General features: G+C 73.6%; 48 protein-coding genes and 1 tRNA gene (2 of these 49 running past the window's edge). 19 read left to right on the top strand and 30 right to left on the bottom strand.

What is annotated here, in order from left to right; all coding sequences use genetic code 11:
* The 4 genes from FB558_RS29700 to FB558_RS29680 form a co-directional block, all read right to left on the bottom strand.
* Positions 1-444, bottom strand: partial view of a 4Fe-4S dicluster domain-containing protein gene (locus tag FB558_RS29700; RefSeq protein ID WP_211366962.1) — the 5' portion only. It extends 414 nt beyond the left edge of the window; 444 of the gene's 858 nt are visible here — the first part of the coding sequence; the start codon lies at positions 442-444; the stop codon falls past the left edge of the window.
* 107 nt (positions 445-551) lie between these two features.
* Positions 552-3,815: a formate dehydrogenase gene (gene fdh, locus FB558_RS29695; protein WP_246106829.1), complete on the bottom strand. Its 3,264-nt coding sequence runs from the start codon at positions 3,813-3,815 to the stop codon at positions 552-554.
* A 117-nt stretch (positions 3,816-3,932) separates the two neighbouring features.
* Positions 3,933-4,025, bottom strand: a tRNA-Sec gene (locus FB558_RS43495).
* A gap of 10 nt (positions 4,026-4,035) precedes the next feature.
* Positions 4,036-4,434, bottom strand: coding sequence for an STAS domain-containing protein (locus tag FB558_RS29680; RefSeq protein ID WP_142058912.1), 399 nt, complete (start codon positions 4,432-4,434; stop codon positions 4,036-4,038).
* Positions 4,435-4,621: 187 nt separating this feature from the next.
* Here FB558_RS29680 and FB558_RS29675 point away from each other — a divergent pair, with 187 nt between their 5' ends.
* Entirely contained in the window at positions 4,622-4,918 is a 297-nt protein-coding gene (locus FB558_RS29675; RefSeq protein WP_142058910.1) for a DUF2795 domain-containing protein, read from the top strand.
* 69 nt (positions 4,919-4,987) lie between these two features.
* Here FB558_RS29675 and FB558_RS29670 read toward each other — a convergent pair whose 3' ends face one another.
* From FB558_RS29670 to FB558_RS29620, 11 genes are all read right to left on the bottom strand, one after another.
* Positions 4,988-6,394: a right-handed parallel beta-helix repeat-containing protein gene (locus tag FB558_RS29670; RefSeq protein WP_142058908.1), complete on the bottom strand. Its 1,407-nt coding sequence runs from the start codon at positions 6,392-6,394 to the stop codon at positions 4,988-4,990.
* A 43-nt stretch (positions 6,395-6,437) separates the two neighbouring features.
* A complete protein-coding gene (locus tag FB558_RS29665; RefSeq protein ID WP_142058906.1) occupies positions 6,438-8,447 on the bottom strand; it encodes a right-handed parallel beta-helix repeat-containing protein in 2,010 nt (669 codons plus the stop codon).
* The gene (locus FB558_RS29660) at positions 8,444-9,667 is read right to left on the bottom strand and encodes a glycosyltransferase (protein ID WP_142058904.1); all 1,224 of its coding nucleotides are present in this window, start codon (positions 9,665-9,667) and stop codon (positions 8,444-8,446) included. Before FB558_RS29660 ends, FB558_RS29665 begins: the two co-directional genes overlap by 4 nt.
* The gene (locus tag FB558_RS29655) at positions 9,664-10,635 is read right to left on the bottom strand and encodes a 2-dehydropantoate 2-reductase N-terminal domain-containing protein (protein ID WP_142058902.1); all 972 of its coding nucleotides are present in this window, start codon (positions 10,633-10,635) and stop codon (positions 9,664-9,666) included. The genes FB558_RS29660 and FB558_RS29655 overlap by 4 nt, the downstream gene beginning before the upstream one ends.
* Before the next feature lie 453 nt (positions 10,636-11,088).
* Positions 11,089-11,886 (bottom strand): polysaccharide lyase family 7 protein, encoded by a 798-nt coding sequence (locus FB558_RS29650; RefSeq protein ID WP_170231582.1) that lies wholly within the window; start codon positions 11,884-11,886, stop codon positions 11,089-11,091.
* A 161-nt stretch (positions 11,887-12,047) separates the two neighbouring features.
* Positions 12,048-13,400 (bottom strand): right-handed parallel beta-helix repeat-containing protein, encoded by a 1,353-nt coding sequence (locus FB558_RS29645; RefSeq protein WP_142058898.1) that lies wholly within the window; start codon positions 13,398-13,400, stop codon positions 12,048-12,050.
* A gap of 43 nt (positions 13,401-13,443) precedes the next feature.
* On the bottom strand, positions 13,444-14,361 hold the full coding sequence (locus FB558_RS29640; protein ID WP_211366907.1) for a polysaccharide lyase: 918 nt from the start codon (positions 14,359-14,361) through the stop codon (positions 13,444-13,446).
* Positions 14,362-14,374: 13 nt separating this feature from the next.
* Positions 14,375-16,576 carry a right-handed parallel beta-helix repeat-containing protein gene (locus FB558_RS29635; protein WP_142058896.1) on the bottom strand — a complete coding sequence of 734 codons (2,202 nt, stop codon included), beginning with the start codon at positions 16,574-16,576 and terminating at the stop codon, positions 14,375-14,377.
* Complete coding sequence (locus tag FB558_RS29630) at positions 16,573-17,829, bottom strand: glycosyltransferase (RefSeq protein WP_142058894.1); 1,257 nt, start codon at positions 17,827-17,829, stop codon at positions 16,573-16,575. Before FB558_RS29630 ends, FB558_RS29635 begins: the two co-directional genes overlap by 4 nt.
* A complete protein-coding gene (locus FB558_RS29625) occupies positions 17,826-18,836 on the bottom strand; it encodes a 2-dehydropantoate 2-reductase N-terminal domain-containing protein (protein ID WP_142058892.1) in 1,011 nt (336 codons plus the stop codon). Before FB558_RS29625 ends, FB558_RS29630 begins: the two co-directional genes overlap by 4 nt.
* Before the next feature lie 573 nt (positions 18,837-19,409).
* A complete protein-coding gene (locus FB558_RS29620) occupies positions 19,410-20,675 on the bottom strand; it encodes a glycosyltransferase family 2 protein (protein WP_170231581.1) in 1,266 nt (421 codons plus the stop codon).
* A 204-nt stretch (positions 20,676-20,879) separates the two neighbouring features.
* On the opposite strand from FB558_RS29620, the gene FB558_RS29615 reads away from it, so the two are divergent.
* The 3 genes from FB558_RS29615 to FB558_RS29605 all read left to right on the top strand — a co-directional run bounded on the left by FB558_RS29615 (position 20,880) and on the right by FB558_RS29605 (position 24,173).
* A complete protein-coding gene (locus tag FB558_RS29615; protein WP_246106828.1) occupies positions 20,880-21,839 on the top strand; it encodes a patatin-like phospholipase family protein in 960 nt (319 codons plus the stop codon).
* 136 nt (positions 21,840-21,975) lie between these two features.
* Positions 21,976-23,259: a competence/damage-inducible protein A gene (locus FB558_RS29610; RefSeq protein WP_142058886.1), complete on the top strand. Its 1,284-nt coding sequence runs from the start codon at positions 21,976-21,978 to the stop codon at positions 23,257-23,259.
* 47 nt (positions 23,260-23,306) lie between these two features.
* Complete coding sequence (locus FB558_RS29605; protein WP_142058884.1) at positions 23,307-24,173, top strand: alpha/beta fold hydrolase; 867 nt, start codon at positions 23,307-23,309, stop codon at positions 24,171-24,173.
* A gap of 32 nt (positions 24,174-24,205) precedes the next feature.
* On the opposite strand, the gene FB558_RS29600 is transcribed toward FB558_RS29605, so the two are convergent.
* The 6 genes from FB558_RS29600 to FB558_RS29575 all read right to left on the bottom strand — a co-directional run bounded on the left by FB558_RS29600 (position 24,206) and on the right by FB558_RS29575 (position 30,889).
* Positions 24,206-25,516 (bottom strand): MFS transporter, encoded by a 1,311-nt coding sequence (locus FB558_RS29600; RefSeq protein ID WP_246106827.1) that lies wholly within the window; start codon positions 25,514-25,516, stop codon positions 24,206-24,208.
* Positions 25,517-25,542: 26 nt separating this feature from the next.
* A complete protein-coding gene (gene mdlC, locus FB558_RS29595) occupies positions 25,543-27,138 on the bottom strand; it encodes a benzoylformate decarboxylase (protein WP_246106826.1) in 1,596 nt (531 codons plus the stop codon).
* 88 nt (positions 27,139-27,226) lie between these two features.
* Positions 27,227-27,943: an IclR family transcriptional regulator gene (locus FB558_RS29590; RefSeq protein ID WP_246106855.1), complete on the bottom strand. Its 717-nt coding sequence runs from the start codon at positions 27,941-27,943 to the stop codon at positions 27,227-27,229.
* A 125-nt stretch (positions 27,944-28,068) separates the two neighbouring features.
* Positions 28,069-28,755: a response regulator gene (locus tag FB558_RS29585; protein WP_246106825.1), complete on the bottom strand. Its 687-nt coding sequence runs from the start codon at positions 28,753-28,755 to the stop codon at positions 28,069-28,071.
* Entirely contained in the window at positions 28,752-30,035 is a 1,284-nt protein-coding gene (locus FB558_RS29580) for a GAF domain-containing sensor histidine kinase (RefSeq protein WP_246106824.1), read from the bottom strand. Before FB558_RS29580 ends, FB558_RS29585 begins: the two co-directional genes overlap by 4 nt.
* Before the next feature lie 251 nt (positions 30,036-30,286).
* Positions 30,287-30,889, bottom strand: coding sequence for a superoxide dismutase (locus FB558_RS29575; RefSeq protein WP_142058877.1), 603 nt, complete (start codon positions 30,887-30,889; stop codon positions 30,287-30,289).
* 88 nt (positions 30,890-30,977) lie between these two features.
* Here FB558_RS29575 and FB558_RS29570 point away from each other — a divergent pair, with 88 nt between their 5' ends.
* From FB558_RS29570 to FB558_RS29550, 5 genes are all read left to right on the top strand, one after another.
* A complete protein-coding gene (locus FB558_RS29570; protein ID WP_246106823.1) occupies positions 30,978-32,570 on the top strand; it encodes an ABC transporter substrate-binding protein in 1,593 nt (530 codons plus the stop codon).
* Entirely contained in the window at positions 32,537-33,541 is a 1,005-nt protein-coding gene (locus tag FB558_RS29565) for an ABC transporter permease (RefSeq protein ID WP_246106822.1), read from the top strand. The genes FB558_RS29570 and FB558_RS29565 overlap by 34 nt, the downstream gene beginning before the upstream one ends.
* Before the next feature lie 128 nt (positions 33,542-33,669).
* Positions 33,670-34,611 carry an ABC transporter permease gene (locus FB558_RS44845; RefSeq protein ID WP_246106821.1) on the top strand — a complete coding sequence of 314 codons (942 nt, stop codon included), beginning with the start codon at positions 33,670-33,672 and terminating at the stop codon, positions 34,609-34,611.
* Positions 34,608-35,552, top strand: coding sequence for an ABC transporter ATP-binding protein (locus FB558_RS44840; protein ID WP_246106820.1), 945 nt, complete (start codon positions 34,608-34,610; stop codon positions 35,550-35,552). Before FB558_RS44845 ends, FB558_RS44840 begins: the two co-directional genes overlap by 4 nt.
* The gene (locus tag FB558_RS29550) at positions 35,549-36,205 is read left to right on the top strand and encodes an ABC transporter ATP-binding protein (RefSeq protein ID WP_142058871.1); all 657 of its coding nucleotides are present in this window, start codon (positions 35,549-35,551) and stop codon (positions 36,203-36,205) included. The genes FB558_RS44840 and FB558_RS29550 overlap by 4 nt, the downstream gene beginning before the upstream one ends.
* A gap of 115 nt (positions 36,206-36,320) precedes the next feature.
* Here FB558_RS29550 and FB558_RS29545 read toward each other — a convergent pair whose 3' ends face one another.
* The 7 genes from FB558_RS29545 to FB558_RS29515 all read right to left on the bottom strand — a co-directional run bounded on the left by FB558_RS29545 (position 36,321) and on the right by FB558_RS29515 (position 42,379).
* On the bottom strand, positions 36,321-36,602 hold the full coding sequence (locus tag FB558_RS29545; protein ID WP_142058869.1) for a YggT family protein: 282 nt from the start codon (positions 36,600-36,602) through the stop codon (positions 36,321-36,323).
* Between the two features lie 259 nt (positions 36,603-36,861).
* A complete protein-coding gene (locus FB558_RS29540; RefSeq protein ID WP_211366906.1) occupies positions 36,862-38,097 on the bottom strand; it encodes an RNA polymerase sigma factor in 1,236 nt (411 codons plus the stop codon).
* Complete coding sequence (locus FB558_RS29535; RefSeq protein WP_142058867.1) at positions 38,082-38,468, bottom strand: YciI family protein; 387 nt, start codon at positions 38,466-38,468, stop codon at positions 38,082-38,084. Before FB558_RS29535 ends, FB558_RS29540 begins: the two co-directional genes overlap by 16 nt.
* 87 nt (positions 38,469-38,555) lie before the next feature.
* Entirely contained in the window at positions 38,556-39,689 is a 1,134-nt protein-coding gene (locus FB558_RS29530; RefSeq protein WP_142058865.1) for an epoxide hydrolase family protein, read from the bottom strand.
* Positions 39,689-40,447 (bottom strand): SDR family NAD(P)-dependent oxidoreductase, encoded by a 759-nt coding sequence (locus FB558_RS29525; RefSeq protein ID WP_142058863.1) that lies wholly within the window; start codon positions 40,445-40,447, stop codon positions 39,689-39,691. Before FB558_RS29525 ends, FB558_RS29530 begins: the two co-directional genes overlap by 1 nt.
* 10 nt (positions 40,448-40,457) lie before the next feature.
* Entirely contained in the window at positions 40,458-41,459 is a 1,002-nt protein-coding gene (locus FB558_RS29520) for an acetamidase/formamidase family protein (RefSeq protein WP_142058861.1), read from the bottom strand.
* A gap of 149 nt (positions 41,460-41,608) precedes the next feature.
* Positions 41,609-42,379, bottom strand: coding sequence for an IclR family transcriptional regulator (locus FB558_RS29515; protein WP_142058859.1), 771 nt, complete (start codon positions 42,377-42,379; stop codon positions 41,609-41,611).
* 80 nt (positions 42,380-42,459) lie between these two features.
* Here FB558_RS29515 and FB558_RS29510 point away from each other — a divergent pair, with 80 nt between their 5' ends.
* The 7 genes from FB558_RS29510 to FB558_RS29480 all read left to right on the top strand — a co-directional run bounded on the left by FB558_RS29510 (position 42,460) and on the right by FB558_RS29480 (position 48,028).
* Positions 42,460-43,629, top strand: a complete 1,170-nt coding sequence (locus FB558_RS29510) for a 4-hydroxybenzoate 3-monooxygenase (RefSeq protein ID WP_142058857.1) — start codon at positions 42,460-42,462, stop codon at positions 43,627-43,629.
* The gene (gene pcaH / locus FB558_RS29505) at positions 43,626-44,342 is read left to right on the top strand and encodes a protocatechuate 3,4-dioxygenase subunit beta (RefSeq protein WP_142058855.1); all 717 of its coding nucleotides are present in this window, start codon (positions 43,626-43,628) and stop codon (positions 44,340-44,342) included. Before FB558_RS29510 ends, pcaH begins: the two co-directional genes overlap by 4 nt.
* Positions 44,335-44,883, top strand: coding sequence for a protocatechuate 3,4-dioxygenase subunit alpha (pcaG, locus tag FB558_RS29500; protein WP_142058853.1), 549 nt, complete (start codon positions 44,335-44,337; stop codon positions 44,881-44,883). The genes pcaH and pcaG overlap by 8 nt, the downstream gene beginning before the upstream one ends.
* A gap of 150 nt (positions 44,884-45,033) precedes the next feature.
* Positions 45,034-45,519, top strand: coding sequence for a GtrA family protein (locus FB558_RS29495; RefSeq protein ID WP_170231580.1), 486 nt, complete (start codon positions 45,034-45,036; stop codon positions 45,517-45,519).
* The gene (locus FB558_RS29490) at positions 45,501-45,680 is read left to right on the top strand and encodes a hypothetical protein (RefSeq protein ID WP_142058849.1); all 180 of its coding nucleotides are present in this window, start codon (positions 45,501-45,503) and stop codon (positions 45,678-45,680) included. The genes FB558_RS29495 and FB558_RS29490 overlap by 19 nt, the downstream gene beginning before the upstream one ends.
* A gap of 59 nt (positions 45,681-45,739) precedes the next feature.
* Positions 45,740-46,738, top strand: a complete 999-nt coding sequence (locus FB558_RS29485) for a glutathione S-transferase family protein (RefSeq protein WP_142058847.1) — start codon at positions 45,740-45,742, stop codon at positions 46,736-46,738.
* Positions 46,739-46,891: 153 nt separating this feature from the next.
* Positions 46,892-48,028 (top strand): glycoside hydrolase family 3 N-terminal domain-containing protein, encoded by a 1,137-nt coding sequence (locus tag FB558_RS29480; RefSeq protein WP_142058845.1) that lies wholly within the window; start codon positions 46,892-46,894, stop codon positions 48,026-48,028.
* 94 nt (positions 48,029-48,122) lie between these two features.
* On the opposite strand, the gene FB558_RS29475 is transcribed toward FB558_RS29480, so the two are convergent.
* Entirely contained in the window at positions 48,123-53,753 is a 5,631-nt protein-coding gene (locus tag FB558_RS29475; RefSeq protein WP_281288692.1) for an ATP-binding protein, read from the bottom strand.
* A 116-nt stretch (positions 53,754-53,869) separates the two neighbouring features.
* Here FB558_RS29475 and FB558_RS29470 point away from each other — a divergent pair, with 116 nt between their 5' ends.
* Complete coding sequence (locus FB558_RS29470; RefSeq protein WP_246106819.1) at positions 53,870-54,739, top strand: alpha/beta fold hydrolase; 870 nt, start codon at positions 53,870-53,872, stop codon at positions 54,737-54,739.
* On the top strand, positions 54,739-55,104 hold the full coding sequence (locus FB558_RS29465) for a VOC family protein (RefSeq protein WP_142058841.1): 366 nt from the start codon (positions 54,739-54,741) through the stop codon (positions 55,102-55,104). The genes FB558_RS29470 and FB558_RS29465 overlap by 1 nt, the downstream gene beginning before the upstream one ends.
* Before the next feature lie 70 nt (positions 55,105-55,174).
* Here FB558_RS29465 and FB558_RS29460 read toward each other — a convergent pair whose 3' ends face one another.
* The gene (locus FB558_RS29460) at positions 55,175-56,602 is read right to left on the bottom strand and encodes an MFS transporter (protein WP_246106818.1); all 1,428 of its coding nucleotides are present in this window, start codon (positions 56,600-56,602) and stop codon (positions 55,175-55,177) included.
* Positions 56,603-56,856: 254 nt separating this feature from the next.
* Here FB558_RS29460 and FB558_RS29455 point away from each other — a divergent pair, with 254 nt between their 5' ends.
* Positions 56,857-57,671: the 5' portion of an ATP-dependent 6-phosphofructokinase gene (locus FB558_RS29455; protein WP_425468099.1), read on the top strand. Its footprint extends 520 nt past the window's final position; the window shows 815 of its 1,335 coding nt (coding positions 1-815); the start codon lies at positions 56,857-56,859; its stop codon lies off the right edge, out of view.

Here is a 57,671-nt window from a genome sequence, read left to right as displayed (position 1 = left end):
CACGCAGTAGCCGCAGCCGTTGCAGATGTCGGGCTGCACGTAGACGGTGTCGAACTCGGTGCGCAGCAGCGCCCCGGTGGGGCAGACGTCGAGGCAGGCGGCGTGCGTGCAGTGCTTGCAGACGTCCGAGGACATGAGCCAGCGCACGTCGCCCTTCCGCGGCCCGGTGCGGTGGTGCGACTCGACGAACGCGACGTGGCGCCAGGTGTTGGCGCCCAGGTCGCCGGTGTTGTCGTAGGACATGCCGAGCAGGTCCAGATCGGCCATCCGCGTCGAGCCGCTGCCGCTCGGGCCCGCGTCGGCAGGCACCTGGTTCCACTCCTTGCAGGCCACCTCGCAGGCCTTGCAGCCGATGCACACCGAGGTGTCGGTGAAGAAGCCCAGCCGGGGCGGGCGCTCGCCGGGCATCCCGATCCAGTCGGCGCGCTCGGTCTGCCCCGTCATCGGTGTCGTGACCGGGGTACCGACGTTGCCGGCGAAGCCCGCGGTCGGGTCGGTGGCGGTGCCCGCCGGTGACCCGGCGCGCTCGACGGGGTGGCCGGGGTGGTCGCTCATGCCAGCCCCGCCCGCTTCCGGTAGGCCTCGACGAGCGCCCGCAGATCGGGGCCGTGCGGGCGCCGTCCGGGCCTGATGTCGCAGGTCAGCACCTTGGACTCCTGGATGTGGACGTTGGGGTCGAGCGTGATCGACAGCAGGTCGTTCGCGCTGTCGCCGGTGGCGAGCCCGTTGTGGCCGTAGTGCCACGGCACGCCGATCTGGTGGGTCTCCTGGCCCTCCACCCGCAGCGGCTTCATCCGCTCGGACACGAGCACCTTGAGCTCGATCGCGCTGCGGGCGGTGACGACCGTGGCCCAGCCGAGGTGGGTGAGACCGCGCTCGCGCGCGAGCTCGGGGGACACCTCGCAGAACGCCTCCGGCTGCAGCTCCGCGAGGTAGGGCACGAACCGCGTCATGCCGCCACCGGTGTGGTGCTCGGTGAGCCGGTAGGTGGTGAGGACGAACGGGAAGACGTCCGACCCCACCGGGTGGTGGCGGTTGTCCGGGTCGTCGTACAGCTTCACCGCCGGGTTGCTGGTGTGCCGGGGGTGCAGCGGGTTGCGGTACGGCGTCTCCACCGGCTCGTAGTGCGTGGGCAGCGGTCCGTCGACCAGCCCGGCCGGTGCGAACAGCCACGCCTTCCCGTCGGTCTGCATGATGAACGGGTCGGTGCCCGACAGCGCCTTGCCCGCGCGTGCCCCCGGCGGTGGCTCGTAGTCGGGGGCCGTGTCCACGGGGAAGTCCGGGACGTCGAGCCCGGTCCAGCGCTCGCCGTCCCACCACACGAGCTTCTTGCGCTCGCTCCACGGCTTCCCGTCCGGGTCCGCCGAGGCGCGGTTGTAGATCTGGCGCCGGTTGGCCGGCCACGCCCAGCCCCACTCCGCGGCCACCCAGTCCTGCTCGCGCGCCGGCCTGCGCCGCGCCGCCTGGTTGACCCCGTCGGCGTAGACGCCGCAGTAGATCCAGCAGCCGCAGCTCGTCGCGCCGTCGTCGGTGAGCTGGGTGTAGGAGGTGAGCAGCTCCCCGTCCGGGCCGTAGCCGTTGATCTCCCGCAGCACGTGGTCGGCCGACGGCTCCGCCTTCGGACCGTGGGTCTCGTAGTCCCACGTCAGCGCCTTGAGCGGGGCGTCGCGCGGGTCGTCGGAGTCGCGCAGGCGGTCCTTGAGGATCCGGCCGAGGTGGTAGAAGAACCACAGGTCGCTGCGGGCGTCGCCGGGTGGCTCCACGGCCTTGTGCCGGTACTGCAGCAGCCGCTGGGTGTTGGTGAACGTGCCGTCCTTCTCCACGTGCGACGCCGCGGGCAGGAGGAACACCTCGGTGCCGATGTCCTCGGTGCGCAGCTCGCCGCTCTCGACCTCCGGCGAGTTCTTCCAGAAGGTGGCCGTCTCCACGCACGACATGTCCCGCACGACCACCCACTCGGCCGCGGCGAGCGCCAGCCGCTGCAGCCGCGCGTTCGCCCCGCCCACGGCCGGGTTCTCGCCCGCGATGATGTAGCCGGGCACCTTCCCGTCGCGCATGTCGATCACGGTCTGGTAGTTGTTGTGGTCGCCGGACAGGCGCGGCAGCCAGTCGAACCCGAAGTCGTTCTCCGGGGTGGCGGCGTCGCCGAACCACGCCTTGAGCAGGCTCACCACGTAGTTCGGCATGTCGCCCCAGAAGCCGGCCTTGCCCGCGTCCGGCTCCACGTAGCTCGACAGCGACTGCCCCCGTTCGTCGGCGGGCATCGGGAGGTAGCCGGGCAGGATGTTGAACAGCGTGGGGATGTCGGTGGAGCCCTGGATGCTGGCGTGCCCGCGCAGCGCCATGATCCCGCCGCCCGGCCGGCCGATGTTGCCCAGCAGCGCCTGCAGGATCGACGCCGCCCGGATGTACTGCACGCCCACGCTGTGCTGCGTCCAGCCCACGGCGTAGGACCAGTTGGTGGTGCGCTCCCGCCCGCTGTTCTCGGTGATCGCGCGGGCCATCTCGAGGAAGGTGTCCTGACCGATGCCGCAGACCTCCTCCACGAACTCCGGGGTGTAGCGCGCGTAGTGCCGCTTGAGGATCTGGAACACGCACCGCGGGTGCTGCAGCGTCTCGTCGCGCCGCGGCTTGGCTCCGATCGACGCCCCGCCGCTGCCGTACTGGTCCCCACCCGCGGTCTCGCGCTGCTCGTCGCCGCCGTGCTGCTCCTCGCGCCGCTCCTCCTGGCCCGCGCTCTCCTGCCGGCCACCGCCGTCGGGCAGCGGGCCGCGGTCACCCGCGGCGGCCGCCGCAGGGGCGTCCTCGTACTCCCAGGTGGAGACGTCGTAGGCCTTGTTCTCCTCGTCCCAACCGCTGAACAGCCCGTCGAGGTCCTCGGTGTCGCGGTAGTCCTCGCTGATGATCGCCGCGGCGTTCGTGTAGGCGAGGACGTACTCCCGGAAGTAGCTCTCCTCGGTGAGCACGTGGTGGATCAGGCCGCCGAGCAGCGCGATGTCGGTGCCCGCCCGGATCGGGACGTGCAGATCGGCGAGCGCGCTGGTGCGGGTGTAGCGGGGGTCGACGTGGATGACCTTCGCCCCGCGCAGCTTCGCGTCCATCACGAACTGGAAGCCGACCGGGTGGCACTCGGCGAAGTTCGAGCCCTGGATCACGATGCAGTCGCTCTTGGCGAGGTCCTGCTGGAACGTCGTGGCGCCGCCGCGACCGAAGGAGGCCCCCAGACCGGGAACCGTGGAGCTGTGTCAAAGGCGGGCCTGGTTCTCGACCTGGATCGCGCCGAGCGCCGTGTAGAGCTTCTTGATGAGGTAGTTCTCCTCGTTGTCCAGCGTGGCGCCGCCGAGGTGGGCGATGCCCATCGTGCGGCGCAGCGGCCGGCCCTCCTCGTCGCAGTCCTGCCAGGTGCGGCGGCGGGTCTCGAGCACCCGGTCGGCGATCATCCGCATCGCCGCGTCGAGGTCGAGGTCCTCCCACTCGGTGCCGCCCGGGCGCCGGTAGCGGACCTTCGTGAGCCGGTCCGGCCGGGTCACCAGTTGGTGCGAGGCCGCCCCCTTGGGGCAGAGCTTCCCGAGCGAGATGGGGGAGTCGGGGTCGCCCTCGATCTGGGTGACCTGCCCGTCCTGCACGAACACCCGCTGGCCGCACCCGACGGCGCAGTACGGGCAGATGGACTGCACGACCCGGTCGGCGTCGGCCAGCCGCGGGCGCAACGCGTCGCTGCGGGGCGAGCGCGCGGCGTCACCCCGTGCCGTGCGGTCCGGCCCGGTCGCCTGCCGGACGACGGGCCAGCTGCCGATCCACTGCCGCATCCCCACGGGCCCAACGTGCCCCCGGTGCGGGTGGATCAAACGTCCACCGACGAACGGCACGCTCGTCGGCTAGGAACCGACGAGAGTGCCGTTCGTCGTCAGGTCGCGTCGCGCGAGGTGTGACGGAGGCGGACGGGAATCGAACCCGCCTGGCCGAGGTGCTCGGCCACGTCGGTGTTGAAGACCGCGGGGGCCACCAGGCGCCCAGACGCCTCCACGGCGGAGGCTACCCGGCCGCTCCGAGCGCCTGCGGCACACCGTCGGCGATCTCGAACAGGCCGAGCAGGCCCGTGGCCTCCAGCGCGCGCGTGACGATCCGCGAGCCCGGCACGAGCCGCAGCGTGTGCCGGCGTCGGTCGGCGTCGTCCTTGGCGGCGACCAGCACCGCGAGGCCTGCCGAGCCGAGGAACGTGACGTCGGACAGGTCCAGTACCAGCAGCCGCACGGTGGACACCTGCTCGTCGAGCCGGCTCCGCAGCACCGGCGCGGTGAGGGTGTCGATCTCTCCGACGACGTGCATCACGCGGGCGTCGTCACCGTGGCTCACCACGTCGAAACGGATGACTTCGCCGATCTCGTCGGCGTCGTCGGTGCCCCCGTGGTCGGCGGGGAGGTCGCCGCTCATGCGCACCGGCTCCTCGAGGTGTGTCGTGGACTCGTGGTGCGGACTGTGATCTCAACCGCCGTTCAACCCTACGGGCGGCCCGGGGGGCGCACAACGGCACCCCCCGTCACCCGGTTTGGTCGTGGTGATCGGGGGTACTCCCGCCCGGCGGCAGTGCGTCGGCGCTGCGTCAGAGGAGGCGTCCACCGTGCATCGCAGCGACTCCCGCTCGGACGTCGAGCGCCTGTCCCAGGTCCTCACCGGCACCCGTTACCCGGCCGCCAAGTGGCAGCTGATCATGCAGGCCGAGGAGTACGGCGCCGACGTCGCCACGCGGGCGCAGCTGTGGGCACTCCCGTCGGGCACCTACCGGGACCTGCGGGCGGTGCTGGTGGCCATGGCGGCGTTCGGGGAGGCGCAGCCGGACTACGCGAGCCAGACCACCCACTCCCGGGCGCCCCGTCCGCTGCTGCCGGTTCCCGGACGGGTCCGCCCCTTGCGGTGACCGCTCCCACCCGGACGAACGGCACTCTCGTCGGTACCTAGCCGACGAAAGTGCCGTTCGTCATGCGAATCAGTCGTCGACGATCGCGTCCTCGGCGTTGTTGAAGATCCTGTTGTCGCCGTCCGGCACGGCGACCGAGCCCTTGAGCATGATCCCGGAACGGTTGGCGAAGATCGTGTTCCCTGCGATGTCGACGTCGCCGTCGACATCGACGTAGACCCCGTAGCGGCCGTTCTCGCCGAGCGTGTTGGCGCGCAGCGTGGTCCGGGACGCCTCGCTCACGACGCGGATCCCGTCCTTCTGGTTCCCGCGGGCCTGGTTGTTCTCGACGAGGTTGTTCTGGCTGGTCTGGGTGATGCCGATGCCGGACTCGACGTTGTCGTAGACGCGGTTGCCGCGGATGGTGTTGTCGTTGGACTCGTTGATGTTGATGCCCTGCGCGGCGTTGGCGAAGGTGTCGTTGCCTTCGATGGTGTTCCGGTCCGAGTTCAGGTAGAGCACGATCCCGTGGTGGTTGTTGCGGTAGACGACGTTGTCGCGGATAACGCTGTCGACGCAGTCCTCGGCGAGGATGATCCCGTGCTTGCCGTTGTCGTGCACGACGTTGCGTTCGATGGTCATGTCGTGCGATCCGGTGTGCGGGTCGACCCCGTAGAGGATGTTGTCGTGGAACTCGTTGTCGGCCACGACGAGGCCGCCGACCTCGTAGCTGTAGAGACCGTAGTAGTTGTGCGAGACGACGCTGTTGGTGATCTTCCCGGTGGTGCCCTCGGTGCGCCAGGACAGGCCGTAGGACTCGACGTCGCCGTTCCCGAGGTAGCGCAGCTCGGAACGGTCGATGGTCATCGTGGCGCCGTCGCGGGCGAGGAGGTAGCCGCGGCCGTCGTCCACGTTGGTGTCGACCGTGCCGGTGGCGGGGTCCCACGACGTGACGCAGGTGCCGGCGATCTCGATGCCGCCGCCGAACGCCTTCACCGACGCGAACCGCCCTGCGGTGCTCGTCAGCTTCAACCAGCGCGCGGTCGCGCTCGTGATCTGCAGCGAGGATCCCGGCAGCACCGCGAGGTCGGCGCCGAGGAGCCATTCGCCGGGGGCGACCTCGCGCAGCAGGTCGGGGTTGCCCACGGCCTGCGCCAGCGCCGGCAGCGTCACCCCGGTGCCCGCGCTGAGCACGATGCTGTTCGCGGCCGGGTCGAAGCGGGCCTCGGGCGGCGCGGCCGGCGCGGCCTGCGGAGCCGCCGGTTCCGCCGGGGCGGCCGCGGCCTGCGCGGAGCAGGGGTTCGCCGGGTCCGTGACGATCGGTGCGGCGACCTGCTGGCGGGTCAGCGGCTGCGGCGGCGGAGCGGCGCAGGCGCTCACCCCCAGGCTGAGCGCGGCGCCCAGCACGCCCAGCGTTGCCACGAGGAGCGCGGCGCGTGCGGGCTTGTGGGCCGGTGCCGGCGTGCGGGCCGGCGTGCGGGGCGTCGGGGTCGTCATCGACGGGTCTCCGGTCGGGTCGGTTCCCTGTGGTTTCGTGCGGTCATCCGGCGCCGACCGGCACCGCGGGCGGCAACCGCCGTCCGTGGACGCCGACCCGACGCTGCCGGGTGGAGTGCACCTGCTCCAGCACGACGGCCAGCAGGATCAGCGGCACGCCGATCGCCCCGAGCAGGTTGAGCGGAGGGAGGCTCAGGTTGTTGTCGCCCTGCTGCGCGATCTGCCCGCGCAGGGCCTCGAGTGCGTGCACGCTCGAGTCGGTGAGCAGGAAGGGGCTCCCGGGGGCGCTCTCGATCCCCAGCTCGAGCGCGTCGATCGTCACGCCGTCGGCGCGCACGAGCTCGGGCGCACGCGAGTGGATCCCTTCTCTCGCCCCGCTGATGCTGGTCCCGGCGATGGTGGCGCCCCCGGCCACGTCGATGCCGGTGGCGCCGCCGGTGATCCGGCCGCCGATGATCTCGGCCCCCACGCTGCCGCTGCGGATCGCGTCCGCCTCCACGTGGTTCGCGACCAGATCCGCGATCACCACGCCGTGGGTGCCCGGTGTCGCGACGATCCCGTCGCGGCCGCCGGTCAGCGTCAGACCGGCCAGCCGCACGCCGCTCGCGCCGCGCTCGACGCGCACACCCGCGCGGGTGTCGGCGATCTCCACGTCGCTGACGAGGATCTCGCTGCCGCCGATGGAGACGCCCGCGACGCGCGAGCCCTCGATCGAGGAGGTGCGCAGCTCGAGGTCGTGCGTGCTCTTCTCGGCGACCACGCCGCGCCGGCCGCCGACGACCCGCAGGTGGTCGAGCACCACGCCGGTGCTGCCGACGTGCGTGAAGACGGCGGTGGGCTGGTCGGTGGCCGTGAAGTCGGTGACGTGCACGTCGGTCGAGCGGTTCACGCGCAACCCGCCGGCCTCGTCGCTGGCGGTGGCGATCCCGGAGAGCCGCATCCCGGTCTGACCGATCACGACGACGCCGTAGCCGCCGTTGCCCGTCGTCACGATCCCGGAGACCGGGCGGTCGGAGCTCTCCCCGGTGACCATGACCCCGTTCTCGCCGTTGCCGATGGCCCGGATCCCGCTCATCGTGGTGCCCCGATCGCCGGACAGCACGAGGCCGTCGGCGGCGGAATCGCTCACCGTGACCTGCTCGAGGTTCACCCCCTCGGAACGGGACAGCTCGAGCCCGGTGGTGTTGCGCTGGAAGGTGGTGCGGACCAGGGACCCGCTGCTGCCGCGGTTGAACACGACACCCGGGTCGCCGCCGTCGAGGCCGCCGGACGGGGTACCGAGGTCGCTGATCGTGCTGTCGACGGCGTCGAGGCGGCCACCCTCGGAGACCACGAGGAACGGCCGCCCGGGCACCGTGGGCGGCAGCGGCTGCCCGCTGGCGGCGTCGACCGAGGTGATCGTGACGGCGTTCAGCGCGACCTCGCCGCCGCCCGTGTAGAGCGATGCGGCGTCCTGGGGCGTCGGGCCGCCCTGCAGCACGAGCGTGCGGATGTCACCGCCACCGATCTCGAGCGAGGCGCCGCGGGTGAGGACGACGGCCGCGCCGAGCACGGCCGTGCCGTCGGTGACCGTGAGCCAGGAACTGGGGAGGGCCCGGTCGAGCGTGGCGAGGGTCGCGGTGCCCTGGCGGTGGACCTGGCGGGTGAGCTCCCCGTCGGTCACCGCCTCGATGCGGTTGTCCCGGACGATCACCAGCCGGTGCGGGCGGCCGCGGGAGTCCCAGGTCCTGCGGGCCTTCGCGGCGGCCTCCGCGCGCTTGCGGGCGCGTTCGGCCGCGCGCTCCGCCGCCTCGGCGCGGGCGCGTTGGGCCGCCGACGGGCCGCTGCTCCCGTCGGGGTCCGGCTCGGGCGGCTGCGCGGGGCGCGCGGCGAGCAGGGGCAGCTGCTGGGCCGCGGTGGGGGCTGCGGCCTGCGGCGCCGCGACGGGTTCCGGCGCCGCCCCCGCGGTCCCGGGCAGGGCCTGCGTCCCGAGGAGGAGGCCGGCGAGGCCGACGACCGCGCATCCCGCGAGCAGCCGCCCGGCGTCGCGCCGCCTGCGGTGCCGGCCGGTCATACCGCGATCTCCGTCCGCCGCTGCGGGTGCTGCTCCGGTTCGCTGGTGCGCACGACCTCGCCGTTCTCCACGGCGACCTCGCGCGTCAGCCAGCGCTGGCGCCGGATCGTCATCAGCGCCTGCAGCTTGATCAGGGCCATCAGCCAGGAGACGACCACGTAGCCCGGCACGAGGAAGAAGCTCGACGGCCGGCGGCGGATGTGCGGCAGCAGCTTGGCCGACCGGCTGATCTGCCACCACAGGGCGAGCACGCCCGCGAAGATCCAGTTCTGGGTGGCGAGCGCGACGATCATGAAGATCGGCCCGAGCAGCAGCGTGAAGCTGGCGAGGCCCTTGTCGATCATCGTGTAGGCGAGGAACGGGTGGCGCCACACCCACGGCTTGGACAGCGCGCGCAGGTCCGAGCGCCAGGTGTTGCGGGCCCACCGCAGCCGCTGCCGGAAGAAGATCCGCCAGCGGTCGGGGAAGGTCGACCACACCTCGGCGGTGCGCTGCATGTACGTGAGGTGCCCGCGCTCGAGGACGAGGGTCGTGAGGCGCTTGTCGTCACCGGACAGGCACGGGACGCCCCAGAACGTCTCGTCCATGAAGTCGTCCTCGATCTCGAGCAGCAGTTCGCGCCGGTAGACCGCGGTGCGCCCGGACAGGCACGAGACCGCCTTGCCCAGCAGGCTCTGGCTGGCGTTCTCGTCGAAGTAGCGGTGGTCGAGGAACATGTCGGTGATGCGGGCGAGGAAGCCCTTCGAGCCGTAGACCGACTGGCGGGTGCCGACGCCGCCGATGCGGGGGTCGGCGAACGGCTTGCACACCTCCCGGGCCACGTCCGAGGCCCAGAGCGTGTCCGAGTCGACCAGGGCCACGAGGTCGCTGGTCGCCCTGCGCCACCCGCGGCGCAGCGCGTCGCGCTTGCCCGGCACGGTGGTGATGACGACGGTGACCGGGTAGCGCCGGGCGATCTCCTGGCAGGTCCGGTCGGAGGCGTCGATCACGAGGATGATCTCTTCGACGTCGTTGGCCAGCCAGGACTCGATCGCCGCCGCGAAGATCTCGGGGTCCTCCTGGTACACCGGCACGACCAGGCTCATCGACAGGCGGTGCTCCTCCAGGAAGGGCCGGTAGAGCACCGCGGGGACGCGCCGGACGAGCCAGCAGGCCCAGCGGAAGAGGCCGAGCACGCCGAGAGGGGTGCCCAGCACGTAGTAGTAGACCGGGAGGTTCATGCTGGCTCGTGCTGCTGGCGGACGCTGCCCACGACGCCGTGCGCGGCGCTCTCGCGCAGCTGGGCGTGGCTGGCGGCGTGGGTGGCGGTGTCGACCTCGTCGGAGACGATGGTGGCGAGGCGGTCGTTGGTCTCGACGACGGCGGAGAGCAGCGGCATGTCGACGCCGATGTTGTCGGCGAAGCCGAGGAACCCCTGGGTGTCCTTGGGCAGGCAGACGCCGCCGTAGGGGGCTCCGCCGCGGATGCCGTACTGCGGGTTGATGGAGCCTTCGGCCGAGCGGGCGACGGTGGCGGCGATCGGGTCGAGGTCGACGCCGAGCTTCTGCGCGACGAGCCACATCTCGTTCCAGAAGCTGATCTTCGTGGCGTTGTAGATGTTGTGGGCGCACTTGATGAACTCGGCCTGGGCCGGGTCGGTGAAGGTGCGCAGCTCGCCGCCGAAGGGGGAGAGCAGGTCGCGCAGGCGCTCGACCGTCTGGGGGTCCCGGCTCGCGACGACGGTCATCCACGGGTGCGCGAAGTCCTCGGCGGCGGAGACCGCGCGCAGGAACTCGGGGTTGGACGCGAGGCCGAAGCCCTCGCCCGCGACCATGCCGGAGTGCTCCTCGAGGGTGGACTTGACCAGGCCCTCGGTGGTGCCCGGGGGCACGGTGGAGCGGACGACGACGGTGTGGTGGGTCGGCGAGGCGGCCAGCGCCCGTCCGACGGCGGCGGTGCCCGCGCTGAACGCGGACAGGTCGTAGCGGTGCCCGTCGTTCGGGGTGGGCAGCGTCAGGAAGAGCAGCGACTCCGGCTCGTCCGACAGGTCGATCTCGCTGCGGACGTCGAACCCGCGGGCGGCGAGCTCGGCGATGCGGGGCTGGGAGACATCGATGAACGTCACCTCGTGTCCGGCCTTCAGGAACCCCTCACCGGTCGCCGCCCCGACGACCCCGGAACCGACGATGAAGATCCTCGACGACTGCATGGAATTGCACCTTCCCCATTCTGGACGGTTGAACCGGTCGCGTCCCTGAGGAGATGGTTCCGCAATAGCGCGTGCCACGATCGTGTAGAGGGCGTTGACGGTCGGTGACCGACACTGCCGGGCCGTGCCCGAGGAGTGGGGTGTAGCTCCAGCTCAGCGGCATGATAGAGGCGTTGTGGAGCGACTCTTGTGGGGAAGGTGGGGCGGTTTTGTTCAACTGGCCGTAACCAGAGATGTGACGTGCGTCACTGCAGACTACACCTGGTCCGGTGAATTCCGCTCCGTTTCGCCAGATCTGCGTATCCCCCTGCCGGGCGACCGTTCACGCGGCGCGAGGAGCCGTCCGGCGCATCGGGCGCCGACGGTGGCACCGCTCGGCGACGTGGCCCCGCCGGGAGCGCAACCGGTCGGCCGCACGAGCGTTTGCCCGCCGCCGGGGGGTCGGAGAACCGCTCACTCAGAGTGCTCCACCTCGAGCGAGTACAGGACGACCTCGGCGACGGCGTCCGGATCGTCACCGCGTTCCGGGTTCGACTGCACGTAGGCGCCGGTCTTGAAGTACCAGCCCGACCCGCTGCGCGGGATCCGCGCCGCGAGCTCCCCGTCGTAGAAGATCTCGATGCGGCCGTCGGCCGCGGTGATCCGCAGGTCGTAGGGCGTGCCGAGCTCGTAGGCCGGGTCGATGACGACCGAGCTGTCGCCGTCGTCGTACTCGGCGAGCAGCTGCTCACCCTCCAGGCGCACCAGCACGACGTCGTCGTCCCCGCCGTGGATCTGCGCGGTGACGACGTGCGGCTTGACCTCCGGGATCCGGGTGACGGCCTGCCGGAGGGACATCGTGTGCGTACCGGTCTCGTTCGACCAGCTCGCGAGCTCGCCGTCCCGCATCTCCCGCAGCTCCGACCGCGGGTAGTTGCTGTTCTCCGTCGTCACCCCGCCCGCGTTGGCCCGGAACACCACGCCGTCGCGCGTCTCGTTGAGCCGGAACCAGTCGCCGTCGAAGGCGGCGAGGTCGGGCGGGTAGACGTCGTCCGGGTCGCCCTCCTCACCGGTGGGCAGCGTCAGGTACCAGTCCCCGAGGTCGATCAGGTCCGCAGGCACCCGCAGGTCCGAGATCGGCGGGAGGACCTCTTCCAGGATCGTGCCACCGCCCGGCCGGCACCCGAACACGCCGATGCACAGGTCCGGATCGGGGAGCGGCGGCAGCGCGACGGTGACGAGGACGACGAGCAATGACGGAATCCGCGACACGAGTCCCTCCCGGCTCGGACGTCCTCGCCCGTTCTCGGGGAGCGACAACGCGCCCCAGATTAGAGGCGGCGCGCGGCCCGCGCGTTCGGTGAAGGGGACCCGTTCGAGTGGAGAGCCGGTTCTACCGGGTGATCCGGCGCAACGCCGGTGCGGTGCCGTCGTCAGTCGTTGACGATCGCATCCTCGGCGTTGCTGAAGATGCTGTTGTCCCCGTCGGGAACCACGGCCGAGCCCTTGAGCATGATTCCGGAACGGTTGGCGAAGATGGTGTTGTCGGCGATGTCGACATCCCCGTCCACGTCGACGTAGACCCCGTAGCGGCCGTTCTCGCCGAGCGTGTTGGCGCGCAGCGTGGTTTGCGCCGCCTCACTCACCACCCGGACGCCGTCCTGCTTGTTGCCGCGGGCCTGGTTGTTCTCGACGAGGTTGTTCTGGCTGGTCTGGGTGATGCCGATGCCGGACTCGTTGTTGTCGTAGACCCGGTTGCCGCGGATGATGCTGTCGTTGGATTCGTTGATGTTGATGCCCTGCGCGGCGTTGGCGAAGGTGTCGTTGCCTTCGATGGTGTTCCGGTCCGACCGCAGGTAGAGCACGATCCCGTGGTGGTTGTTGCGGTAGACGATGTTGTCGCGGATGACGCTGTCGGTGCAGTCCTCGGCGAGGATGATCCCGTGCTTGCCGTTGTCGTGCACGACGTTGCGTTCGATCGTCATGTCGTGCGATCCGGTGTGCGGGTCGACCCCGTACAGCGTGTTGTCGTGGAACTCGCTGTCCGCCACGACGAGGCCGCCGACCTCGTAGCTGTAGAGGCCGAAGTAGTTGTGCGAGACGACGCTGTTGGTGATGCCCCCGGTGGTGCCCTCGGTGCGCCAGGACAGGCCGTAGGACTCGACGTCGCCGCTCCCGAGGTACCGGATCTCGGCGTTGTCGATGTTCATCTCGGCGCCGTCGCGGGCGAGGATGTAGCCGCGGCCGTCGTCCTGGTTGGTGTCGGCGGTGTTCGTGGCCGGGTCCCAGGACGTGATGCAGGAGCCGTCGATCTCGAGGCCGCCGCCGAGCGGCTTCAGCGAGGCGATCTTGCCGTCCTCGCTCACCAGCTTCAGCCAGCGCACCTCGGGCGTCTTGATGTGCAGCGAGGCCTCCCCGACCACGGAGATGTCCGCGCGCAGCTCCCACTCGCCCTCGCCGACCTCGCGCAGGGCGTTGTCGTTGCCGACGGCGTCCGCCAGCGCGGGCAGCGACACGCCGGTGCCGCTGCGGAGCTCGATCGTGTTCGTCGCCGCGGTGAAGCTCGCGCTGACGTCCCCGCTCGCCTGCTGCTCGCCGCCGGTCGCAGCGGGCGCTTCGCGGCTGCACGGCTGCGCCGGGTCGACCGTCGCCTTGGGAGCGGCCTCCTGGCGGGTGAGCGGGTCCGGCGTGGGCGCCGAGCACGCGCCGGCGAGCAGGGCCGACGCGGCCACCAGCACACCGAGGGTGGTGGCGCGCAACGTGCGGCGGGCGGGGGGCATGGCCATCGTCTCGGTCTTCCTCAGGTCGGTGTGCTCGGGTGGGCGGGGGTCACGACCCGCCGGGTGTACCGCAGTCGCTGTCGTCGCCGGGAGTCGGCGGCGGGCCGGGCGGCGGCTCGGAGCCCTCGGCGAGCTCGAACGCCGCGAAGTCGACGTGCTGGTCCACCGGGCTCGCCCACGACGAGTCGTCTCCGCCGAAGAACGTGGAGAAGAAGACGCCGTCGATGGCGAGCTGGTCGGTGGAGCGGAACTCGAGGCCGCCCCGGTCGAGGACGAGCCGCTCGTCCTGCCAGACGGTGATGCGGCCGTCCGCCGTGCCCGGGGTGTTCAGCTGCACCCGCTGGCGCATCGTCGTCCACTCGCCGGGCGTGAAGGTCCAGCAGCCCCGGCCGAGCGACGTGCCGTGCTCCTCGGAGCTGGGCAGGTAGGCGTACACCTCGCCCTCCCCGCCGGTGCGCCACATGTAGCGCGTGGAGAGGCCGTCGGTGCCGTCGGGGACGTCACCGCCGCTGTTCTCCGTGCCGCCGTAGAGCCCGGGCAGTTTGCCGCCCTTGACGAAGTCGAAACCCTCCGGGAAGCGCACCTGGTAGGTCAGGTCGAGCACCTCCGCCGGGGACGGCAGCTCCATGTAGGCCTGCAGGCCGCCGTCGGGACCGTCGGTCCCGCGGCTGGCCGACCCCTCCGGGTAGGACGCCCGCAGCAGGGTGCCGCCCGGGGCGCTCGGGTCGTCGACCAGCGACGCGATGTCGAGGCCGAAGTCGCCCTTCTCGGCGATCGTCAGGTCGTTGCCCAGGAAGTCCTCGAGGGCGGCCGGCTCGACGCCCTCGCCCGCTTGCGCGGGGCTCGTCGTCGCGGGTCCGCCGTCCTGCTCCCCGGCGCCGCAGCCCGCGACACCGAGGAGCAGGGAGCCCAGGACGGCCGCGACGGCGCGTCCGGAGCTCAGGGACGTGGACGTCCTCGAGAACATCTCGGGGGTCTCCTCACCCGGCGCCCACCGGGATCGCCGGTGGCACGCGCCGCTTGTTGCCGCCGACCTTGCGCTGGCGGAAGCTGTGCACCTGCTCCAGCACGATAGCCAGCAGGATCAGCGGCACGCCGATGGCGCCCAGGAGGTTCAGCGGCGGGAGGCTGAAGTTGTTCACACCCTCCTGCTGGAACGACCCACGGAACGCCTCCAGGGCGTGCACGCTGGAGTTGGCGAGGACGAACGGGCTGCCGAGCCCGACGTTGAGGCCCAGGTCGATGGCGTCGATCGCGATGTTCTCGGCCCGCACCAGCTCGGGGGAGCGGGAGTGGATCCCCTCGCTCGAACCGTTGATCGTGATGGCGCTGATCGTCGCGGCGGCGGCCACGTCGATGCCGGTGGTGCCACCGGTGATCGTGCCGCCGTTGATCTGCATGCCCGGGCTCTCGGTGCGGATCGCGTCCTCCTGGACGTGGTTCGCCGTGAGCTCGTTGATGACGACCTCCTCGGCGCCGGCGGAGGCGACGATCCCGTCCCGGCCGCCGTCGATCGTCACACCGGTGAGGTCGATGTGCCCGGAGCCGCGCTCGAGGCGCACCGCGGCCCTGGCGTCCGCGAGCTGCACGCCGTTGACGCGGATGTCCTTGCCGCCGATGTTGACCGCGGAGACCCGGGAGCCCTCGATCGTGGAGTTGCGCAGATCGAGGTTGGTGGTGCTCTTCTCGACCACCACGCCGCGGCGCCCGCCGGTCATCTTCAGCCCGTCGAGCACGATGCCCGTGCTGCCGACGTGGGTGAAGACGCCGATCGGCTGGTCGTTCGCGGTGAAGTCGCTGACCGTCACGTCGACGGCCTGGTTGAGCCGGAGCCCGCCCGCCTGGTCACCTTCGGTGGTGATACCCGTGACCTGCGCCCCCGGCCGCCCGGTCACGACGACGCCGTAGAGCCCGTTGCCCGCGGTGCTGATCCCGGTGATCGGGGCGTTGGACTCGCCGCTGACGTACACGCCGTTGCCGCCGTTGCCCTCGGCGCGGATCCCGGCCAGCGTCGTGCCCTGGTCGCCGTTGAGGACGAGGCCCTCGCCCTCGGACTCGCTGACCGTGAGCCCGTCGATCTTCACGTTCCGGGACTCGGACAGCTCGACGCCGACGTTGTTGCGCTGCAGGGTGGTGCGAACGAGCGACCCGGTGCTGCCCGGGTTGAACCCGAGGCCCGGCTCGGCGCTCTCCTCGCCGTGCTCCGGCGTGCCCATGTCGGTGATCGTGGTGTCGGTGGCGTTGAGCTCGCCGCCCCCGGTGACCTCGATGAACGGGCGACCCACCGCCTCGAACGGCAGCGGCTGCTGGGTCGCCGGGTCGATCGAGGAGATCGTGACGCCCTGCAGGTTCAACCGGCCGCCGCCGGTGTAGATCGCGGACGCGTCGGGGATCTCGGGGCCACCGGTCAGCCGCAGCGTCTGGACGTCCGGACCGATCTCCATCGCCGTGCCCGGGGTGAGCACGAGGGTGGCCGAGAGCGTGGCGCTGCCCCCGTCCATCGTGAGCCAGTCCCGGGGCACCATGTCGTCGAGGGCCTGCAGGGACATCGTGCCCCCGCGGCGGGGGACCAGGGTCTCGAGGCGCCCCTCGTCGACGACCTCGACGCGGTCCTCCCGCACGGTGATCATCTGGTGCGGCCTGCCCCGGGAGTCCCAGGACTCCCGGGCCTTCGCCGCCTGCTCGGCCCGCTCGGCGGCCTCGCGGGCCGCCTTCCTGGCCGCTTCGGCGCGATCCTCCGCAGCCTCCCGGGCGGCCTTCGCGGCCTGCTCGGCGGCCTTCTCGGCCTCGCGCTGGCGCTTGGCCTCGTCCTTGGCCGCCTGCTCCTCGGCCTTCTTGCGGGCCTCGGCCTCGGGGTCGGGCCTGGGGCTCTGCGGCGCGGGCCTGCGGGTCGGCTCCGGGTTGCTGGCGCCGCCGCCGTTGCTACCGCCGCTGTTCCCGTCGCCGCCGCTGCCGCCGTCATCCCCACCGTTGTCGGGTGGGGTGTCACTGCCGCCGGTGTCGCCGCTGCCGCCGCTGTCCCCGGGCGGTTGCGTCTCTTGCGCCGGCGCGGCCGCCGCGGCGGTGCCGGCCGGCGCCGCCAGGGCGGCGGCCGGCATCACCGGGAGCGCGACGGCGCTCAGCGCGACGCTCGCGGCGATGATCCGCGCGAGCCTCCTGCTGCCCGTCCGGGGGGCGGTCATGCGGCGCGTCCTGCGTGGGTGACCATCCGCAGTGGCACGGTCTCGTCCTCCTCGAATCCGTCGCCGCCCGCACCCTCCGTGCGCACGATCTGCCCGTTCTCGACGGCGACCTGGCGGGTGCCCCACTTCTGCTGGCGGATCGTCATCAGCGCGCGGAGCTTGATCAGCGCCATGATCCACGAGACGACGACGTAGCCCAGTACGAAGAAGAACGACGAGGGCCGCCGCACGATGTGGGGCAGGAACTTCGCAGCGCGGCTGATCTGCCACCACGCCACCAGGATGGCGGCGACCATCCACTCCTGGGCGATCAGCGCGGTGACCAGGAAGATCGGGCCCAGCAGGACGGTGAAGCCGCTGAGACCCTTGTCGATCATCGTGTAGGCCAGGAACGGGTGGCGCCACACCCACGGCCTCGACAGCGCGCGCATGTCCGAGCGCCAGGTGTTGCGCGCCCAGCGCACCCGCTGCTTGAAGAAGATCCGCCACTTGCTGGGGAACGTCGACCACACCACGGCGGTGCGCTGCATGTAGGTGAGGTGGCCGTGCTCGAGGACGAGCGTGGTGAGGCGCTTGTCGTCACCGGACAGGCAGGGCACGCCCCAGAACTCCTCCTGCATGAACTCCGCCTCGATCTCCAGCAGCAGCTGCCGCCGGTAGATCGCAGTGCGGCCGGACAGGCACGAGACGGCCTGGCCGAGCAGGCTCTGGCTGGCGTTCTCGTCGAAGTAGCGGTGGTCGAGGAACATGTCGGTGATCCGCGCCAGGAACCCCTTGGTGCCGTACACGCTCTGCCGCGTGCCGACGCCGCCGATGCGGGGGTCGGCGAACGGCTTGCACACCTCGGCCGCGACGTCGGGGGCCCAGATCGTGTCCGAGTCCACGAGCGCCACCAGCTCGGTGCGCGCGGCGCGCCACCCCTTGCGGAGCGCGTCCCGCTTACCGGGAACGTCGGTGATGACGACCGTCACCGGGTAGCGCCGGGCGATGTCCTGGCAGGTCTTGTCGGAGGAGTCGATCACGAGGATGACTTCTTCGACGTCGTTGGCCAGCCACGACTCGATCGCGGCCGCGAAGATGACCGGGTCCTCCTGGTAGGTGGGGACCACGATGCTCATCGGCAGCCGGTAGTTGTTGACGATCGGCTTGTACAGCACCGCGGGGATGCGGCGGATCAGCCAGGTGGCCCAGCGGATCAGGCCGAGCACCCCGATGGGGGTGCCCAGCACGTAGTAGTAGGCAGGCAGGTTCATGCCGGCTCGTGCTGCTGCCGTCCGCTCGCCGCGACGGCCTCGGTCGACGGGTCCGCCGCCGCGGTGCCGGTGGTCGCCGTGGCGGCGCTCTCGCGCAGCTGGGCGTGGCTCGCGGCGTGGGTGGCGGTGTCGACCTCGTCGGAGACGATGGTGGCGAGGCGGTCGTTGGTCTCGACGACGGCCGAGAGCAGCGGCATGTCGACGCCGATGTTGTCGGCGAAGCCGAGGAAACCGCAGGTGTCCTTGGGGAGGCAGACGCCGCCGTAGGGGGCTCCGCCGCGGATGCCGTACTGCGGGTTGATGGAGCCTTCGGCCGAGCGGGCCACGGTGGCGGCGATCGGGTCGAGGTCCACACCCAGCTTCTGCGCCACCAGCCACATCTCGTTCCAGAAGCTGATCTTCGTGGCGTTGAAGATGTTGTGGGCGCACTTGATGAACTCGGCCTGGGCCGGGTCGGTGAAGGTGCGCAGCTCGCCGCCGAAGGGTGCGAGCAGGGCGCGCAGGCGCTCGGTGGTCTGGGGGTCGCGGCTGGCGACGACGGTCATCCAGGGGTTGGCGAAGTCCTCGGCGGCGGAGACGGCGCGGAGGAACTCGGGGTTGGACGCCAGGCCGAAGCCCTCGTTGGCGGTCATCCCGGAGTGGGTCTCGAGGGTGGTCTTGACCAGGCCCTCGGTGGTGCCCGGGGGCACGGTGGAGCGGACGACGACGGTGTGGCGGGCAGGGGAGCCGGCCAGTGCCTTGCCCACGCTGGTGGTGCCGGCCTCGAAGGCGCTCAGGTCGTAGCGGTGGCCCTCGTGCGGGGTGGGCAGGGTGAGGAAGATCAGTGACTCCGGCTCGGCGGAGAGGTCGATCTCGCTGCGGACGTCGAACCCGCGGGCGGCGAGCTCGGCGATGCGGGGCTGGGAGACGTCGATGAACGTCACCTCGTGCCCGGCCTTCAGGAACCCCTCACCGGTCGCCGCCCCGACGACACCGGAACCGACGATGAAGATCCTCGACGACTGCATGGAATGCCCCTCCAAATTCAGGACGATCGGTCCGATCGCCTCGCCCGAGATGGTTTCGCAGCCTTCCGATCCACCATCTCGCAGGTCTCACGTCACCCATCGTGACGAGTGGAGGTCGCGTTACAGGGGTCCGCTCGAGGTTTCGCCTGGTCGCTGCGCTGGTCCTGGAAGGTCACGTCATCCAGTGGAGTGAAGTGACCTGCGGCACTGCAGCGCTTGGTAACCGAAGCGTGTGGCCCGCGTCACGATCGGATTCACTCGCTCGGACCAATTTGCGCTCGCATCGGTGAATAACAGTAACTTCCCGCTGCCTACCGTTCACCGTTTACATTGCGCCGCTGGTCGTGAGTGGGTGGGCATCGCCGACCGTCACTGACCGCTCGGCGCGCAGTCCTGCGCATTGCGCAACCGGTCTGCGGCCTCGCGCGTTCCCACCATCCCGGCGCGGGGGAGAAGTGATCACCCGGAGTGTTCCACGCGGGCTCGGCCCAGGCGCGTCGTACGTGTGCGTGCGGTGCGTCACCCCGCCGGTGCGGCGCCGGGTCCCCCACCGGGCGCCGGACGCCGGGCGCGTCAGCCCACGAGGGCGAGCGGCCGCGATCCGGACGGCGCCGGCGGGGGGTCCGCCACCAGCGGCGGCACGCGGCCACCGGCGCGGCGGGCGGCGCGCCGGCCGCGCAGGTAGGCCAACGGCCCGCTGGCGAGGCCGCGCAGCCGGTCGCGGCCGGACCCGGTGGGCATGCCGTCGCCCGCGCCGCCCTCGCGTGCCGAGATGTGCCGCAGCCGGGCGACGGCGGCGGGCAGCCTGCGGAACGCGGCCGCACGCGCCCGCCGGTCCAGGGCGATCTTCGTGAGGAACGCGCCGAGCCCGACGGCGTAGCCGCGCAGCTGCGCGCGCAGGGCGTCCGGGCCGGGGCGGTGGTGGTGGCGCACCCACGCGCTCGGTTCGTAGGCCAGCACGTGGCCCGCGAGCACGAGGCGCACGAGGAACTCGCAGTCCTCGCCGCCGTGGGTGGGCGAGCCCGGGCCGAGCGCCTCGTCGAACCCGCCGACGCCGCGCGCGACGTCGGCACGGACGGCCAGGTTGGCGCCGATGCCGAACAGCCCGGGGGAGAACGGGAAGATCGGTGAGTCCGCCGGCGGCTCGGCGAGGGAGAACCGGCGTCGCTCGAACCCCTTGTTCCAGGCCAGTGCTCCGTCGGCGGCCAGCTCCTCGGCCGTGGCGAGGCGGGCGGCGAGCACCGGCCCGCTCACGCAGGTGACCTCGGGATCGGCGGCGAACGCCCCGGCGATGCGGACGGCCCAGGCCCGGTCGGGCTCCGTGTCGTCGTCGGTGAACGCCACGATCTCCGTGGTGGCCTCCTGCAGTCCGCGGTTGCGGCCGACCGACGCGCCGCGGCGGGCTTCCCGCACGTAGCGCAGGCGCGGGTCGTCGATGAGCCGCACGGCCTCGGCCGTGCGGTCGTCGACCGGGTCGTTGTCGACGACGAGCACCGTGATGTCCGGGTGGTCGCCCGCGAGCAGGGCCCGGGCGCAGCGGGCGACGCTGTCCGGCCGGCCGCGGGTGGCCACCACGACCGTCACGGGGTCGAACGCGGCGGGCGGCGCGGCCGGGTCGGGTGCGTCGCCCAGCTGGGTCTCGAGGGCGTGACGCAGTGCGGCCACGCTCGCCCGCCCCTCGAGGAGGGGTAGCTCGACGACGCCGACGGGGGTGCCGCCGGAGGTGACCAGCAGGCGGGCGGCGCCGAAGCGCTGGTCGACGACGAGGGGCTCGACCGTCGCGTGGCGGTCGAGCTCGCCGACCCAGGTGGGCGTGGGAGGAGCGATCCAGGGCGACAACCGGAGCCTTTCTCGCAGGGGGTCCGCTCTTCGCGGTGGTTCCGTCGACACCCACCGTATGTCGCGCCGCGGCGATCTGTGTCCGTTTCGTCCGGTTCGGAGGCAGGACGGCCCGGTGGACCCGTCGAGCGTCTGTGGTGGCCCTGAGAACGGCTCCCGAACGGGGGAACCGTCACGTCCCGTTAGGCTCTCCGGGTGCCAACGGTGTCCCCTGCCTCTTTCCTGCACGGCGACCGGGAGGTCCTCGGCGTCCTCCACGACCGGCGCGCAGCGGACTCGGCCCCCGGCGCGCGTGCCGACCCGCACCGCGTCGCGCTGGTCATCGGTGGCGGCGGGATGCGGGGCGCCTACGTCGCCGGCATGCTGCGGGCGCTCGACCGCGCCGGCCTCGTCCCGGCCTTCGACGAGGTCTACGGGGCGTCGTCCGGCGGCTTCAGCGGAGCCGCCTTCCTCACCGGTGACGCCGCCGCCTGCGCCGCCAGCTACCCCGAGGACCTCTGCACCGAGGTGTTCATCAACATGCGCAGGCTCGGCACGCGGCGTCCGGTGGTGGCGCTGGACCACCTCGTCCACGACGTGCTCGGCGACCGCAAGCCCCTCGCGTGGCACCGGCTCGGCAGCACGCCGGCGCCGCTGCGCCTGGTGGCCACCGACACCGCGGACCTGACCGCCCACACCCTCGAGGGGATGGCGACCGCCGCGGACTGGGAGCAGGCACTGCGGGCCAGCGCCGCGATCCCCCTGCTGTCCGGCCCGCCGGTCTCCTACGGCGGCAGGCGCTGGGTGGACGGATCCGTCGCCGAGCCGCTCGCCATGGCCCGCGCCCTGCGCGGCGGTGCCACGCACGTGCTCGTGCTGCTCTGCCGGGGCGCCGACGACCTGCACCCCGACGCCGACGCCGGCCTGTCGCTGTGGGCCCGCGCCCTCGACCGGCTCGTCCCCGGGCTCGGCAGCCTCGCGCAGGGCTCCCGCCGCTACGGAGCGGACCTGCGGCTGGTCACCGACGCCGCGCACCCCGAGCGCGGCCCCGGCCACCTCGCCGCGATCGGCCCCGCCCGCTCGGCCGGGATGGGGGCGCTGTGCGTCGACCCCGTCCGCGTCGGCGACGCGGTGCGGATCGGCGACGAGTCGGCCGAGGCGGCGCTCGACGCGGTCGCGGCCTGACCCCGCGGCCCGCCGCCGAGATCGCTCCGAGCCGCACACCACGGTCGTCGCGACGGCGCTGGCGTACGCCTCGCGCCGATCACGGGCCGTCCGGTGATCGGGAGGCGGGCGGCGGCGATCCCGTACGGTCTGCCCCGTGGGAGCAGGGGTCCGGCCGCGCGCCGCTGTCGTCGTCACCGGGAGCGAGCTGCTGACGGGGACGATCTCCGATCGCAACGGTCCGTGGTTGTCGCGCGAGCTCGCCGCGCTCGGGTTCGAGGTGGCGCACGTCCAGCTCGTCGGGGACCGGCCCGGTGACCTCACGCGCGCCCTGCAGCTCGCCGCCGAGGACGGCTGCGTGCTCGTCGTCACCAGCGGCGGGCTCGGACCCACCGCCGACGACCTGACCGGGGCCGTGGTGGCCGAGTTCGCCGGCGTCGACCTCGTGCTCGACGAGGCGATGCAGGCCCGGATCGCCGGGATCCTCGCCGGGTTCGCCGCCCGCACCGGGTTCGGCGGGCCCGCGTTGGAGGCGGCGAACCGCAAGCAGGCGATGGTGCCGCGCGGGGCGCTGGCCCTCGACCCAGTCGGCACCGCTCCCGGCCTCGTCGTGTCCCGTCCGGGCGGGCCGCTCGTCGTGGTGCTGCCCGGCCCGCCCCGGGAGCTGCAGGGCATGTGGCCCGCCGCGCTGGCGGCCGCGCCCGTGCGGGAGCTGCTCGCCGGCGTGCCCGCTGCGAGCGCGCGTTCGCTGCGCTACTTCGGACTGCCCGAGTCGGAGATCGCCGCCACGCTGCGGGAGATCGAGACGCAGCAGGACGTGTCGGACGTCGAGATCACCACCTGCCTGCGCCGCTCCGAGCTGGAGGTGGACCTGCGCCCCCTGCCCGGCGCCGAGCCCGTGGCCGCCGCGGTGCACGCCGAGCTGGCCGCCAAGCACGCCCGCCACCTCGTCAGCGCCGACGGCACCAGCACCGACGAGCTGCTGGCCGCCGCGCTGCGCGAGCGCGGCTGGACCGTCGCCACCGGGGAGTCGTGCACCGGCGGGATGCTCGCCGCCCGGCTCGTCGACCTGGCCGGCTCCTCGGAATACGTCGCGGGCGGCGTCGTCGCCTACTCGAACGCCGCCAAGACCGACCTGCTCGGCGTGCCCGCGGAGCTGATCGCCGCGCACGGCGCCGTGTCGCCGGAGGTGGCACGCGCCCTCGCCGACGGGGCCAGGGAGCGCTTCGGCGCCGACGTGGGCATCGGGATCACGGGCGTCGCCGGCCCAGGGGGCGGCACCGAGGCGAAGCCGGTGGGCTACGTCTGCTTCTGCGTCACCACCGGCGACGGCCAGGTGATCGCCCGGGATCCGCGCCTGCCCGGCAGCCGCGCCGACATCCGGGAGCGCGCCACGGACGCGGGGATGCACCTGCTCCTGCGCGCCGCGAGCCCCCGCTGACGACGTTCGTCAGCGTGGAACGCGGCGTCCTGGTACCAGTGGGAGCCATGATCCTCGACGGCTTCGCGACCGCCGACGTCGAGACCGCCGCCGGGGCGCGGGTCCGCGTCCGCACCGCGGGCAGCGGGCCACCGGTGGTGCTGCTGCACGGCTACCCGCAGACCTCGGCCATGTGGCACCTCGTCGCGCCGGGACTGGCCCGCGACCACACGGTCGTGCTCGCCGACCTGCGCGGGTACGGCGACAGCGTCGCCCCGCCCGGTGCCGAGGGCGACGTGGCCGCGTTCGGCAAGCGGGCGATGGCGGCCGAGGTCGTGGCCGTGATGGGCGAGCTGGGGTTCGACCGGTTCGCCGTGGTCGGCCACGACCGGGGCGCCCGCTGCGCCTACCGGCTCGCGCTGGACCACCCGCAGGCCGTCACGGCGCTCGGCGTGCTGGACGTCCTGCCCACCGCGGACGTCTTCGCGCGCGTCGACGCCGCCTTCGCCCGCGCGGCGTGGCACTGGTTCTTCCTGGCCCAGCCGGGGGACCTGCCGGAGCGGCTGATCGCCGCCGATCCCGACGGGTTCTTCCTCCGGGGCACCGGCGGCGTGTTCGCGCCCGAGGCGGTGGCCGCCTACCGCGCGGCCTACACCCGGCCCGAGGTCGTGCACGCGATGTGCCAGGACTACCGGGCGGGCGCCACCGTGGACGTCGCCGACGACGAGGCCGACCGCGGTGTCCGCACGATCGGCTGCCCCACCCTCGTGCTGTGGGGCCGGCACGGGCCGGTGGGCCGCGTGCCCGACGCCATGGACGTCTGGCGGTCCTGGGCACCGGCGGCCGAGGGCGTCGAGCTGGACTGCGGGCACCACGTCGCCGAGGAGCGCCCGGCCGAGACGCTCCTCGCGCTGCAGGCGCTACTGCGGTCGTGACTGGATACGGGTGCTCTGACACCCGTATCCGCTCACGGCTTGTGCTCGGCAGGCGCCGCGGCGGCCTCACGGGCGGCGGGGCCGTCGGTGGAGCGGATCAGCAGCAGTGTTGCCCCGAGGGCCGCCGCCGAGAGCAGGAGCAGGTAGACCGCGATCGGCGTGGAGGACCCGTAGGCCGCGTACAGGGCGGTGGCCACGATGGGCGTCAGCGCCCCGCCGATCATGCCGCCCGTCTGGTAGGCGATGGAGGCGCCGCTGTAGCGGATGCGCGCGTCGAAGATCTCGGTGAACCAGCCGCCCTGCGCGCCGGCCATGATCGCCTGGACGACGCCCGCGACCGCGAAGGCGATCAGGGCGGCCGGCACGCTGCCCGTGTCGACCAGCCAGAACAGCGGGAACGCCCAGATCACGGCGGTGGCCGTGCCGATCACGTAGATGCGGCCGGCACCCCAGCGGTCCGCGCAGCGGGCGGCCACGTAGATCCCGGCGATCCAGGGGATGGTCGAGAGCAGGATGAGGGTGAGCAGCGTCGGGCGCTCGAAGCCCGCGGCGCGCGTGCCGTAGCTGAGCATGTAGACCATCACCGTGTAGCCGACCAGCGGCGGCGGGATCGCGGCAAGGCTCGCCAGCAGCACGACCTTCGGCCGCTCGCGGAACAGCGTCGCGACCGGCAGCTTCGTGACCTGCTTCGCCTCCTTCACGCGCTGGAACTCCGGGCTCTCCGAGAGCTTGCTCCGCACGATCATCCCGACGACCAGCAGGAGGATGCTCAGCAGGAACGGGATGCGCCAGCCCCACGACAGGAAGTCCTCGTCGGGCAGGCCGGCGACGGCCAGGAACGCCAGGTTCGAGGTGAGCACGCCGATCGGCACGCCGAACTGGGCGAAGCTGCCGTAGAGCGCCCGCTGTCGCGGCGTGGCGTGCTCGGTGGCCACCAGCACCGCGCCGCCCCACTCACCGCCCACCCCGAAGCCCTGCACGAGGCGCAGCAGCAGGAGCAGCAGGGGAGCGGTGACGCCGATCGCCGCGTACGTCGGCAGCAGGCCGATGGCGAACGTCGACACGCCGGTGAGCATCAGGGTGAGCACCAGCATCGTCTTGCGGCCGATGCGGTCGCCGAAGTGGCCGATCACCGCCGCGCCCACCGGGCGCATGATGAAACCGACGGCGAAGGTGCCGAGCGCGGCGAGCGTGCCCGCCGTCGGATCGCCCTCCGGGTAGAACAGCGTGCCGAACACGAGCGCGGCCGCCGTGCCGAAGATGTAGTAGTCGTACCACTCGATCGACGTCCCGACGCAGCTGGCGAGCAGCAGCGACCGGCGACTGGTCGGCGGGCGGGTCACGGGCACCTCCGGGGGAGAAGGACGGATCAGCCGGCGAAGCTCACGCCGCTCGCGACGGGGATCTCGAGCAGCAGCGGCCCGTCGCGCGGCGTGATGAGGGCCGCGGCCAGCTGGTCGAGCGCCTCGACGCGCTCGCCGGGGACGCCGTAGCCCGCGGCGATCGTGACGGCGTCGATGCCGGGCAGGTCCAGCCCGGGAACGTCGCGCACGCCGAGCGGCCCGGTGAACCAGCGCAGCCCGCCGTACTCGCCGTTGCGCAGCACGAGGAAGGTGATCGGCAGGTCGTGCCGGGCCGCGGTCCACAGGCCCTGCACGCCGTACTGGGTGGCGCCGTCGCCGAGCACGGCGACGACCGGGCGGTCCGGGTCGGCGAGCGCGGCCCCGACGGCCGCGGGCAGCCCGAACCCGAGCCCGCCCGCGGCGGGGAACAGCAGGCCGCCCGCCCGGCGGATCGGCACCCGCTCCCAGAACGCCGCTGTGTTCGACGTCGACTCGTTGACCAGCACGGCATCGGCCGGGAGCGCCTTCGCCAGCACGTCGAACACCGCCTCGGCCGGGAACGGCGGACCCTCGACGGCGACGGCCGCCGGCAGCGGCCGCGGCGCGACGGCGGGCCGGTCCGCCGGTGCGACGACCTGCTCGGCGAGCCGCGCGAGCACGGCGCCGGGGTCGGCGACCAGCGCGTCGCCCATCGGGGCGCGGGCCGCGGCGCCCGGGTCGGCGGTGACGAGCACCAGCGTGGCGCCGGGCGGGAGGTAGGGCCCGGGGCGGTCGACGTGGTAGCGGAACACCGGGGCGCCGACCACCAGCACGAGGTCGTGGCCGGCCAGCGCACCCGTCACGCCCGCCACGGCGGCCGGGAGCACCCCGCGGTAGTGCGGGTGCGTGGTCGGGAACGGGCAACGCGGCGGGCTCGGCGCGATCCACACCGGCATCCGCGCGCGTTCGGCGAGCGCGACGGCGCAGGAGAACGCGGGCTCGGCGTCGGCCTCCGGCCCGAGGACGAGCACCGGTGACCGCGCGACGGCCAGCCGGGCGGCGATCATCTCCACCTCGCCGCCGCCGACCCCGCCGCCGGTCGCCACCCGCCGGGTGCCGAGGTGCTCGACCTCGTGCGGGTCGACCTCGGCCGCCCAGTCGTCCAGCGGCAGCGACACCAGCACCGGGCCGCGCGGCGGTAGCGCGGCGAGGTGGTGGGCCTCGGCGAGGGTGCGCGGCACGTCCCGGGCGCGCAGGGGCTCGAAGGCGGCCTTCACGTGCGGGCGCGCCACCTCGGTCATCCGGGCCTCGGAGAGCATGGCGCCCAGGCCGACCATGCCGCGGGCCTGCTGCCCGGTCGTGACGACGAGCGGGGTCTGCTGCTGCGCCGCGTTCGCGAGGTTGCCCATGGCGTTGCCGAGCCCGGCCGCGGCGTGCAGGTTGACCAGCGCGGCGCGCCCGGTCGCCTGCGCGTAGCCGTCCGCCATGGCGAGCACGGCGCCCTCGTGCAGCCCGAGGACGTAGCGGAAGTCGGCGGGGAAGCGGTCGAGGAACGGCAGCTCGTTCGATCCGGGGTTGCCGAAGACGGTCGTCATCCCCCAGGACCGCAGCAGGTCGTGGACCTGCGCGCGCACCGTCGTCACCTCCAGGACCCTCGCCGCGCGCGACGCGGCGCCGCAACCCCGCTTCCAGGAGGCGAAAGGGCTGTCGGCACCGGCGGGCTTCGAGTGGTCAGGGGCGGGGGCCCAGGGTGCGGGAGATCGCTCGGCTCGCCTGCGTCAGGACGCAGGCCAGCTCGCGGGGGCGGGCCCGGTCGGCCGCGACCACCACGCTGATCGCCGCCGCGACCCGGCCCGCGGGGTCGCGGACGGGGACGGCGACCGCCAGGTCGGGCAGCGTGATCTGGCCGCGGGCCACCGCCACCCCGGTCTGGCGGATGCGGGCGAGGTGGCGGCGCAGCTCCCGGGGATCCACCACGGTCATCGGGCTGAAGCGCTCCAGGGGCGAGCGCAGGACCTCCTCCTGGAGCGCGGGGTCCTCGTGGGCGAGCAGCACGAGGCCGGTGCCGGTGGCGTGCATCGGCCAGCGGTCGCCGACGCGGCTGCTGAGCGGGTTGGGCCCGCGCGCCCGGATCGCCTCGATGTAGACGACCTCCCGCCCGTCGCGCACCCCGAGGTGGATGTTGCCCCGGGTGACCTGGTGCAGGTCCTCCAGGTGCGGGAAGGCGGCCTCGCGCAGCTCGAGGCCCCGCGGTGCCAGCGCGGACAGCTCCAGCAGCCGCAGCCCCACCGAGTAGCGGCCGCTGTCGTCGCGCTCCAGCGCCCCCCAGCCCACCAGCTCCCCGACGAGCCGGTGGGCCGTCGGCAGCGTGAGCCCGGCCCGCCGCGCGATCTCGCTCAACGACAGGGTGCGGTGGCGGGGCCCGAACGCGTCGAGCACCGACAGCATCCGGCCCGCCGCGGTCGGACGGGACCCGCCCGCCGCGCCGGTCCGGGTCGTGTGCGGGGCTTCGGGGATCACCGTCATGGGCGCCTCCGTCTCCTCGTCTGCCGGGATGTGGTGGGTCGGGCGCGTCACGCGCCGGGCGGGGGGACCAACCCCTCCCGGATGGCGACGAGCGCCGCCTGCGTCCGCGAGGACAGCTGCAGCTTCGTGAGCACGTGGCTGACGTGGGTGCGTGCGGTCCGCTCGCTGATGTGGAGCTCGGCGGCGATCTGGCGGTTGGACAGGCCGCGGGCCACCAGCGCGAGGATGCTGCGCTCCCGTGCGGTCAGCGCCGCGAGCCCGGTGGGCGGGGACACGAGGTGGCGGGTGAGCCGGCCGGCGACGGCCGGGTCGAGGTGCACATCGCCGCGGTGGGCGGCGCGGATCGCGGCGGCGACCTCGTCCGGGTCGGCGTCCTTGAGCAGGTACCCGGCCGCGCCCGCCTGCAGCGCGGCCTGCACGCGTTCCAGCTCCCCGAAGCTGGTGAGGACGACGACGCGCAGCCCGGGGTGCGCGGCGAGGACTGCCCCGATCGCCGTGATCCCGTCCATCCGCGGCATCAGCACGTCCATGAGCACGACCTGCGGGAGCCGGCCCGCACCGGCGAGGCGCCGGAGCCGGACGAGCGCGTCCTGCCCGTCCACCGCCTCGTCGACGACCTGGATCCCGTCGGTGCTCTCCAGGTAGGCGGACAGGCCGCGGCGCACGACGGCGTGGTCGTCGACGACCAGCACCCCGATGACGTCCGACGCCGTGCCCGACACCGCCGTGCTCACCGCCCGCCCTCCGCTCGCGCGGCAGGCACCCGTACCCGCACGCGGCAGCCCCGTCCCTCGTTGCCGATCTCCATGAGCCCTCCCCAGCGCTGCGCCCGTTCCCGCATCGACACGAGCCCGAGCGCGTCGGCGCGGCGCGCACCGGCGTCCATGCCGATGCCGTCGTCGGACACCTCCACCAGCACGTGGTCCCCGTCGCGGGGGCCGTCCGTCCCGATCCGGACGCGGGCCCGCGAGGCGCCCGCGTGCTTGACCACGTTGTGCAACGCCTCCTGGACGATGCGGTAGAGGTCCTCCTGCAGCTCGGTCGGCAGCTCGGGGGGCCGGTCGTCGACCTCGACGTCGACCCGTAGCCCGGAGGCGGTCTGCACGGAATGCGCGTGCTGGCGCACGGCACCCGCGAGGCCGTTCTCGAGCAGCTCGACGGGATGCAGCGCCACCACGAGGCCGCGCAGGTCGGCGAGTGCGTTCTGGGCGAGGTCGAGCAGCTCGTCGGCGACCGCGCGCACCCGTTCCGGGCTGCTCGTGCGCCCGGGCTCGACCTGCGCCCGCAGGGCCTTGGCCTGCATGCGCATCGAGAAGACCTGCTGCACCACGGAGTCGTGCAGCTCGCGGGCCAGCCGGGCCCGCTCGGCGAGCTGGGCGTCGTGGCGGGAGCGGGCGAGCAGGTCGGCGGAGTCGACGGCCGTGGCGGCCTGGTCGGCCATGGCCTCCAGGAACTCCAGCGCGGCCGGGCCGGGGATCTCGCCGGGCTCGTAGAAGGCGTTCAGCACGCCGACGGCGCGGCCCCGCACGACGAGCGGGACGGCGGCGAAGCTGTCCCACGCCGGGGCGCCCATGATGGCGTGCAGCGGGGCCCACCTGGGGTCGGCGAGCACGGCGGCCTTGCGGTGCGCCACGACGATGCGCCGCCGCGTCGCGAACGCCTCGACGAACATCATCCGCGCGCCGAGCCGGCGGCACTCCTCGAACCGCTCGGTGAAGTCCTCCGCGCCGGTGAACCCCGCCTTGCCGACGACGCGCATGCTGCCGCCCTCGACCCGCAGGATCTGCACGGCGGCGATCTGCTCGGCCTGCACGACCTCGCGCGCGACCACGTCGAGGGTGACCGACAGCGACGCGGCGTCCGCGACGCTCCCCGCCGCCCGGGCGATCGCGACGAGGCGGCGCTGCCCGTGCCGGGCGTCCTCGACCACCGCGCCGACCGACCCGCCGCACTCGGGGCACTGCGCCACCGGCACGGCGCACCCGGCACCGGATTCGACCACCCTTCCCGCCACGCCGACCCCTTCGTCCAGCGTCCTGCCCGCCCGACGGGCCCTCGCCGGCCCGACCGGAGACCGCCCCAGTCTTGCCAGTCCGCACGCCCCGTCACAAGGCTTCGGCGGTGCCGGTCCGAGGTCGGCCACAACGGCCCCCGTGACCTACGACATATGTCGCGTAGCCGGCTCAGCTGGACCCGCCTCCCGCAACGAACGGCACTTTCGTCGGCTAGGTAGCGACGAAAGTGCCGTTCGTTGCGGAAGGGGGATCAGACCCCGCGCGCCTTCTCGAAGCGCGCCTGCGCGTCCGCCCAGTTCACGACGTTCCACCAGGCCTTCACGTAGTCCGGCTTCACGTTCTTGTACTGCAGGTAGAAGGCGTGCTCCCACATGTCGAGCATGACCAGGGGGATCTGGCCGGCGGGGAGGTTGGCCTGCTGGTCGTAGAGCTGGTGGATGAGCAGCTGCTGGCCGAGGGTGTCCCAGCCGAGGATGGCCCAGCCGGAGCCCTGGATGGTGGTGGCGACGGCGGTGAAGTGGGCCTGGAAGGCGTCGAAGGAGCCGAAGTGCTCGTCGACGGCGGCGGCGAGCTCGCCCTGGGGCTTCCCGCCGCCGTCGGGGGAGAGGTTGTTCCAGAAGATCGAGTGGTTGACGTGGCCGCCGAGGTTGAAGGCGAGGGTCTTCTCCAGGCCGACGATGGCGCCGAAGTCGCCGGACTCGCGGGCGGCGGCGAGCTTGTCGAGGGTCTGGTTGGCGGCGGTGACGTAGGTCTGGTGGTGCTTGGAGTGGTGCAGCTCCATGATCTCGCCGGCGATGTGCGGGGCGAGTGCGCCGTAGTCGTAGGGCAGGTCGGGCAGCGTGTACCGGTCCATGGGCACTTCCTCGCGGTAGATCGTGAACGGTGCAGGAGCGATCCTCACGCTCTTGCCAGTGACTCGCAACTGTGGCTACCGTCCGGCCGTGAACCGCCGCACCCCGCTCGTGATCGCTGCCGTCCTCCTCGCGGCGGTCGCCGGGTGCTCCGCGCCGACCGCCCCGGGGGGTGCGGCCGGCGCGGGCGGGGATCCCGCCGCGATGGTGCTGGCCGACGGATACGAGCCCGAGAGCCTGCACCCGCTGCTCGGCTACGGCGTCGAGGGTGCGTCCAAGATCTTCGACGGGCTCGTGGCGCACGACGCCGACCGGCAGCTGCAGCCCGCCCTCGCCGCGGAGCTGCCCCGGCCCGGCGCCGACGGGCTGTCCTACACCGTGGCGCTGCGCGAAGGCGTCACGTTCCACGACGGGTCGGCGTTCGACTCCCAGGACGTGGTCGCGACCTACACCGCGCTGCTCGACCCGGCCTACGCCTCCACGGTCCGCTCCGACCACCGCACGCTGGCCGGCGTCGAGGCACTGGACCCGCGGACCGTCCGGTTCCGGCTCACCCAACCGGACTCCGCGTTCGCGCACCGGCTGACGCTGGGCATCGTCCCGGCCGAGGCGGTGGCGGTGCCCGCGCCGCTCGCGGAGTCGGCGTTCGGGACGCAGCCGGTCGGCACCGGGCCCTACCGGCTGGTCGAGTGGCGGCGCGGCACCTCGATGCGGCTGGAGGCCAACCCGCAGTACTGGGGCGGCGCTCCCGCCGTGCGCACGCTCGACCTCGTCTTCGCCGTGGACGACAACACCCGCGCGCAGCGCCTGCGGGCGGGTGAGTTCGACGGCACCGTGCTCCCGCCCGCGCTCGCCGAGACGTTCGCAGGCTCGGAGTACGCGGTGCACCACCACCCGAGCGCCGACTACCGCACGATCACGCTGCCGAGCAGCCACCCGGTGACCGGCGACCCGGCGATCCGGCTGGCGCTCAACCACGCCGTCGACCGCCAGGGCATGATCGACGCCTTGTTCGCGGGCCGGGGCGCGCCCGCGTCCACGCCGATCCCCGAGGTGCTGTCCGAGTACGCCGAGCCCAGCGCGCAGTTCTCGTTCGACCGGGCCGAGGCCGAGCGGATCCTCGACGCGGCGGGCTGGGTCCGCGGCGCGGATGGCACGCGGGCCCGTGACGGCGTGCCCGCCCGGTTCACGCTGATGTACCCGGCGAGCGACACGATCCGCCGCGACTTCGCGCAGGCGTTCACCTCCGACGCCCGCGCGGTCGGCGTCGACGTCGCGCTCGAGGGGCTGGGCTGGGAGGCCATCGAACCGCGGATGGGCGCGGACGCGCTGGTGCTCGGGGGCGGGTCCCCGTTCGACCCGGACCTCGTGAGCTACCCGCTGCTGCACAGCTCCTACGGCGGCGACGGGTTCAACAACCCGGCGTTCTACGCCAACCCGGCGGTCGACGCGGGTCTGGACGCCGCCCGGCGCGCCACCGACCAGGCCGCGCGCGTGGCGGCCGTCAAGGAGTGGCAGCGCGCCTACGCGGCCGCGCCCGGTTTCGTCTTCCTCGCCTTCCTCGACCACTCCTACCTGGTGCGCGAGCGCTGGGACGGCTACCAGGAGGTCGTCGACCCGCACACCCACGGCACCACGTGGGGCCCGTGGTGGAACGTCGAGGACTGGACGCCGCGCTCGTGAGCCGGGAGATCGGCCTGCTCGTCGCGCGCCGGCTGGCGTTCGCGGTGCCGGTGCTGGGGATCGTCGCGGTCGGGGTGTTCCTGCTCGCCGCGGCGTCCCCGTTCGACCCCGTCTACCAGTACTACGGCGTCGACATCTTCTCCGCGTCCGACGCCGACATCGCCGCCACCCGGGAGCGCCTCGGGCTCGACGACGGCGTGTTCCAGCAGCTGGGGCGCTGGCTGTCCGGGGTGCTGTCGGGGGACCTCGGAACGAGCCGGGCGTTCCGGCAGCCCGTGGAGCAGGTCGTCGCCGAGCGGCTGCCGTGGACGCTGCTGCTGGTGAGCACGGCGCTGGTCGTCGCCGTCGTGCTGGCGCTGGTGGCCGGCACCGTCGCGGCGTGGCGGCAGGGCGGGGCGTTCGACCGCGCGGTGACCGCGATCGGCCACGCGATGGAGGGGATCCCGCCGTTCGTGCTGGCGCTCGTCGCGATCGCCGTGTTCGCGCTGGGCCTGGGCTGGCTGCCGGTCGCCGGGCTCACCGACGCGGGCGCGGCGCTCTCGGTCGGGCAGGTGGCCCGGCATCTGGTGCTGCCCGCGCTCGTCCTGGGCGTCTCGCAGACGCCGTGGCTGGTGCTGCACGTGCGCTCCTCGCTGCTGGGCGCGCTCGGCGAGGACCACGTGACGGGCGCCCGGGCGCGGGGCCTGCGCGAGCGCACCGTGGTGCTGCGGCACGCGCTGCCCACGGCGCTGCTGCCGTTCGTCACGCTGCTGGGCACCCGGATCCCGGAGCTGGTGACGGGCGCGGTGCTGGTCGAGACGGTGTTCTCGTGGCCGGGCATCGCCGAGGCGGTGGTGACCGCGGCCCTGGCCGTCGACTTCCCGATGCTCGCGGCCCTCTCGGTACTGGCCACGGCCGCGGTGCTGGCGGGCTCCCTGCTGGCCGACGTCGCCGTCGCCCTCGCCGACCCGAGGGTGGTGGCCGATGGCTGACCCCCACCCCGCGAGTCTCCCGTTCGAACAGGGCGAGTCTCCCGTTTCGACAGGGCGAGTCTCGCGTTCGAACAGCGCGAGTCCCGCGTCCGGTCACGGCGCCGGCGATCCGGTGAAGGAGCGGTCCGATGAGTGCTGACGTCGAGCTCGGACGGCCGCGGAGCGCGGGTCCGCCCGAGCACGCCGAGCCGCGGTGGCGCTCGGCCGCGCGCCCGCGCGCCGGGACGCCACGGGGACGCGCGGCAGGCCGGGCCCGCGCGCGGCTGGTCGCCGGGGCCGGGCTGCTCGTCCTGCTCGCCGTCGCGTCCGTGCTCGTGCCCTGGCTGGGCGGGCTGGACCAGCGGCTCGTCGACTACACCGCGGTGCGGCTGCCCCCGTCGCCCGCGCACCCGTTCGGCACCGACGCGCAGGGCCGGGACCTGCTGCTGCGCAGCTTCGCGGGCCTGCAGGTGTCGCTGCTGGTGGCGGCGGCGTGCGCGGTGGTGTCGACGGTGCTCGGGGCGCTGTTCGGGGCGGCGTCGGGTGTGCTCGGGGGATGGCCGGACCGGCTGCTCATGCGCGTCGTCGACACCGTCAACGCCGTGCCGCACCTGCTGCTCGGCATCGTGATCGTCGCGCTCTACCGGGGCTCGGTCCTCGCCGTGATCGCGTCCATCGCCCTCACGCACTGGACGAGCGTGGCGCGGATCGTCCGGTCCGAGGTGCTCTCGCTGCGCGAGCGGCCGTTCATCGACGCGGCGATCTCCGGCGGCGCCTCCCGCGGGCGGGTGCTGCGCCGGCACCTGCTGCCCGCGATCGTGCCCCAGGCGGCGCTGTCGACGGTGCTGCTGCTCCCGCACGCCGTCTGGCACGAGACCGCCCTGTCCTTCCTCGGGCTCGGCCTCCCGCCGCACCTCGCCTCGATCGGCAACATCCTGGGCGAGGGCCGGGCCGCGGTCCTGCTCGGATCGTGGTGGATCGTGACGTTCCCTGCAGTGCTGCTCGTCGCGTCCGCGCTGGCGGTGGCCGGTATCGCGGCCTGGTGGCGGGACCGGGCCCTGCCCCGGCGCCGCTCGGAGCTCGGGCTGTGAACGCCGTGCTGGACGTCGCCGACCTGTCCGTGCGGTTCCGGCTCGGTGCTCGGGGGCGGGCCGGAACCGTGCGCGCGGTGACCGGGGCGAGCTTCACGCTGCGGCCCGGGCGGCTGCTCGCGCTGGTGGGGGAGAGCGGCTGCGGCAAGTCGGTGCTGGCCGCGGCGATCACCGGGCTGCTGCCGGCCAACGCCGAGGTCGCCGGGCGGGTCGAGCTCGACGGCCGCGACCTGCTGGACGCGCCGGAGCCCGTGCTGCGCGACCACGTGCGGGGCCGGCGGGTCGGGCTGGTGCCGCAGTCGGCGGCCACGCACCTGACACCGGTCCGACGGGTCGGCTCGCAGCTCGTCGAGGCGGTGCGGGCGCTGCGGCCCGCGGATCCGGACCCGCGCGCCACCGTCCGGCGGCTCGCCGAGGACGTCGGGCTGCCCCTCGAGATGCTCGAGCGCTACCCGCACGAGCTGTCCGGGGGCACCGCGCAGCGCGTCGGGCTGGCTGCGGCGCTGGCGGGCGACCCGCCCGTCCTGCTGGCCGACGAGCCGACCGCGGGCCTGGACCGGCCGCTGGTCGACCGCAGCGTCGACCTGCTCGCCGGCATGGCCGCGCGCGGTCACGCGGTCCTGCTGATCACCCATGACCTGCGCGCGGCGCGGCGGGTGGCCACCGACGTCGCCGTGATGTACGCGAGCAGGCTCGTCGAGGTCGGCCCCGCCGACGCGGTGTTCGGCGACCCGTGGCACCCCTACACCGCGGGCCTGCTCGGCGCGCTGCCCGACCGCGGCTTCACGCCGGTGCCGGGACACCCGCCGGACCTCACCGCCCTGCCCGCCGGGTGCGGGTTCGGGCAGCGGCGGCCCGACCTGCACTCCTGCGTACCCGATCCGGCGCTCGTGTGGAGCGGCGAGCGGGCCGTCGCGTGCGCGCCGGTGGGGGCGTCGTGACGCTCGCGGCGCAGCGGGTCGTCGCCGGGTACCGGCGCGGGCTCCCCGTCCTCGACGGGGTCGACCTCACCGTCGAGCCGGGTGCGGTCGTCGGCCTCGCCGGGCCGAGCGGGTGCGGCAAGTCGACGCTCGCGCGAGTGCTCGCGCTGCTGCACGCGCCGTGGACCGGCACCGTGGAGATCGACGGCGAGCGGGCGCGCGGCGTGCGGTACCGGGCGCCGCGGGCGTTGCGCACCGCCGTCGGGGTGGTGTTCCAGAACCCGCGCCTGGCCGCCGACCCGCGACTGCCGCTGCGCGAGATCGTCGCCGAGCCGCTGCTGGCCACCCGGGGCCGCCGCGACCCCGCGTGGGAGGACGAGCTGCACGACCGCGTCGGGCTCACCCCCGAGCTGCTCGGTCGCCGCCCCCACGAGGTGAGCGACGGCCAGCTGCAGCGGGCCTGCCTCGCCCGCGCGCTCGTGCTGCGGCCGCGCTACCTGATCTGCGACGAGATGACCGCCATGCTCGACGCGTCGACGACGGCCGCGCTGGTCGGTGTGGTCGCGGAGCGGGCGCGCGAGGGAGCGGGCGTGCTCGCGGTGTCGCACGACGAGGAGCTGCTCGGGGTGTGGGCCGACCGGGTGGAGCGCCCGTTCGCTGGCGTGCCCGGCTAATTGCAAGTAGATTGCAACTACCTCGTGCTGGTGGTCGTTCTGGCAGCTCGACATCGGTGGGGGAGCGGGTCGGTCACCTCGGTGGCCGGCCCGCGGCCATCCGAGGGTGACCGGCTCAGAACGAGGTGACGACGAGGCGCAACAGCACCGTCGCGACGAACACCACGATGAACGCCAGGTCGATGCCCACCGATCCGGCCCGGAGTGGCGGCAGGACCCGGCGGACCGGGGCCAGCACCGGCTCGGTGGCCGCGTGCGTGACCCGCCGGGCGGTACTGCGCCAACCGGGCTCCGGGCCCGAGGACAGCGCCGCTACCCAGTCGACCACCGCCCGGGCCACCAGCACGAGTTGGAAGAGCAACAGCAACGTGCCGAGCAGAGTTCCGACCGCCGACATCCGATCTCCTCCCGCCACCTCCGGGCCGATGCCGGGCGGCTAGTGGTCCCCGCCGGAGGTTCGTCCCGGGTCTCGGCGGCCCAGCTCCACGCTGGACGCACCGGCGGACAGCCCGTGTACGCCCGGTACGAGAGCTGCCCGCCGGCACGCCCAGCGAGAAGCTGGATCCACCGATACCCCCGACGAACCTCCGGCGGGAACCACTAGCTGTCAACGTCGGGCGGGGTCCCGAAGTGCCCGACGGCCCCGCTCGGTCATCTCACAGGTGCGCGCGCCGCGCGGTGAGGTGGGCCCGCTCGGCGGGGTCGTGGGTGAGCGAGATGGCCTTGTCGAGTGCGACGCGCGCTTCGGCGGCGCGGCCGAGCCGCTCCAGGAGGTGCGCACGGGTGGCCCAGGCCGGTTGGAACCGCGCGGTCCGGTCGACGAGCTCGTCGAGCAGCGCGAGGCCCGCCTCCGGCCCGTCGGTCTCCGCCGCCACGGCGGCCAGCGCGGTGGCGCTGCCCAGGCTCGGGGCGAGGCCGTGCAGCGCGTCGTAGAGGTCCCGCAACGCCCCCCAGTCCGTCGTTCCCGACTCGCGGCGTGCGCAGTGCACGGCCTGGATCGCCGCCTCGAGCTGGAACCGGCCGAGCTGGCGCAGCCCGTGGGCGCGGCGCAGGTGCTCGCGGCCCCGGCGGATCAGCTCGCCGTCCCAGCGCGCGGGGTCCTGCTCGCGGAGGGGGACGAACGCCCCCTCCGCGTCGAGGCGGGCGGGCCCGCGGGCCTGGGAGAGGCAGATCAGGCCCGCGAGGCCGCGCGCCTCGGCGTCACCGGGTGCGAGGTGCGCGAGCGTCTCGGCGAGGTGCAGCGCCTCGCCGGCCAGCGCGGGCCGCAGCTCCGTGCCCGTGGTGTGCCAGTCGATCGCGTAGGCGCCGTAGACCGCTTCGAGCACGGCGTCCATGCGTTCCCCGAGGGCGTGCACATCGGGGATCTGGAAGGGGATCCGCGCGTCCTTGATGCGGCGCTTCGCCCGCACCAGCCTCGCCGCCAACGTGGGGGCGGGCAGGGCGAACGCGCGGGCGATCTGCTCGCCGGTGCAGCCGAGCACCGTGTTGAGCATCAGCGGCGTGCGCACGGCCTTGTCGATCGCCGGGTGCGCGCAGACCAGCATCAGCTCGAGCCGCCGGTCCGGAACCGCGTCGAGGTCGAGCTCGTCGAGGTGGGCGGGGCCGTGCCGCTCCGGGTCCCACTCCACCGCCATGCGGGTGCCGGGGGACTTCCAGCGGTCACGCATGCGGTTGCGGGCCACGGTCAGCAGCCAGGCGTCCGGGTTGTGCGGCACCCCGTCGGCCGGCCACGCGGTGAGGGCCCGCTCGAAGGCGTCGCCGAGCGCGTCCTCGGCCGCGGCGATGTCCCCGTTGCCCGCCGCGAGCAGCGCGAGCAGCCGGCCGTACGAGGTCCGGGCGGCCTGCGCCGCCCGGACCTGCGCCGCTCCGGTCGTGCTCAGCCGGCCGTGCACCCGGCCGTCCAGACGCCGTCGCGCAGCGACGTGGCCGCACCCCGGACCTCCACCACCCCCCACTGCGCGGCAGGGCACTTCTCCGCCCACCCGATCGCGGCGTCGCGATCCGGGACCTCGATCACGAAGATCCCGGCGAGGGCCTCCTTGGTCTCCGCGAACGGACCGTCCTGCACCTGCAGGCTTCCGGTGCGCAGCGTGACCGTGGTCGATTCCTTCGTCGGCTCCAGCACCTCGGCGCCGACGAGCACGCCTGCCGACGCCAGCGCCTTGCCGTAGGCGTTGAATGCGGCCTGGCCCGCGGCGATCGTCTCCGCGGACAGCTCGCCCTCGGCGGGCTCGCCGTAGTGGAGCAGAAGCGTGTAGCGCATGGGTCTCTCCTCGTCCTCGCGCGCGGTGTCCGCCCTGTGCGGTGCGCACCGCCATGACGATCCGCCGCGCGTGGTTTCGACAGCCGGTCAGCGGAGTTTGCGGAAGAACGTGCGCAGCTCGTCGACGAAGACGTCCGGCTGCTCCATCGCGGCGAAGTGGCCGCCGACCGCGGGTTCGCTCCAGTGCCGCAGGTCGGTGTAGCGCCGTTCGATCCAGTGCCGGGGCAACCGGATCAGCTCCTGCGGGAAGAGGGTGACGCCGGTGGGCACCGGCACCTCGTCCATCCGACGACGCTTGTAGCTCTCCCAGTACAGCCGCGCCGACGAGGCCCCCGTACCGGGCAGCCAGTAGAGCATCACGTTGTCCAGGAGGCGGTCGCGCGGGATCACGTTCTCCGGGTGGCCCGCGCAGTCGGTCCAGTCCCAGAACTTCTCGACGATCCACATGCACTGTCCCGAGGGGGAGTCCGCCAGCCCGTACCCGAGCGTCTGGGGGCGGGTGGACTGCTCGCTGGAGTACCCCGTGCCGACCTTCTGGAAGGCCTTGCGGCTGGCCATGGCCTCCTGCTCGGCCGGGGTGAGCGGGCGGGCCTCGCCCTCGGGCGGCGGTGCGGCCATCGGCATCGTCAGGTGGATGCCCACCAGGTTCTCCGGGGCGCCGGTGCCCAGCGCGGAGGTGATCATGGCGCCCCAGTCCCCGCCCTGGGCGGCGTAGCGGTCGTAGCCGAGGCGGTCCATCAGCTGCGCCCACGCCGTGGCGATCCGCTCCACCCCCCACCCGGGCGCCGTCGGCTTGCCGCTGAAGCCGTAGCCGGGCAGCGACGGGATCACCAGGTGGAACGCGTCCTGTGGGTCGGGCGGGTCGGTGAGCGCGTCGACGACACCGAGGAACTCGATGATCGAACCCGGCCAGCCGTGGGTGAGCAGCAGCGGCAGCGCCCCCTCGTGCCGGGACCGGACGTGCAGCAGGTGCACCTCGACGGTGTCGTCGCCACCGCCGTCGAGCCCGGTGCGGAACTGCGGCAGCGCGGTGAGCTCGGCCTCGCAGCGGCGCCAGTCGTACTGGCGGGCCCAGTAGTCGCAGAGCTCGCGCGCGTACTCCAGCGGCACGCCCTGGTTCCAGCCCGACGCCGTCTCGGCGTCCGGCCAGCGCGTGCGGGCGAGGCGGTCGCGCAGGTCGTCCAGCTCGGACTCGGGAACGTCGATGCGGAACTCGCGCATCAGAGCTGCACCCCCCGGGTGAGGGCACCGTCGATGACGAGGTGCGTGCCGGTGATGAAGGACGCGCGCGGGCTCGCGAGCATGACCACGCCGTAGGCGATCTCCTCGGGGCGCGCCATCCGCCCGGTGGGGTTGAGGCCGAGCGCGGTGGCGTACAGGTCCGGGTTCCCCTGCTCGATGCCGTTCCAGACCCCGCCCTCGACGTAGGTGTTGCCGGGGGAGACGGCGTTGGCCCGCACCTTGCCCGCCTGCTGGAAGGCGAGGCCCGACGTGTAGTGCACCAGCGCGCCCTTCATCACCCCGTAGGCGCCCGCGGCGAAGTCCACCTCCCGGCCCGAGACGCTGGAGACGGCGACGACCGACCCGACCCCGCTCGCCACCAGGTACGGGAGCGCGGCGTCGACCGTCCGCACGGTGTGCATGAGGTCGACCTCGAAGCTGGCGCGCCAGTGGTCGGGCTCGGTGCCGATGGCCAGCGCGCTGACGTTGGCCACGACGACGTCGATGCCGCCGTGGCGCTGCGCCGCCCCCTCCACCCAGGCCGTGAGCGCCTCCGGGTCGGCGACGTCCACGGCGGTGCCGCTGACGTCGTGGCCCGCGCCGCGCAGCTCCTCCTCGGTCGCGCGGACATCGGCCTCCGTGCGCGCGCAGAAGGCCACGGTCGTGCCCTCGGCCGCCAGGCCCTCCACGACGGCGCGCCCGATCCCCTTCGTGCCGCCGGTGACCAACGCCGTCCGGCCGGCGAGCTGCAGGTCCATGGATTGCTCCTCAGATCAGGGTGGCCGCCTGCTCGCGCAGGTGGCGGTGCATGCCGCCGAAGGCGTCGGCGGTGGGCAGCAACGACTTCTCGACCAACGTCACCGCGCTGTAGTTCGTGTCGCAGACGTTGGCCAGCGGGGAGCGGCTGACCTGCGTGAGCAGCTGGTAGGCGTCGAGCGGGTCCAGACCGTACAGCTCGCCGAGCCAGGCGATCATGCCGACCTGGCTGGCCCGCCACGCGTCCTCCAGCGGCCGGGCCGAGCCGACGACCGCGTAGTGGTCGTCGTGCTCGAGCCGCGGCCACGCGGGGGCCCCGCCCTTGACCAGCTCCACGACCAGCGTGACGTCCATGGCGCCCTCGACGGCGGTGCCGCAGCTCTCGCCCTCGCCCTGGCGGTAGTGCCCGTCGCCGACGGAGAACAGCGCGCCCTCGACGTTGACGCCCAGGAAGCAGGTGGTGCCTGCGCGCATCTCCGGGGTGTCCATGTTGCCGCCGAACGTGTCGGGCACGAGGCTGGAACGCACCTCGCGGCCGGGCGGCGCGACCCCGACGGTGCCCAGCATCGGCGCGAGCGGCAGGTCCAGCGACAGCTGCGAGCGCTGCGCCTCGAACCGGACGGTGCCCCGCGCCCGGTCCAGCTCGTAGATCCACGTCTGCTCGGGCAGCGGCTCGTTGAGCAGCGCGGTGCGGTCGGTGCCGGTGAGCGCGCCGAAGAACGGGATCGTCGTCGACGCCGCCCAGTCCCGCGCCGGGGTGAGGTCGACGATGTGCAGGGCGAGCGTGTCGCCCGGCTCGGCGCCCTCCACGAAGAACGGCCCCGTCTGCGGGTTCACCTGGGTCATGTCCAGCACCTGCGACGGCTTGTCGCTCGCCCGCTGCAGCCGCCCGGAGAACGCGTCCTCCGTCCACAGCTTCAACACGGTGCCGGGGCGGATCCGGTGCGTCGGCGCGACGCCTCCGAACGTCCACGCGTACTGGTCGGGCCGCGGCCGGAACTCGAGGACGTCCACCCCGCTGATCGTCGGGCTCCGGCGGTGCGGGCGCAAGAGCGGTGGCCACGAACGTTCCCCGGGGGCGTGCAGCGGCCGGTGCGCGGCCACCCACGGCCCACGACGAGAACGTCCCGTCGCCGCTCCGGGTGCGCCCGTTCGGTCGCCCGCTACTGCCGCTCGCCTCGGCGGGACGTGCGCGGCTCCGGCGCGCCCAGCACCCGGGAGATGCCGCGTGCCGCCGCCCGCACCACCGGGACGTAGGCGCGCGGGTCGGAGGTCGCGGCCGGCACGACCACGGACAGGGCCGCCACGACGTCGCCGCGCCTGCCGTGGACCGGGGCCGCGACCGAGAGCGCGATCAGCTCGATCTGCCCGTCGCTCACGGCCACCCCGCTGCGCCGGACGTCGGCGAGCGCCCGCCGCACCTCCTCGGGGTCGCACCTCGTCTTCGCCGTGTAGCGCTTGAGCGGGGACGCGAGGACCTGTTCCTGCAGCTCCGGGTCGGCGTGGGCCAGCAGGACGAGGCCGACGCCGGTGGCGTGCAGCGGTAACCGGCCGCCCACGCGCGTGATCACGTTGACGGCGCCGCGGCCGGAGATGCGCTCGACGTAGACGACCTCGGTGCCGTCGAGCACGGCGAGCTGGACGTTCTGGCGGGTCACCTCGTACAGGTCCTCGAGGAACGGCATGGCCGACTCGCGCAGCCCCAGCCCGCGCGGCGCGAGGGCGCCGACCTCCCAGAGCCGCAGCCCGACCCGGTAGCGCCCGTCCTCGCCGCGCTCCAGCGCGCCCCAGTCGGTGAGCTCGCCGACCAGGCGGTGCGTGGTGGTCAGCGGCAGGTCCGCCCGGCGGCTCAGCTCGGTGAGGCCGAGCTCGGGGCGTTCGGCGGTGAAGGCCGCGAGCAGCCGCAGCACGCGCCCCGTCACCGTCTCGCCCATCACGGCCCAGTGTGCCCGGTGCTTCCGCTGACCGGAAGCGGAGTCGATGCAGGCGGCTCCGGTGCGCCAGGCTCGCCGTCATGCGCACCCAGGTCGGCATCGTGGGGGCGGGACCGGCGGGGCTGCTGCTCTCGCACCTGCTGGCCCTCGCCGGGATCGACTCCGTGGTCCTCGAGACCCGCAGCCGCGCGTACGTCGAGCAGCGCGTGCGGGCCGGCGTGCTCGAGCACCCCACCGTCGAGCTGCTGCGCGAGGTGGGCCTGGCCGAGCGGCTCGACCGCGAGGGCATGCCGCACGAGGGCGTCTCGCTGCGCTTCGAGGGCGAGGACCACCGCATCGACTTCGCCGACCTCGTCGGCCGCGGCATCACCGTCTACGGCCAGCAGGAGGTCGTGAAGGATCTCATCGCCGCCCGGCTGCGGGACGGCGGAGACCTGCGGTTCGAGGTCGCCGACGTCACCCTGGACGGGCTCGCGGACACCCCCGTGATCGCCTACACCGACGCGGACGGGCAGCGCCACGAGCTGCGGTGCGACGTCGTGGCGGGCTGCGACGGCTTCCACGGGATCAGCCGCGGGGCCTACGCGCCGGAGATGTTCGAGCGCGAGTACCCCTACGCCTGGCTCGGGATCCTCGCCAAGGCCGCGCCGACGCACCACGAGCTCGTCTACGCCAACCACGACCGCGGCTTCGCGCTCTATTCGATGCGCAGCCCCGAGATCACCCGCCTGTACCTGCAGGTCCCGCCGGACACCGATGTGCACGACTGGTCGGACGCGCGGATCTGGGACGAGCTGGGCACCCGGCTCGCCGCCGAGGGGTTCACCCTCAACGAGGGGCCGGTGCTGGAGAAGGGCGTCACCGGGATGCGCAGCGTCGTGGCCGAGCCGATGCGCCACGGACGGCTCTTCCTGGCCGGCGACGCCGCGCACATCGTGCCGCCCACCGGGGCGAAGGGCATGAACCTGGCGATCGCCGACGTCCGGGTGCTGGCCGACGCGCTCACCGCGTTCCTCGCGCGCGGCGACGAGCGCGGCGTCGACGCCTACTCCGACACCTGCCTGCGCCGCGTCTGGCGGGCCGAGCACTTCTCGTGGTGGATGACCTCGATGCTGCACGTCGCCCCCGACGGCGATGCGTTCACCCGGCGGCTGCAGCTGTCCCAGCTGCGCTACACCGTGTCCTCCCGCGCGGCCGCCACCAGCCTCGCCGAGAACTACACGGGTCTCCCGTATGGAGGTGTTCGATGACGATCCCGCATCCCGTCGGCTACCGGCCCGCGCCGCCCGGCACCCATCCGCCGCTGGACTCGCCCGGCTACAGGAGCACCGGGCTGCGTGCGCCGTCGCAGGCGCCGATCGTGCTGCCGCACCGGCTCACCGAGGTCACCGGCCCGCTGCTCACCGGCGAGATCGGCCCGAGCGACCACGACCTCACCACGCAGCACGCCGGCGAGCCGATCGGGCAGCGGATCATCGTGTTCGGCCGCGTCCTGGACAGCGACGGGCGCGCGGTGCCCGACACGCTCGTCGAGGTGTGGCAGGCCAACGCCGCGGGCCGCTACCCGCACGTGCGCGACAACTGGCCCGCGCCGCTGGACCCCAACTTCACCGGCGGCGGGCGGGTCATGACCGACGCGCAGGGCAACTACTCGTTCACCACGATCAAGCCGGGCGCCTACCCGTGGGGCAACCACACCAACGCGTGGCGGCCCGCGCACATCCACTTCTCGCTGTTCGGGCGCGCCTTCACCCAGCGCCTGGTCACGCAGATGTACTTCCCGGACGACCCGCTGTTCGACCAGGACCCCATCTTCAACTCGGTGCCCGACCCGAAGGCCCGGCAGCGGATGGTGTCGACGTTCGACCTCGGGGCCACGCGCCCGGAGTGGGCACTGGCCTACCGCTGGGACATCGTGCTGCGCGGCCGCGAGCAGACCGTGTTCGAGGAGCCCCATGAGTGACCTGCTCACGCCGTCCCAGACCGTCGGGCCGTTCCTGTCGATCGGCCTGACCTGGATGCACGGCCACCTCGTGGTCGCCGAGGACGCGCCGGGCGCGATCCGGATCTCCGGCGTCCTGCGCGACGGCGAGGGCGCGCCCGTCACCGACGGGATGATCGAGACCTGGCAGGCCGACCCGGACGGGCGCTTCGACCACCCCGACGACCCGCGCGGGGCGTCCGGATCCGGGTTCGAGGGCTTCGGGCGCTGCGCCACCGACGGCGAGGGCCGCTACGAGATCGTCACGGTCAAGCCGGGCGCGCTGGGCGACGGCCAGGCCCCGCACATCGACGTGTCGGTGTTCGCCCGCGGACTGCTCGACCGGGTCGTCACCCGCATCTACTTCCCGGACGAGGCCGCGGCGAACGCCGCCGACCCGCTGCTGTCGGCGCTGCCGCCCGAGCGGGCCGCCACGCTCGTGGCGCAACCCGCGGGGGAGGGCGCGCTCCGGTTCGACATCCGTCTGCAGGGCGACGGCGAGACGGTCTTCCTGCAGGTCTGACTGCGGCGTGGTGGGTGTCCACGATCACCCGCCTCGCCCGGGCGCCGCGCGGAATGGCGCTCCGCGCACAGCGTTCGCACAGGTGAGGGACAGCGCATCCCGTGGTCCAGCGGATACCACGGGATCAGCAGGCGCTGTCAGGGGGTCGTGGTGGAGAGTGCGGTCGCGCCGGCCCGGCAGCGGGACTCGTGGTGGCGCAGGCACCACCCGTTGCTGGTGCAGGTGGCCCACTACGTCGTCGTCGGCGGGTTGGCGACCGTGGCCAACGCCGCGGTCTTCCTCCTCCTGCGCACCGGGCTCGACACGGTGCCGGCCAACGTCGTGGCGCTGCTGGTGAGCACCGCCGTGAGCACCGAGGCCAACCACCGCTTCACGTTCGGCGGCGGCGCGGTGCACCGCTGGCGGGCGCGGGTGCAGGTCGGTGGCACCGTGCTGTTCTACGCGTTCTACAGCTCCGCGGTGCTCCTGCTCCTGGAGGCGCTCCTCGAGGACCTCACCCCGGTGCAGGAGTCGCTCGCGGTGGCCGCGGCGAGCGTCCTCGCCGGGATCATCCGGTTCCTGGTGCTGCGGTACTGGGTCTTCGGCGCGGACGAGCCCGAACCTGGCAAGGTGGACGCATGGGACGAACGAGCCTGACCCGGACCACCGCGGCGATCCTCGCCGGCGCGGCCCTGTTCCTGAGCTCCGCAGGGGCGTGCGGCCCCGCGGAGGGGGACGACGACGGCGACGACGCCCCCGGCGTCACGCAGCAGGACGACGACGGTGGTGAGGACGGGCCCGAGGACGGCGACGACTGAGCCGCGGCCGGCCCGTCGGACAACCGGCGGCCGCTGACGGACGGGCCTAGGTTTGTGGCATGGGTGCCACGCAGTCCACCGCCGACGCGTTCGAGCGCAAGCCGGTCGCGCTGACCGAGCGCATCACCTCCGACGGGTCCTCGGCCTGGCCGGTCGAGCCGGGCCGGTACCGGCTCGTCGTGGCCAGGGCGTGCCCGTGGGCGAACCGGAGCGTCATCGTGCGGCGGCTGCTCGGGCTGGAGCCCGTGCTGTCGATGGGCATCGCGGGCCCGCTGCACGACGACCGCAGCTGGCGGTTCCACAACGACCCGGACAACCGGGACCCGGTGCTGGGTATCGAGTACCTGCGGGAGGCCTACGAGAAGGCGCACCCGGGCTTCGACGAGGGCGTGACGGTCCCGACCGTCGTCGAGGTCGCCACCGGCAAGGCGGTGACGAACAACTTCCAGGACCTCACCCTGGACCTGTCCACGCAGTGGCGCGCACTGCACCGCGAGGGCGCCCCCGACCTGTACCCCGAGCAGCACCGCGCGGAGATCGACGAGGTCAACGCCGGCGTCTACGAGGACGTCAACAACGGCGTCTACAAGTGCGGGTTCGCCAAGGGGCAGGGCTCCTACGAGGAGGCCTACCGCGCGCTGTTCGCCCGCCTGGACGCGCTGTCCGAGCGGCTGGCCACGCGGCGCTACCTCGTCGGGGACACGATCACCGAGGCCGACATCCGGCTGTGGGTCACGCTCGTCCGCTTCGACGCGGTCTACCACGGCCACTTCAAGTGCAACCGGGAGAAGCTCACCGAGATGCCGGTGCTGTGGGCGTACTCGCGGGACCTGTTCCAGACCCCCGGCTTCGGCGACACCATCGACTTCGAGCAGATCAAGCAGCACTACTACGGCGTGCATTCCGAGGTGAACCCGACCGGGATCGTCCCGGTCGGGCCCGACCCGCGTGGCTGGCTCACGCCGCACGGCCGGGAGGAGCTGGGTGGACGCCCGTTCGGCGACGGCACCCCGCCCGGCCCGCCGCCGGAGGGGGAGCGGGTGCCGCCGCTGGTCTGAGCGGCGTCATCCGGGCACCGATCACCGCCCGGTGATCCGTCCGAGAAGTACGTAGCTGCGGCGGCGACCGCCATGCCGTACCCCTCGGAACGATCTGCGTGCCCGTCGGGGGCGGGTCGGCGGGAGCGGGCACCCGGAGGAAGATGGGCCCGGATGACCGTTCGACAGCCGCTCGCGGTGCTGCTCGCGACCCTCGCGACGTTGCTCGTGGCCGCAGGCCCCGCGACCGCGACCCCGCCCCCCGCCCCGCCGCCCGCGCCACCGCTCAGCGGCGAGCACGTCGGCCCGGACCGGCTGCCGCGCTGCCCGGCCGTCGTCGCCGCGATGGCGCCGCGGGACCGGCTCGCCCAGCGGCTCATGGTCGGCGTCGACGCGGCCGATCCGCAGGGGGCGGGCGCGGATGTGCGCGCCACGCAGGTGGGCGGGATCTTCCTGCCCGGCAACGCCACCGACCTCCTCACCGACCAGGCGCTGCGCGGGGTGCAGGCGATGTCGCGGATCCCGCTGGCCGTCGCCGTGGACGACGAGGGCGGGCGCGTCCAGCGCATCGACGACCTCGACGGCGAACTGCCCAGCGCCCGGGACATGGCCGCCGAGCTGACCGTGGACCAGGTGCGCGAGCTGGGGGAGGAGCGGGGTGAGGCGCAGGTCGCGCGCGGGGTCACGATGAACCTCGCCCCGACCGTCGACATCACCGGCCGGTCCGCGGCGATCGGCGACCGCGCCTTCGCCGACGACCCGGCCGAGGTCACCGAGTACGCCGCCGCCTTCGCCGAGGGGCAGCGCGCGGCCGGCGTCTACACGGTCCTCAAGCACTTCCCGGGCCACGGGCGCGCCGACGGCGACTCGCACAAGGGTCGGGTCGCCACCCCGCCGCTGGACGCGCTGCGCGACGCGGACCTGCAGCCCTACGCCACCCTGCTCGGCCCGGGTGGCCCGCTCGCGGACGGCCGCACCGGCGTGCTCGTCGGGCACCTCGACGTACCGGGCCTCACCGAGGAGCTGCCCAGCTCGCTCTCGCCCGAGGTCTACGCGCTGCTGCGCGGCGACTACGGCTTCGACGGCCTGGTGCTCACCGACGACCTGGGTGCGATGGACGCCGTCACCGACGAGTTCACGCTGCCCGAGGCCGTCGAGCAGGCGCTGTCGGCAGGCGCGGACATGGCGCTGTGGTCCAGCGGTGGCCGCATCACCCCCGTGCTGGACCACCTGGAACAGGCGCAGCTCGACCCGCGGGCCACGGAGGAGGCGGTCATCCGCATCCTGAAGGCCAAGCGCGTCTGCTCCTGACCCCCGCAGCCCGTCAGCACCTTGGAGCCCTACTGCTGTTCCCACGCCCAGAAATCAGCAGTAGGGCTCCAAGGTGCGGGGTGTTCGCGTCGCCCTAGCGGAGCTTGCCTGCGCGTTCCATCCCCCGTCGCACCGCGTCCGTCAGGTACGGGCGCAGCTGCGTGGGTGGGACGATCACGTCCACCGAGCCCACGCGCTGGGCGCGCTCCACGCTGTGCGCGGCGTCGAACTCGTCGGCGACCTGCCCCAGCACCTCCGCCCGCACGCCGGGACGCAGCGTCGCGAGCTCGTTGGTGAGGCGGGCGGCCTCCTCCTCGGCGCCGTTCTGGCGGGCCTCGGCGATCCGGGCCTCCAGGTCGGCGACGCGGGGGTCGGCGGCGGTGCGCTTGTTCACCTCGCCGGCGAACACGACGGCCGCGGCCGGTGCCCCGCCGAGCACCGAGGCGTAGGAGCCCTCGACGGCGGCGACCTCCATGTTGTCGTTCAGGTAGCCGCTGAACACCACGAACGCGCCGCCGTGGTAGCGCGAGACCACGCAGAACACGATCGGCCCGTCGAAGTTGACGATCGCCCGGCCGATCTCGGCGCCGTACTCGAGCTGCAGCTGGCGCAGCGACTCGGGCGAGCCGTCGAAGCCCGACAGGTTCGCGAGGATCACCAGCGGGCGGTTGCCGCTGGCCGCGTTGATCCCGCGGGCCATCTTCTTCGACGACTTCGGGAACAGGGTGCCCGCCGTGAAGGTCGTCGGCCCGTCCATCGGCAGCTGTCCCCGCCGCGGCAGCGGCCGGGACTCGACGCCGATCAGGGAGATCGGCTGCCCGCCCAGGTGCGCGTCGAGGACGACCACGCCGTCGGCGTCGATCATGTCGACCCAGCGTTCGAGGGTGGGGTGGTCGTTGTCGGACACCGCGCGCAGCAGCGAACGGATGTCGAAGGGCTTCTTGCGTCCCGGGTTGGCGGTGAAGATCTCGCCGACGGTCGCGAAGTCGCAGCCGGGGCCGGCGTGCGGCGAGTCGGAGATGTCGCGGTCGGCCGGGTCGGTGGTCGGCGCGGGCCGCGGGAACCGCTCGCCGGGAGCGCGGTAGGTGTGGGCGTAGTGCGCCAGCAGCACGTCGATCGCCCCGGACAGGTCGGGCGCCCAGTACTGCGCCTGCCCGTTCGGGCCCATGATCCGGTCGTAGCCGCCGATGCCGAAGTTGTCCTCGGCCGAGACGCCGCCGGAGTAGTCCATCGCCTGCTTGCCGGTCAGGACCATCGCGCTGTCCGGCGTCATGACGAGGATGCCCTTGGTGTGCATGAGCATCGTCGCCTCGGCGTTCCAGTACGGCTGGGCGCCGACGTTGATGCCGGTGACGATGACGTTGACCTCGCCGCCGGCCTGGGTGAACTCGACGATCCCGCGCAGGGCCCTCGCCACCCAGTCCATGTTCTCCACGCCGGAGTCCATGGCGATCTTGGCGCCCGCGGACACCGCGTACCACTCGATCGGCGCGTCCAGGCGGCGGGCCAGCTCGATCGCGGCCAGCACGCGGGCGCACTCCGGTTCGGCGAGCGCACCGAGGGCCTTGGTGGGGTCGCCGATGAGCACGACGCGAGTCATGCCCTCCGGGTACCGCCGCGTCGGCGTGGTGACGGTGCCGAGCACGATGTTGGCGGTGTTGCCGCCCGGCGGGCGCTCGACCACGACCGGCGCCCCGTCCGGGCCGAGGTCGTACTCGGTGAACACGCCGGTCGGGCCGCCGCGGTCGGGGTTGCGCTGCAGCATCGGCACGAGCTCGTACGGGTACACCGCGCCGCGCCGCCGCGCCCGGATCACCTTCTGCGCGTAGGCGTCCAGCTCGCGCAACGGGTGCGTCGGCGGCTCCGTGATCTGCACGGTGAGCCCGGCGCCCGGCGGCCGGGACATCCGCAGGAGGAACTCCCGGGGCGCTCCCGTCCCGTCGCCTGCGTGCCGGAACTGCACGACGACCTGCTCCAGGCCCAGGCCCACCGAGCGCGGGGCGAGGACCCGCACCACCGAGTCGAGCTCGTCCAGCGGAACGTCGACCACCGGCCAGACGTAGAGCAGCACGCGGTTCCACTCCAGGCGCGCGTCCTCCCGGTTGGCCGCGCGGGCCGAGCGCAGCGCGTCCAGGCAGGAGTCGAGCACCTGCTCCAGCTGCGGCAGGGCGCGGATCCGGCCCTCCCCGTTCTCGCCGTTGCGCAGCACGGTGAGCTCGCGGACGTCGGACAGCGCGATCAGCCGCTTGTCGTCGGGCACGTTGCGCCCGACCGCCCGGAACAGGTGCACGTCGATCGGCGCCGGCAGGCGGGTGAGCGCGAAGTCGGTGAGGCGCCACAGCCCGAGCCGCTCGGCGACCATCGGGTGCAGGCCGCGCAGCGTGCGGTCCTCGACCGGCTTGCGGTCCGGGCCTGCCGTGAACGTGAACCACGCACTCCGCTCGTCGCCGTGGGGGCGGCGCACCGCCACCGCGACGCGCGCGAGCCGGTCGGGCAGCCGCCCGAGCATCGCGCGGATCTTCTCGGCGGAGCGCTCCGGATCCTCGTCGGGTGCCTCGCCTGCGATGACGTAGAGGTCGAGCAGCACGACCCGGTCGGCGGGCAGCTGCGCGATGAGCCGGCGCAGGTCGCCCTGCACGGTCATCGGGTCGCCCCACGACGGCGCGTCGGAGGCGGTGTGCACGGTGGTGGCGAGCACGAGCAGCTCGCGGCCCTCGTGCTCGTAGCCCGCGGTGAGCAGCGGGCGGCCGCCGCGGTCGGTGACCTCCAGGTCGTGCAGCCGGCGGATGCGGTAGTAGCGCCGCGTCATCACCTCGAGCATCGCGGCGTGGTGCTGCGCGCCGAACACCCCGAGGATCGGCTCGCCCGCGGAGACGATCGTGTCGATCTGCCCGGCCCGCGTGGCCGGGTCGTCGGACAGGCGGTCGAGCTCGGCGCGCACCTCGGCCTGGCCCTCGGCCCGCTCGGCGGCGATCAGCGGCGCGTCGAACAGCGTGTAGCGCACCCGCCGGGCGAGGCTGCCGACGACGGGGTGGCGCAGCTGGGTGGCCGTGACCAGCCGGTCGAGCACGCGCTGGTAGTCCTCGCGAGCGGCCGGGGGCAGCGAGTCGGGGTGGCGCAGCCGCCACTGCAGCAGCTCCAGCACCACGGGGACGTGCGCCGTGGCCCGCCGGTGGGCGAGGAACATCCGGTAGAGCGCGCTGTGCAGCGCGTCGCCGGACACGGTGTCGGACGGCGCCAGGTCGGTGACGCCGTAGTGGGCGAGCGCGCGCCGCAGCCGTTCGCGGAACGACTCCGGCAGCCCCTCGGCGTCGGCGTCGCGGGAGCGCAGGAACGCATACAGGTACTCCTGCGGGTTGCGCGCCTCCTCGCCCGCCGGGTCGACCTGCTGCGTCTCGTCCTCCGGGCCGCGCCGGTTGCGCGACAGGGCGCAGAGGTCGGCGAAGATGCGCAGCGCCGCCGTCTCGCCCGCGAGCACGCGGGGGTCGTCGGGCATGAGCTGCTCGCGCGCCGCGGTGAGCGCGGCCAGCAGCGGCTGCGCGTCCCGCTCGTCGATGTCGTAGCCGAGCACGAGGTAGCGCAGCGACGTGAGGGCGTCGGCGGCCACCGCGCCCGCGTCGGTACCGGCGACCGGGGGACCTGCCAGCTGGGAGAAGTCGGCGCGGTCGCCGACGGCTGCGCCGCCCGCGTCGGCGTCGGGCTCCAGGCGGACGAGCTTGGTGCCGCCCTCCACCTGCGTGTTCGCCGCGACCAGCACCTCCCGCACCCGCCCGGCGACGGGTGCGCGCAGCGCCGTCTCCAGCTTCATGCTCTCCACGACGGCGACGACGTCACCGGCCTCGACCTCGTCACCAGGGGCCACCGGGAGGGCGACGATCATCGCCGGCGCCGGGGCGCGGACCAGGCCGGCCTCACCGCCGGAGATGCGGTGGACCGCCCCGTCGACCTCGACGAGGAAGTCCGAGCCCTGCGGCACCGACAGCACGGAGTAGGACCGCCCGGCCACGGCGAGCTTGCGCTCGAACCGGCCGGTGCGCTCGGCGTCGACGTCGACGGCCTTCCCGTCCAGCTCCACGTGGTAGCGGTTGCCGCGGGACTGCGCGACGCGCAGCCGGTAGGACTCGCCCGCGGCGCGGACGTCGACCTGGTACCAGGTCTCGTGGCCCACCTCGGGCCGCCCGCGCTCGGCGGAGGCGAACAGCCGTTCCCGCTGGCGGGCCACGTGGGCGTCCTGGGCCTCGACGGCCGTGGCGAGCAGCGCGACGTCCAGGCGCCGCGGCGGCTCGTAGCCGTCGGCCATCATCGTGTCGAGCCAGGTGGTGTCGGTCTGCCCGGAGCGCACCTCGGGGCGGTCGAGCAGGTCGAGCAGGAACGCCTTGTTCGTGGTGCCGCCGTCGATGACGGCCGCGGTCTGGCTCAGCGCCCGGCGCAGGCGCGCGCGTGCCTCGCCGCGGTCCCGGCCCCACGCGATCACCTTGGCGATCATCGAGTCGAACTGGGGCGGGATCACGTCGCCCGCGGCGACGCCGGTGTCGACGCGGACGCCGGGGCCGCTGGGCAGCGCGAGGTGCTCGATGCGCCCGGGCGCGGGCGCGAAGCCCTGCTCGGGGTCCTCCGCGGTGAGCCGGGCCTCGATGGCGTGCCCGCGGGCGGGCGGCGTCTCCGGCGCGATGTCGGCGAGCTTCCCGCCCATGGCGACGTGCAGCTGCAGCTTGACGATGTCGACGCCGGTGGTGGCCTCGGTGACCGGGTGCTCCACCTGCAGCCGCGTGTTGACCTCGAGGAAGGACAGCAGCCGCTCGCCCGGCTCGTACAGGAACTCGACGGTGCCCGCGTTGACGTACCCCGCGGCGCGCACCAGCTTCGCGGCCGAGGTGCGCAGCAGCTGCTCCTGCTCGGCGTCCAGCGCCGTGGAGGCGGACTCCTCGATCACCTTCTGGTTGCGCCGCTGCACCGAGCAGTCGCGCACGCCGAGCGTCCAGACGTCGCCCGTCGCGTCGGCGACGACCTGCACCTCGACGTGGTGCCCGCCCCGGATCGCGCGCTCCATGAAGACCGTGGCGTCGCCCGCGGTCTTGCCCGCCTCCGAGCCGGCGCGCTCGAACGCCTCCGCGAGCTGGTCGGGGGAGTCGACCCGGCGGATGCCGCGGCCGCCGCCGCCCGCGGTGGCCTTGACCATGAGCGGGTAGCCGATCCGCTCGGCGTGCTCGCGGGCCGCGTCGACGTCGGCCACCGGGCCGCCGCTCCACGCCGCCATCGGCACGCCGACCTCCTCGGCCAGCACCTTCGACGCGATCTTGTCGCCGAGCCGCTCCATCACCTCGGGCGACGGGCCGACGAAGACGATGCCGAGCTCGCGGCACAGCCGGGCGAAGTCGGCCTTCTCGGACACGAAGCCCCAGCCGGGCCACACGGCGTCGGCCCGGGCCGTGCGCAGTCCCCGCTCGAGCTCGACGTGGTCGAGGTAGGGGCTGGTGGCGAACGCCTGGTCCGGGTCGTCCGGGCCGATGAGGACCGCCTCGTCGGCCTCGCGGACGAACATGGCGTTGCGGTCGACGGCGGTGTAGAGCGCGATCGTGCGCAGCGGGCGGCGCCCGTTCCCCCCGCCCCCGTCGTCCTCGGCCTCGGCGTTCCACTCGCGCACGGCGTGGATCAACCGCATCGCGGGCTCGCCGCGGTTGACGATGGCGACCCGCTGGAACGACGCCGGCTCGAACTCCGTCACGATCTTCTTCACTCCCCGTCGCTGATGCCCGCTGCACCGTACGCCGCGCCCACCCAACTCGACCGCACCCGCGGTGCACAACCGACAGGCGGGGGACGCCGGGCAGAATGTCCCCCGTGCTCAACGGCTCCGTCCGCACGGCGACCCGGAACGACCTGATCTTCGACGTGCACGAGCTGGGCCCGCCGGGCGGTGACCCGGTCCTGCTCCTGCACGGCTTTCCGCAGCACGGCGACTCGTGGCACGCGGTCGCGACCCGGCTGGCCGAGCGGGGCTACCGCACGCTCGCCCCGGACCAGCGCGGCTACTCGCCGCGGGCGCGACCGCGGGGTCGAGCCGCCTACCGGGGCCGGGAGCTGGTCGCCGACGCGCTCGCGGTGGTGGACGAGCTCGTCGGCCCGGGTGCGCGGGTGCACCTGGTGGGCCACGACTGGGGCGCCGCCGTCGCCTGGCAGCTCGCCGCCCGTCACGGTGAGCGGCTCCGCTCGCTCACGGCCGTGTCGGTGCCCCCGCCCGCGGCGTACCTGCGGTCGCTGCTGACCACGCGGCAGGGCCTGGCGTCCTGGTACGTCTACGCGTTCCAGCTGCCCGGGCTGCCCGAGCGCGTGCTCGGGGCGGGCGGGGCTCCGTTCTCGCGGCGGCTGGTCGCGATGCTGCGCCGCACCGGGCAGTCCCGCGCCGCGGCCGAGCGCGACGCCGCGGGCCTCGCGGACCCGGCCGCGCTCGCCGCGGCACTGAACTGGTACCGGGCCATGTTCACCGAGAAGCCCGGCGGGCCCGCCGCGCCGGTCACGGTGCCCACCCTGTTCGTCTGGAGCGACGGCGACGTCGCGCTCACCCGGCAGTCGGTCGAGCTCGTGCACGAGCACGTGGCCGGGCCGTTCCGCTACGCCGAGCTGCGCGGCGTCAGCCACTGGATCCCCGACGAGGCCCCCGACCAGCTGGCCGAGCTGCTGCTCGAGCACCTGTCCGAGCACCCGGGCTGATGGAGGTCCTCGCAGGCCGCGTGCTGCTGCGCCCCGTCGACATGGCGCGCAGCCTCGCCTTCTACCGCGACGTGCTGGGTCTCGCGATCGCCCGCGAGTTCCCCGGCGGCACCGTGTTCTTCCTCGGCGGCGGGTTCCTGGAGCTCTCGGGCCGCGCCGACGCAGGCCCCGGCCCCGCGGTGGCGCTCTGGCTGCAGGTCCGCGACCTCGCCGCGGCGCACCGCGAGCTCGCCGCCCACGTGGTGCGCGAGCCGCGGGAGGAGCCGTGGGGCCTGCACGAGATGTGGGTCGCCGACCCCGACGGCACGCGCATCGTCCTGGTCGAGGTGCCGACGGAGCACCCACTGCGGTCGGACCCCCGCTGAGAACGGATGACGAACGGCACCCTCGTCGGTTCCTGGCCGACGAAAGTGCCGCTCGTCGGGTCGTCGCCGGTCAGGCCGCCGTCGCTGAGCTCCGGACGGCCTCGGTCGGGAGGGCCTCGCCGACCGGCGGGCGCGGGGTGAGGGCCGCGATCGCCGCGCCGACGAGGGCCGCGCCCGCCGCCGCGAGGAAGATGACCGTGTACGCGCTCCCCGAGGGCAGCAGCCGCCCGCCGACGGTCGTCGTGAGTCCGGTGGTGACCGCCGCGACGACCGCGCTGCACGAGGACGTGCCGAGCATTCGCATCAGGGTGTTCAGGCTGTTGGCGGCGGCGGTCTCACCCGGCGGCACCGCCTGCATGATCAGCAGCGGGATCGCGGAGTAGGCGATCGCCGCCCCGATCGCGGTGGTGGTGGACGCCGCGATGACGAGCGGGATCGATCCCGGCAGCGTCGCCATCAGGATGTTGCCCAGCGCGAGCACCACCGCCCCGAGCACGAGCGAGGTCCGCGCCCCGCGCCGGCGCGACAGCCGGGCCGACACCGGCGAGAAGATCGTCATCGCGGCGCCGATCGGCAGTAGGACCACACCGGCCGCCACGAGCGACAGGCCGAACCCGTACCCGCTGACCTCGGGTGCCTGCAGGACCTGCGTGGTCACCAGGAAGCCGGCGAACATCCCGAAGCCGACGACGATCGAGGCGACGTTCGTCCACAGCACCGCGGGCCGCGCGGAGACCCGCAGGTCGACCAGCGGTGTGCGGCTGCGCAGCTCCCAGCGGACCCACACGGCGATCAGGACCGCGGCGGCGACGAGCAGCCCGAGCACCCGTGTGCTGCTCCAGCCCCACTCGTTGCCCTTGGAGACGGCCAGGAGCAGGCAGACCAGCGCGGCGGACAGGCCCACCGCCCCGAGGACGTCGAAACGCCCGCCGGAGCGCAGCGGGGACTCCCGCACGGCGAGCAGCACGAGCACGAACTGCACCGCGCCGAGCACCGCGGCGCCGGCGAAGAGCCAGCGCCAGCTCGTCTGCTGCGCCACGACGCCGGTGAGCGGCAACCCGATGGCCCCCCCGATGCCCAGCGACGAGCTCATCAGCGCGATCCCGCTGCCGATGCGGGCGGGTGGGAGGACGTCGCGCATGATGCTGATGCCGAGCGCGATCGCGCCCATCGCGACGCCCTGCAGCGCCCGCGCGACGATCAGCACGGCCGCGTTCGGGGCGACGGCGCCGAGCGCCGAGCCGACCGTCACGATCCCGAGCGCGACGAGCAGCATGCGCCGCTTCCCGTACATGTCCCCGAGCCGGCCCAGCACCGGGGCGGAGACGGCCGCGGCCACGAGCGTCGCCGTGACCAGCCAGGCCACCGTGGCGGGCGAGGCCGAGAGGAGCTGCGGGAACTGCGGCAACAACGGGACGACGAGCGTCTGCATCAGCGAGACGGCCAGCCCGCAGGACGCGAGCACGCCGATGACGACGGCCGGACGAGGGGAGGGCACCCCCTCAGAGGAGCACGGGATCGTTGCCATGGGCAAGCATCTGGAAGGAGGAACACCTTCCCGACCCGGTCTGGCCACGGCGGGCCGGGCCGGGCATCCTGTACCGGTCAAGTGGGCCACCGTCCCAGCGTCGCGGCGTGGTCGTCCGCGCCGCCGATGCAGGGAGCGCCGTGAGCACCGCCTTCTCCGACGAGTCCGACGGGTCCGGGTACGACGCCGGTCACGACGCCGGTCACGAGGCGTCCGTCGTCGAGCTGCCCCGGCTCGAGCCGATCCCCGACCTCTCGATCCGCACGCTCGGCCCGGCCCGCATCACCTCGCCGATGGCGACCCTCCTCGACGCCACCCGGACCACCGAGCACTACATCAGCGAGAACGACCGCGTCCTGCTCGACGACACGCTCGCGCGCATCTCCTCGCGAGGGGTCCCGGCGGGCGAGCTGCCCGGGCTCGAGCCCTGCGGCCCCCGTCGCAAGATCTTCTTCGACCCGGCGAAGACACGTGCCGCGATCGTCACGTGCGGTGGGCTGTGCCCCGGCCTGAACGACGTGATCGCCGGCCTCGTCCGCACCCTGACCTACCACTACCGGGTCCGCCGCGTGGTCGGCATCCGCAACGGCTACCAGGGCTTCGTGCCCGGCTACGGCCACGACGTCGTCGACCTGACCCCGGAGTCGGTGCGCGACATCGCCACCGACGGTGGCACCGTGCTCGGCACCTCCCGCGGGCCGCAGGACCCCGAGGAGATCGTCGACTGCCTGGAGCAGCTGCACGTCAACGTGCTGTTCGTGGTGGGCGGCGACGGGTCGATGCGGGGCGCGATGAAGATCGCGCGGACGCTGGAGGAGCGCGGCCTGCGGATCGCGGTGGTCGGCATCCCGAAGACGATCGACAACGACATCCCCTACATCGACCAGAGCTTCGGCTTCCAGACCGCGTTCAGCCTCGCCAGCGACGCGATCCGGGCGGCGCAGGTGGAGGCCAAGTCCACGGCCAACGGGATCGGCCTGGTCAAGCTCATGGGCCGGCACTCCGGCTTCATCGCCTGCTACGCCGCGCTCGCCCGCAG

It is taken from the genome of Pseudonocardia kunmingensis, from assembly GCF_006716445.1.
In the GTDB taxonomy this organism is placed as follows: domain Bacteria; phylum Actinomycetota; class Actinomycetes; order Mycobacteriales; family Pseudonocardiaceae; genus Pseudonocardia; species Pseudonocardia kunmingensis.
Note: the sequence above shows the minus strand (reverse complement) of the source record. Positions and strands in the feature narration are given on the sequence as shown.

Bases quoted from the DNA above. Each gene is read 5' to 3' on its own strand.
- FB558_RS29680 (WP_142058912.1), bottom strand. From the start codon at position 4,434: ATGAGCGGCGACCTCCCCGCCGACCACGGGGGCACCGACGACGCCGAC.
- FB558_RS29625 (WP_142058892.1), bottom strand. From the start codon at position 18,836: ATGCAGTCGTCGAGGATCTTCATCGTCGGTTCCGGTGTCGTCGGGGCG.
- FB558_RS29525 (WP_142058863.1), bottom strand. From the start codon at position 40,447: ATGGACCTGCAGCTCGCCGGCCGGACGGCGTTGGTCACCGGCGGCACG.
- FB558_RS29665 (WP_142058906.1), bottom strand. From the start codon at position 8,447: ATGACCGGCCGGCACCGCAGGCGGCGCGACGCCGGGCGGCTGCTCGCG.
- FB558_RS29605 (WP_142058884.1), top strand. From the start codon at position 23,307: ATGATCCTCGACGGCTTCGCGACCGCCGACGTCGAGACCGCCGCCGGG.
- pcaH (WP_142058855.1), top strand. From the start codon at position 43,626: ATGACGATCCCGCATCCCGTCGGCTACCGGCCCGCGCCGCCCGGCACC.
- FB558_RS29640 (WP_211366907.1), bottom strand. From the start codon at position 14,361: ATGTTCTCGAGGACGTCCACGTCCCTGAGCTCCGGACGCGCCGTCGCG.
- FB558_RS29480 (WP_142058845.1), top strand. From the start codon at position 46,892: ATGACCGTTCGACAGCCGCTCGCGGTGCTGCTCGCGACCCTCGCGACG.
- FB558_RS29645 (WP_142058898.1), bottom strand. From the start codon at position 13,400: ATGGCCATGCCCCCCGCCCGCCGCACGTTGCGCGCCACCACCCTCGGT.
- FB558_RS29485 (WP_142058847.1), top strand. From the start codon at position 45,740: ATGGGTGCCACGCAGTCCACCGCCGACGCGTTCGAGCGCAAGCCGGTC.
- FB558_RS29465 (WP_142058841.1), top strand. From the start codon at position 54,739: ATGGAGGTCCTCGCAGGCCGCGTGCTGCTGCGCCCCGTCGACATGGCG.
- pcaG (WP_142058853.1), top strand. From the start codon at position 44,335: ATGAGTGACCTGCTCACGCCGTCCCAGACCGTCGGGCCGTTCCTGTCG.
- FB558_RS29590 (WP_246106855.1), bottom strand. From the start codon at position 27,943: ATGCTGTCGGTGCTCGACGCGTTCGGGCCCCGCCACCGCACCCTGTCG.
- FB558_RS29635 (WP_142058896.1), bottom strand. From the start codon at position 16,576: ATGACCGCCCCCCGGACGGGCAGCAGGAGGCTCGCGCGGATCATCGCC.
- FB558_RS29490 (WP_142058849.1), top strand. From the start codon at position 45,501: ATGGGACGAACGAGCCTGACCCGGACCACCGCGGCGATCCTCGCCGGC.
- FB558_RS29575 (WP_142058877.1), bottom strand. From the start codon at position 30,889: ATGGACCGGTACACGCTGCCCGACCTGCCCTACGACTACGGCGCACTC.
- FB558_RS29535 (WP_142058867.1), bottom strand. From the start codon at position 38,468: ATGCGCTACACGCTTCTGCTCCACTACGGCGAGCCCGCCGAGGGCGAG.
- FB558_RS29630 (WP_142058894.1), bottom strand. From the start codon at position 17,829: ATGAACCTGCCTGCCTACTACTACGTGCTGGGCACCCCCATCGGGGTG.
- FB558_RS29530 (WP_142058865.1), bottom strand. From the start codon at position 39,689: ATGCGCGAGTTCCGCATCGACGTTCCCGAGTCCGAGCTGGACGACCTG.
- FB558_RS29510 (WP_142058857.1), top strand. From the start codon at position 42,460: ATGCGCACCCAGGTCGGCATCGTGGGGGCGGGACCGGCGGGGCTGCTG.
- FB558_RS29545 (WP_142058869.1), bottom strand. From the start codon at position 36,602: ATGTCGGCGGTCGGAACTCTGCTCGGCACGTTGCTGTTGCTCTTCCAA.
- FB558_RS29655 (WP_142058902.1), bottom strand. From the start codon at position 10,635: ATGCAGTCGTCGAGGATCTTCATCGTCGGTTCCGGGGTCGTCGGGGCG.
- FB558_RS44845 (WP_246106821.1), top strand. From the start codon at position 33,670: ATGAGTGCTGACGTCGAGCTCGGACGGCCGCGGAGCGCGGGTCCGCCC.
- FB558_RS29660 (WP_142058904.1), bottom strand. From the start codon at position 9,667: ATGAACCTCCCGGTCTACTACTACGTGCTGGGCACCCCTCTCGGCGTG.
- FB558_RS29670 (WP_142058908.1), bottom strand. From the start codon at position 6,394: ATGACGACCCCGACGCCCCGCACGCCGGCCCGCACGCCGGCACCGGCC.
- FB558_RS29515 (WP_142058859.1), bottom strand. From the start codon at position 42,379: ATGGGCGAGACGGTGACGGGGCGCGTGCTGCGGCTGCTCGCGGCCTTC.